55 protein-coding genes and 1 tRNA gene (1 of these 56 running past the window's edge) are annotated in these 57671 nt (G+C 45.8%); 6 read left to right on the top strand and 50 right to left on the bottom strand.

Annotation, left to right across the window (positions count from 1 at the left end; genetic code table 11):
* From ACJ28U_RS01960 to ACJ28U_RS01945, 4 genes are all read right to left on the bottom strand, one after another.
* Positions 1–153: the start of a zinc-binding alcohol dehydrogenase family protein gene (locus ACJ28U_RS01960; RefSeq protein WP_407618227.1), read on the bottom strand. The gene continues 753 nt to the left of window position 1, outside the view; the window shows 153 of its 906 coding nt (coding positions 1–153); the start codon lies at positions 151–153; the stop codon falls past the left edge of the window.
* Between the two features lie 70 nt (positions 154–223).
* Positions 224–1198, bottom strand: a complete 975-nt coding sequence (locus ACJ28U_RS01955) for an exopolyphosphatase (RefSeq protein ID WP_407618226.1) — start codon at positions 1196–1198, stop codon at positions 224–226.
* 18 nt (positions 1199–1216) lie between these two features.
* Positions 1217–3268, bottom strand: coding sequence for a polyphosphate kinase 1 (ppk1, locus tag ACJ28U_RS01950; protein WP_407618225.1), 2052 nt, complete (start codon positions 3266–3268; stop codon positions 1217–1219).
* A gap of 118 nt (positions 3269–3386) precedes the next feature.
* On the bottom strand, positions 3387–4781 hold the full coding sequence (locus ACJ28U_RS01945) for an FAD-binding oxidoreductase (RefSeq protein WP_085640025.1): 1395 nt from the start codon (positions 4779–4781) through the stop codon (positions 3387–3389).
* A gap of 160 nt (positions 4782–4941) precedes the next feature.
* Between ACJ28U_RS01945 and ACJ28U_RS01940 the strand changes: the two genes are divergently transcribed.
* A complete protein-coding gene (locus ACJ28U_RS01940; RefSeq protein ID WP_407618224.1) occupies positions 4942–6054 on the top strand; it encodes a hypothetical protein in 1113 nt (370 codons plus the stop codon).
* Positions 6055–6332: 278 nt separating this feature from the next.
* On the opposite strand, the gene ACJ28U_RS01935 is transcribed toward ACJ28U_RS01940, so the two are convergent.
* The 5 genes from ACJ28U_RS01935 to ACJ28U_RS01915 form a co-directional block, all read right to left on the bottom strand.
* Complete coding sequence (locus ACJ28U_RS01935) at positions 6333–7442, bottom strand: hypothetical protein (protein ID WP_407618223.1); 1110 nt, start codon at positions 7440–7442, stop codon at positions 6333–6335.
* A 198-nt stretch (positions 7443–7640) separates the two neighbouring features.
* Entirely contained in the window at positions 7641–8126 is a 486-nt protein-coding gene (locus ACJ28U_RS01930; RefSeq protein ID WP_407618222.1) for a hypothetical protein, read from the bottom strand.
* A 78-nt stretch (positions 8127–8204) separates the two neighbouring features.
* A complete protein-coding gene (locus tag ACJ28U_RS01925; RefSeq protein ID WP_407618221.1) occupies positions 8205–10070 on the bottom strand; it encodes a hypothetical protein in 1866 nt (621 codons plus the stop codon).
* 483 nt (positions 10071–10553) lie between these two features.
* The gene (locus ACJ28U_RS01920; RefSeq protein WP_010369648.1) at positions 10554–10799 is read right to left on the bottom strand and encodes a hypothetical protein; all 246 of its coding nucleotides are present in this window, start codon (positions 10797–10799) and stop codon (positions 10554–10556) included.
* A 62-nt stretch (positions 10800–10861) separates the two neighbouring features.
* Positions 10862–11092, bottom strand: a complete 231-nt coding sequence (locus tag ACJ28U_RS01915; protein WP_407618220.1) for a hypothetical protein — start codon at positions 11090–11092, stop codon at positions 10862–10864.
* A gap of 314 nt (positions 11093–11406) precedes the next feature.
* On the opposite strand from ACJ28U_RS01915, the gene ACJ28U_RS01910 reads away from it, so the two are divergent.
* Positions 11407–11772: a helix-turn-helix domain-containing protein gene (locus ACJ28U_RS01910; RefSeq protein ID WP_407618219.1), complete on the top strand. Its 366-nt coding sequence runs from the start codon at positions 11407–11409 to the stop codon at positions 11770–11772.
* Between the two features lie 41 nt (positions 11773–11813).
* On the opposite strand, the gene ACJ28U_RS01905 is transcribed toward ACJ28U_RS01910, so the two are convergent.
* Positions 11814–12146 (bottom strand): hypothetical protein, encoded by a 333-nt coding sequence (locus ACJ28U_RS01905; RefSeq protein ID WP_407618218.1) that lies wholly within the window; start codon positions 12144–12146, stop codon positions 11814–11816.
* 283 nt (positions 12147–12429) lie between these two features.
* Between ACJ28U_RS01905 and pnuC the strand changes: the two genes are divergently transcribed.
* Positions 12430–13209, top strand: coding sequence for a nicotinamide riboside transporter PnuC (pnuC, locus tag ACJ28U_RS01900; protein WP_407618217.1), 780 nt, complete (start codon positions 12430–12432; stop codon positions 13207–13209).
* 68 nt (positions 13210–13277) lie between these two features.
* On the opposite strand, the gene ACJ28U_RS01895 is transcribed toward pnuC, so the two are convergent.
* Positions 13278–13919, bottom strand: coding sequence for a YdcF family protein (locus ACJ28U_RS01895; protein WP_407618216.1), 642 nt, complete (start codon positions 13917–13919; stop codon positions 13278–13280).
* Positions 13920–13972: 53 nt separating this feature from the next.
* Positions 13973–14905 (bottom strand): ADP-ribosyltransferase, encoded by a 933-nt coding sequence (locus ACJ28U_RS01890; RefSeq protein WP_407618215.1) that lies wholly within the window; start codon positions 14903–14905, stop codon positions 13973–13975.
* A 140-nt stretch (positions 14906–15045) separates the two neighbouring features.
* Between ACJ28U_RS01890 and ACJ28U_RS01885 the strand changes: the two genes are divergently transcribed.
* Positions 15046–15432: a hypothetical protein gene (locus tag ACJ28U_RS01885; protein ID WP_407618214.1), complete on the top strand. Its 387-nt coding sequence runs from the start codon at positions 15046–15048 to the stop codon at positions 15430–15432.
* A gap of 47 nt (positions 15433–15479) precedes the next feature.
* Here ACJ28U_RS01885 and ACJ28U_RS01880 read toward each other — a convergent pair whose 3' ends face one another.
* The 3 genes from ACJ28U_RS01880 to ACJ28U_RS01870 form a co-directional block, all read right to left on the bottom strand.
* Entirely contained in the window at positions 15480–15704 is a 225-nt protein-coding gene (locus tag ACJ28U_RS01880; protein ID WP_407618213.1) for a hypothetical protein, read from the bottom strand.
* An 11-nt stretch (positions 15705–15715) separates the two neighbouring features.
* Positions 15716–17911, bottom strand: coding sequence for an AAA family ATPase (locus ACJ28U_RS01875; RefSeq protein WP_407618212.1), 2196 nt, complete (start codon positions 17909–17911; stop codon positions 15716–15718).
* Positions 17912–17999: 88 nt separating this feature from the next.
* Positions 18000–18425, bottom strand: coding sequence for a hypothetical protein (locus tag ACJ28U_RS01870; protein WP_043709460.1), 426 nt, complete (start codon positions 18423–18425; stop codon positions 18000–18002).
* Positions 18426–18654: 229 nt separating this feature from the next.
* On the opposite strand from ACJ28U_RS01870, the gene ACJ28U_RS01865 reads away from it, so the two are divergent.
* Both ACJ28U_RS01865 and ACJ28U_RS01860 read left to right on the top strand, forming a co-directional pair.
* Complete coding sequence (locus ACJ28U_RS01865; protein ID WP_407618211.1) at positions 18655–19947, top strand: MFS transporter; 1293 nt, start codon at positions 18655–18657, stop codon at positions 19945–19947.
* 1 nt (position 19948) lies between these two features.
* Positions 19949–21112 (top strand): M20 family metallopeptidase, encoded by a 1164-nt coding sequence (locus tag ACJ28U_RS01860; RefSeq protein WP_407618210.1) that lies wholly within the window; start codon positions 19949–19951, stop codon positions 21110–21112.
* Positions 21113–21517: 405 nt separating this feature from the next.
* Here the strand turns inward: ACJ28U_RS01860 and budA are convergent, their stop codons facing one another.
* The 35 genes from budA to ACJ28U_RS01685 form a co-directional block, all read right to left on the bottom strand.
* Positions 21518–22252 (bottom strand): acetolactate decarboxylase, encoded by a 735-nt coding sequence (budA, locus tag ACJ28U_RS01855; protein WP_407618209.1) that lies wholly within the window; start codon positions 22250–22252, stop codon positions 21518–21520.
* 118 nt (positions 22253–22370) lie between these two features.
* Entirely contained in the window at positions 22371–24647 is a 2277-nt protein-coding gene (locus ACJ28U_RS01850; protein ID WP_407618208.1) for a DNA gyrase subunit A, read from the bottom strand.
* A gap of 6 nt (positions 24648–24653) precedes the next feature.
* Positions 24654–26669 (bottom strand): toprim domain-containing protein, encoded by a 2016-nt coding sequence (locus tag ACJ28U_RS01845; RefSeq protein WP_010369696.1) that lies wholly within the window; start codon positions 26667–26669, stop codon positions 24654–24656.
* 340 nt (positions 26670–27009) lie between these two features.
* Positions 27010–27324, bottom strand: coding sequence for a thioredoxin (gene trxA / locus ACJ28U_RS01840; RefSeq protein WP_010369700.1), 315 nt, complete (start codon positions 27322–27324; stop codon positions 27010–27012).
* Positions 27325–27405: 81 nt separating this feature from the next.
* On the bottom strand, positions 27406–27807 hold the full coding sequence (locus ACJ28U_RS01835; protein ID WP_407618207.1) for a hypothetical protein: 402 nt from the start codon (positions 27805–27807) through the stop codon (positions 27406–27408).
* Between the two features lie 43 nt (positions 27808–27850).
* A complete protein-coding gene (locus ACJ28U_RS01830) occupies positions 27851–28558 on the bottom strand; it encodes a hypothetical protein (protein WP_407618206.1) in 708 nt (235 codons plus the stop codon).
* A 64-nt stretch (positions 28559–28622) separates the two neighbouring features.
* Entirely contained in the window at positions 28623–29090 is a 468-nt protein-coding gene (locus ACJ28U_RS01825) for a pyridoxamine 5'-phosphate oxidase family protein (RefSeq protein WP_407618205.1), read from the bottom strand.
* A gap of 143 nt (positions 29091–29233) precedes the next feature.
* Positions 29234–31612, bottom strand: coding sequence for an endonuclease MutS2 (locus ACJ28U_RS01820; protein ID WP_062359044.1), 2379 nt, complete (start codon positions 31610–31612; stop codon positions 29234–29236).
* Between the two features lie 32 nt (positions 31613–31644).
* A complete protein-coding gene (locus ACJ28U_RS01815) occupies positions 31645–32187 on the bottom strand; it encodes a CvpA family protein (RefSeq protein WP_063084022.1) in 543 nt (180 codons plus the stop codon).
* Entirely contained in the window at positions 32187–32417 is a 231-nt protein-coding gene (gene zapA / locus ACJ28U_RS01810) for a cell division protein ZapA (protein WP_043709103.1), read from the bottom strand. The genes ACJ28U_RS01815 and zapA overlap by 1 nt, the downstream gene beginning before the upstream one ends.
* Positions 32418–32513: 96 nt before the next feature.
* Positions 32514–32762: a hypothetical protein gene (locus ACJ28U_RS01805; protein WP_010369722.1), complete on the bottom strand. Its 249-nt coding sequence runs from the start codon at positions 32760–32762 to the stop codon at positions 32514–32516.
* A 208-nt stretch (positions 32763–32970) separates the two neighbouring features.
* A complete protein-coding gene (yihA, locus tag ACJ28U_RS01800; protein WP_043709109.1) occupies positions 32971–33600 on the bottom strand; it encodes a ribosome biogenesis GTP-binding protein YihA/YsxC in 630 nt (209 codons plus the stop codon).
* 13 nt (positions 33601–33613) lie between these two features.
* Entirely contained in the window at positions 33614–34867 is a 1254-nt protein-coding gene (clpX, locus tag ACJ28U_RS01795; protein WP_010369727.1) for an ATP-dependent Clp protease ATP-binding subunit ClpX, read from the bottom strand.
* 169 nt (positions 34868–35036) lie between these two features.
* Positions 35037–36326, bottom strand: coding sequence for a trigger factor (gene tig, locus ACJ28U_RS01790; protein WP_010369730.1), 1290 nt, complete (start codon positions 36324–36326; stop codon positions 35037–35039).
* Positions 36327–36458: 132 nt separating this feature from the next.
* Complete coding sequence (locus tag ACJ28U_RS01785) at positions 36459–36896, bottom strand: nucleoside 2-deoxyribosyltransferase (RefSeq protein WP_010369733.1); 438 nt, start codon at positions 36894–36896, stop codon at positions 36459–36461.
* 173 nt (positions 36897–37069) lie between these two features.
* Entirely contained in the window at positions 37070–38257 is a 1188-nt protein-coding gene (tuf, locus tag ACJ28U_RS01780; RefSeq protein ID WP_407618204.1) for an elongation factor Tu, read from the bottom strand.
* Between the two features lie 215 nt (positions 38258–38472).
* The gene (locus ACJ28U_RS01775; protein WP_407618203.1) at positions 38473–39390 is read right to left on the bottom strand and encodes a hypothetical protein; all 918 of its coding nucleotides are present in this window, start codon (positions 39388–39390) and stop codon (positions 38473–38475) included.
* Positions 39391–39447: 57 nt separating this feature from the next.
* The gene (locus ACJ28U_RS01770; RefSeq protein WP_407618202.1) at positions 39448–41412 is read right to left on the bottom strand and encodes a ribonuclease J; all 1965 of its coding nucleotides are present in this window, start codon (positions 41410–41412) and stop codon (positions 39448–39450) included.
* A 265-nt stretch (positions 41413–41677) separates the two neighbouring features.
* Positions 41678–41932, bottom strand: a complete 255-nt coding sequence (gene rpsT / locus ACJ28U_RS01765) for a 30S ribosomal protein S20 (RefSeq protein ID WP_043709126.1) — start codon at positions 41930–41932, stop codon at positions 41678–41680.
* 54 nt (positions 41933–41986) lie between these two features.
* Positions 41987–42256, bottom strand: a complete 270-nt coding sequence (gene rpsO, locus ACJ28U_RS01760) for a 30S ribosomal protein S15 (RefSeq protein WP_003609971.1) — start codon at positions 42254–42256, stop codon at positions 41987–41989.
* Positions 42257–42395: 139 nt separating this feature from the next.
* Entirely contained in the window at positions 42396–43418 is a 1023-nt protein-coding gene (gene holA / locus ACJ28U_RS01755; RefSeq protein WP_407618201.1) for a DNA polymerase III subunit delta, read from the bottom strand.
* A gap of 38 nt (positions 43419–43456) precedes the next feature.
* Positions 43457–45583 carry a ComEC/Rec2 family competence protein gene (locus ACJ28U_RS01750; protein ID WP_407618200.1) on the bottom strand — a complete coding sequence of 709 codons (2127 nt, stop codon included), beginning with the start codon at positions 45581–45583 and terminating at the stop codon, positions 43457–43459.
* 137 nt (positions 45584–45720) lie between these two features.
* Entirely contained in the window at positions 45721–46395 is a 675-nt protein-coding gene (locus tag ACJ28U_RS01745) for a helix-hairpin-helix domain-containing protein (RefSeq protein WP_407618199.1), read from the bottom strand.
* 92 nt (positions 46396–46487) lie between these two features.
* Entirely contained in the window at positions 46488–46772 is a 285-nt protein-coding gene (locus tag ACJ28U_RS01740; RefSeq protein ID WP_010369769.1) for a DUF1292 domain-containing protein, read from the bottom strand.
* 66 nt (positions 46773–46838) lie between these two features.
* The gene (locus tag ACJ28U_RS01735) at positions 46839–47123 is read right to left on the bottom strand and encodes a DUF1292 domain-containing protein (protein ID WP_010369772.1); all 285 of its coding nucleotides are present in this window, start codon (positions 47121–47123) and stop codon (positions 46839–46841) included.
* Positions 47124–47135: 12 nt separating this feature from the next.
* Positions 47136–47570, bottom strand: coding sequence for a Holliday junction resolvase RuvX (ruvX, locus tag ACJ28U_RS01730; RefSeq protein WP_099087677.1), 435 nt, complete (start codon positions 47568–47570; stop codon positions 47136–47138).
* A 64-nt stretch (positions 47571–47634) separates the two neighbouring features.
* Entirely contained in the window at positions 47635–47886 is a 252-nt protein-coding gene (locus tag ACJ28U_RS01725) for an IreB family regulatory phosphoprotein (protein WP_010369780.1), read from the bottom strand.
* 42 nt (positions 47887–47928) lie between these two features.
* Positions 47929–50577: an alanine--tRNA ligase gene (alaS, locus tag ACJ28U_RS01720; RefSeq protein WP_407618198.1), complete on the bottom strand. Its 2649-nt coding sequence runs from the start codon at positions 50575–50577 to the stop codon at positions 47929–47931.
* Positions 50578–50894: 317 nt separating this feature from the next.
* Positions 50895–52031 carry a glycerate kinase gene (locus ACJ28U_RS01715; protein ID WP_407618197.1) on the bottom strand — a complete coding sequence of 379 codons (1137 nt, stop codon included), beginning with the start codon at positions 52029–52031 and terminating at the stop codon, positions 50895–50897.
* 104 nt (positions 52032–52135) lie between these two features.
* On the bottom strand, positions 52136–53494 hold the full coding sequence (locus ACJ28U_RS01710) for a DEAD/DEAH box helicase (RefSeq protein WP_060654777.1): 1359 nt from the start codon (positions 53492–53494) through the stop codon (positions 52136–52138).
* Positions 53494–54444: a bifunctional oligoribonuclease/PAP phosphatase NrnA gene (locus ACJ28U_RS01705; RefSeq protein WP_010369793.1), complete on the bottom strand. Its 951-nt coding sequence runs from the start codon at positions 54442–54444 to the stop codon at positions 53494–53496. The genes ACJ28U_RS01710 and ACJ28U_RS01705 overlap by 1 nt, the downstream gene beginning before the upstream one ends.
* A 116-nt stretch (positions 54445–54560) precedes the next feature.
* Positions 54561–55679, bottom strand: a complete 1119-nt coding sequence (gene dinB, locus ACJ28U_RS01700; RefSeq protein WP_407618196.1) for a DNA polymerase IV — start codon at positions 55677–55679, stop codon at positions 54561–54563.
* 76 nt (positions 55680–55755) lie between these two features.
* A complete protein-coding gene (yajC, locus tag ACJ28U_RS01695) occupies positions 55756–56115 on the bottom strand; it encodes a preprotein translocase subunit YajC (protein ID WP_010369799.1) in 360 nt (119 codons plus the stop codon).
* Positions 56116–56150: 35 nt separating this feature from the next.
* Positions 56151–57296: a tRNA guanosine(34) transglycosylase Tgt gene (tgt, locus tag ACJ28U_RS01690; protein ID WP_010369801.1), complete on the bottom strand. Its 1146-nt coding sequence runs from the start codon at positions 57294–57296 to the stop codon at positions 56151–56153.
* A 235-nt stretch (positions 57297–57531) separates the two neighbouring features.
* Positions 57532–57604, bottom strand: a tRNA-Val gene (locus ACJ28U_RS01685).
* Positions 57605–57671 lie beyond the last annotated feature (67 nt).

The raw sequence follows: 57671 nt of genomic DNA, 5'->3' as shown, positions 1-57671 counted from the left end.
ACGGCTACCGTTCCCAATCTTAATATCAATTGGGTCCACTGCAACCGCGCGCGTCTTAACCAAAATTTCATCAGCTGACACCTTCAAATCATGGACCTCTGCATCAACTAATGAATCGAAATCACCTAACCGATTTAGTACAACTGCCTTCATGTTTCTTGCCTTCTTTTCTTATTTACGATTAGTGTACACCCGTCCAAAATAGGTGGCGTAAAACTGGCCCTTAATCGGCATCAATCGTTAACTGGCGCGCCTCAGGGTTCAAAACATGTTGATTAGTCAACTCTTCAATCGTCGCAAATAGCACGCCTTCACGAATACCTGACTGCGAGAAAATAACCTTATTACTATCGATAATCGTCAACAAAGTCACAATTGGCAAAACGCCCCCGATAATAATATCGCCCCGGGCTTTCGACAAACCACGAATTTCAATGCGTTCCGCCTTGTTATCACCCAACAACTCAGCAAAAATATCATCGACCTCGTCCTTGGTCATTTGATAACCGTGCACGGGTAAGTCCAACTGATTACGACGGTGACGCATAATCTTAGCCAACGTTCGATTAGACCCACCGATTGCAATGATCGGCAAGTTCACTGCATTTGCTAACCAAGCAATATCATGGAAGTACTTATTCGTAGCCGTCAACGCATTGAACAAACTCTTCGCACTAACCAAATCTTTCTCCAGATGGGCTTCCGTAATATTGACGGCCCCGATTGGCACGCTGATACGTTGCACCATCTTACCGGACTTCACCAAAATCATTTCAGTCGACGCCCCACCAGTATCCAAAATCAGCGCATCATTAACCGGTAGCGAATTCATAACGCCTTTGAAGTCATACACCGCCTCCTGATCGCCTGAAATAACGGTCAGGTCAAAGCCCATCGTTTCTTTAAAGCGAGCCAAAAATTCCGCTTGATTGGTGGCCTGACGTACAGCAGCCGTGGCAACAGCCCGCACGTGTACCTGTTCATCAAATGTCGTATAAATTTCTTTAAATTCAGCCAGCGCCACCATTGTCCGGTCAATTGCATCTGGTTGAATCACTTTCTCATCGCCCATCCCCGCTGACATTCGCACCATTTCTTGACGGCGGTCTAGTACTTCATATGACCCATCTGCATTAATGCGATTAACCATCATGCGAACCGAGTTTGAACCAAGATCCAAAATTGCTAATGTAGGCATAATCTCTCTCCTCCAGTTTTAGTCGTTTTCATTTTCAGCTGCAATTAGTAAGCGTTCTTGCACCGGTACCGGATCTGAATCTGCCTTTAACTTGCGGCGGACATACCGTCCATTGCGCGTTTTATTGAAGCTTTGCGCCCGGTCTGACCACATCTGACGGAAAATTTTACGAATACGGTGTTTCAACGCCACATCGTGAATTGGAAACAGCAATTCTACGCGCCGGTCAAAGTTACGTGGCATCGCATCCGCAGACGCCAGATACACCGTCACATCCTCTTTATCCCGTTTAAACAGATAAATCCGTGAGTGTTCGAGTAACCGCCCAACAATTGAGCGGATTTGGATATTCTCACTCACATTCGGCAGATTTGGCATCGCTGTTGCAATCCCCCGGACCAGCAAATGAATGTGCACCCCGGCTTGGCTCGCGCTGTACAACTTTTCAATTAACGCCTGGTCCGAAATAGAATTCACTTTGAACCAGATTTCGGGGTGTTTACCCGCATTGGCTGCGGCAATCATTTCATCAATCCGTTCGATTAAAGTCGCCCGCAACATATTTGGCGCAATTCGAATGTCAGCCAATGCTTGCGGTTGTGATGCTTGCCCCGTTACATAAGCGAACACGTGCCGGACATCAGCTGCCATGGGCTCATCGGCAGTAAATAAGCCAAAGTCCGTGTAAAAGTGGGCCGTTTTATCGTTGTAGTTACCCGTTCCCAAATGAACAATCGTGCGACCATCACGGACAACATAGGCCATCTTGGCATGAACTTTCATCGCTGGAAAACTTGTAAACACGGTCACACCAGCAGCTTGTAGTGTATCCACCAATTTCAAGTTGTTTGGTTCATCAAACCGGGCCTTAATCTCAACCAGTGCCACCACGTGTTTACCCGCCTGGGCTGCTTGTGTGAGCGCCGCCACAATTGGCGAATCATGCGACACCCGATAAATGGAAATGCCAATTTCTGACACCGAGTCATCATGCGCCGCCTGCTGGAAGAAATTTAACACCGCATCATAACTGTCATACGGATGATGCACAAGGTAATCCTGCGCCACAATGTTATCAAAAATATCAGTCCCTGCCAGCGCCTCTACCTGGTGCGGCTGATATGGGTGATAATGCAAGAAGGCAAACTCAGCAGCTTGGTCTTCCTGTTTCAATAAGTCATTTAATTCGGTCACAAAATCATACGCCAGCGGGCCCTTAACCTTAAAGACGTGAAGTCGGTCAACACCCAAAACCTGCTGCAAATGGCGTTTCAATTCGGCTGGCATTTGCGCCGAAACCGTTAAATTAATTGCTGGCGCCGTCGCCCGTTTATCAACCTCTGCTTGAATGGCATCCACCACATCAGTCGTTGACTTTGGCAAAATAGGCATGCTCATATCTTGCAAGATGCGGAATTGATAGACCTGCTTATCAGCCAAGTTTGTCGCTAAATCGGCCATGTACGTCGCGATGACATCGGTCGTCGTCACAAAACGGCTATTAGGCCCTGGCACGCGGATAAATCGTGGTGTCGTCGTTGGCAAGGCAAACGTCGTCCAATCAGCATCCCCCGTATGACCAACGACAAAGTTAATCGTCCCATTGGATACTTCCGATAAGCTGGTCGCGTCCATTGTCTTTAAGACCAATTGTGGCTGAATCGTCTGCTGGAAAATCCGGCGGACCGCTGCCCGGTCATGCGCCTTTAAATCCGCCACCGGTAAAATCGGTAAATGCACATTGCTCAAAGCAACTTTCAAAGCTTCATAGCTCTGGTATTGGTGCCGTAACTGCTTACGAATAGCATGGCGCACCGCATTCATTTGTTGTTGTGGCGTCATGCCCGCCGGATCCTTCTTATCATCCCCAGCTTGAATATCACGAATCAAATCCGCCATGCGGACCATGTACCATTCATCAAAATTGCTCTGCGTGATACTTAAAAAATTTGCTCTTTCCAAAAGTGGCTGGCCCGCATCTTGACTCAGCGCCAAAACACGTTCATTAAAGGCCATCCAACTTAACTCACGATTCATAAAATCGTGGTGTGTTAAAAAGTCTAATCTCATGAATAATCCCCTCCCCCGAGTGACCAAATTATACGCCTAATCGGTCCCAATTCTCCAGTGAAAATGAGAGAAAAATGACAAAGCGTGCAAGAATGTTACAACTTGCACGCTTTGATGATTAATTAATCTTTACTTGTGGGTTCAATAGGCCCATTGGATCCAATAAGGCTTTGATTTGGTGTTGCAAATAATCCGTCTCGCCGAGTTCATAATTGTTCCACTGATTCTTCTGCAAACCAACCGCGTGTTCACCTGAAATTGTCCCACCACGGCGAATCGTTTCCTTGAACATATCGCTAATTGCTTCCGCTGCACCAGCTGGTGGCTCAGTCACATTTTGGTCCCAAACAATTGACGGGTGGACGTTACCATCGCCAGCGTGACCAGCAACGTACAACTCAAGGCCGTACTTCTCGCCAAGCGACGTGATGTAATCCATCATGCCAGCCATTTGTGACAACGGCAAGGCCATATCTTCCATGACGTGGTTCTTATCCTTGAAAATAGCTGGCAACATATCCTGGCGCAACTTAAGCAACGCCGCTGCCTGCTCAGGATCATCCGTTACCTGAACGTCAAAAGCACCATTCGCCGTCAGCGTTTGCTCACTAATGTTAAGAATTTCAGGCGTTGAAAAATCTAACTTGAAAATCAGCATCGTCGCGTGTTTGTCAGCGTAGTGCGTGCCTTCAAAACGGTCCAAAGCAGCCACAGTTGCTGCGTCGAGCGCTTCCAGCATGGTTGGGTAGACACCTGACCGACGCAAGGCCCCGGTTCCCTTAGCTAAATCAGCCATATCCTTAAAGAACGCAATCCCAGTTAAGGGCGTCCCCACTGGAATTGGACTCAGCTTGACGGTGATTTCAACAATCACACCTAGCGTTCCTTCCGACCCAACAAACAATTGTGTCAAATCATACCCAAACGCCTGCTTCAGCGTACGACCACCTAACGTCACTAAACGACCATCCGCAAGGACGACCTTCACACCGAGAATATTATCCTTGGTGACGCCATAACGCACGGAACTCATACCACCAGCGTTTGTTGACACATTACCCCCAATACTACTGATGTTCTTTGAGCCTGGGTCAGGTGCGTAGAAGAAGCCAACTTCACGGGCAGCCTTATCCAAATCGTTGTTAATTACCCCTGGCTCAACAACTGCTACAGAGTCATCGGGATTCACTTCTAAAATGTGGTTCATGCGATCAAGTGACAAAATCACTGCACCTGAACGGCCTCGTGAGCCGGATACCACGCTGGTACCCGTTGCCTTGGTAATCACCGCCAAGTGATACTGACGGGCGACAGCCAACACCGCCTGCACATCTGCAATCGTGGCCGCTTCAATGACGGCGAGTGGTAGGATTACTTGGTCAACCACTGAATATTGATCATCACTATACTTATACAATGTGTCTTGATCAGTTAAGACATCACCAGTTGCGACCTGCGCTTGCAAAGCCGCAATAATATCCTGGTTCGAGAACGCTGCAAAATTAATCGACATCACTTCGACCTTCCGTTTCTCAGCTAGTGTGTTTGTTACGCTTACATCTTAACTCGCTTACTAAAAATAAACACGAAAGTCCGATTTTACGGCGATGAAAAAATAAACCTTCCCCGCTGTTGTGGAAAGCATATGATAGCTTTGGGAGGATATTAGGTTTATGAATATGATTAAGAAAATTTTAGTAACAAGTGCCGTCAGCCTGACGCTAGGTGCCACACAATTTGTGCACATGCAACCTGCGATGGCAGCTGAACAAACTGGATATATTAACCTGAAAAATGTTGGTTGGCGTTGGCTAGAAAACGGTCATACCTACACTGGCTTTCGGTATTACATGGGCACCTATTATTGGTTTACAAACGGTATTCGGCAAGACACAAGTTGGCATCATGCCTGGGGTTTAACTTACTATACCGATGCCGATGGACGCGCTATGCAAGGTAACCGTGTCATTAACGGTGTTGCCTATAATTTTGGTAACAATGGCACTTTCTTTTTGCGTAACAAAATAACTGGCTACGTCGATGCCGGCCAAGGTTGGCGCTGGTATGAAAGTGGGAAGCCATACACAGGCATTCGCAACTATATGGGCGCATATTACTACTTTGAAAATGGTATCCGACAACAAAATAAATTTGTTCAAGCATACGGCTTAGTTTATTATGTTGGATCAGACGGACGAACAATTCAAGGCAACCATTCGTTTGGTGGCGAGTATCTCAATTTTGGAAATGACGGTACGTACTATCTGCGGACAGATGCTCGTGTTCATCAACCAATTAGAAGCGTACCCCAATTAAATATTGGACACTTTCCCGCTGAACTTCAAGGTAATTGGTACGCTTATAACGACACGAATCACACTTACTCAGTTCTATCAATTTCGGCTCATGACGCTAACTCTTGGACCGAAGATAGCCAAGGTCGTCGTACGTCAACTAGTCGACTTGTGCAATCAACTGCTGCCAAGTATAAAGGGTTCTCCCAGCATGCCGTCATTTCGACTAACGGACAAAAATCGGCAACAGGTAACCAAATTTGGTCAATTGTTGACACTGCAGAACAGTTCCACGACTATAATGGACGAACAAATGCAGTCGGCGCTGTCGATGGTCGTGCATGGTGGTTATCGAACATCGACTCTGGTGGGCGCACAGTATTAAACTGGTACGAACGACAAGGATATGTCGAACGATACACACCAACTCGAACACCGATTAATTATTCAAGAAGCTACACCAGTTCAATCGTCCCTGACTTAGGCATATAAATCATTAGCAACTTCCCTAAGAATTATCACATCTTCTTGATACCCTATAGAAAACATTTGGAGGGCATCAGAATGGTAGTAACTTGCGAAAATTGCGGTAGTGAATTCAACACTAACGACTTGAACCTAGTTTTAGCCTGGGAAGACGATAACAATGAGTTCCCATACTGGACGTGTCCAGACTGTGAATACAACAATTTTGTTTACGATTTGGGTGATAATTAAAATGAGCGCACAACCTCAAAACTTAGGTTGTGCGCTCATTTTTGGTTATTCTATTATTGCACTGTTACATCATCTGATGACGCAACCATGGCTGGTACAGTATTGCTTCCGCCAATTTTCGTGTCGTATGAGTAACGATCAGTCAACTTGCCGTAAATCGATACCGTGCTATCCTCCACGGCATTTGTGGTCCCATTTACCATAACTTCAACCAAATCAGCATCACCGTCAATATCTACCAACAATGACTCAATGCCATCTTCTGAATCCGCTTGGAAAACAGTACCCGTCAAGTGGTATGGTTCACCAGAGTGATCATCTGACTTCATCAACATCGCGTATGAATAATTAGCCGCGTTATTATCTGCCTCTTGTTGCTTAGCAGCGACCGAACTAGCAGATGCTGCTGCAGCTTGTGATGAAGAGGCTGCTTCCGATGCCGCAATCGATGCCTTGCGGGCCTCAGACGACGCCTTACGAGCTGACTCACTCGCTGCTGATTCACTTGCTGCCTTACTTGCTGAAGCTGCTGCGGCTGCCTTGCGATCAGCAACAAACTTCTTGTGAGCATCCGATAGGTTTTCAACCGTAATCGTCTCTTTCTTCTCTTGCTTGCGCTCACCATCAAGGTATAGCGTGTAACTAACATCGTCTGACTTGGCAAACTTTGCAATATCACCTGTTAGTTCGTATGAATGGTGACCGACTTTCTTAACCGACGCATTCATTGCTTCAGTCTCAGCTTGTGTGAAGTCGACGTCAATTCGCTTAGCGTCAGCCGTAAACCGATAAGTAAACTTACCCTTTGCATCAGTCTTAGCAACCATATTCGTTGCTGAAAACTTGATTGCTTGCAACGCAGACTTATCTGCTGCTTGCTTCGCTTCACGCTTTTGTTCGACTGCGGCTTCGTGCGCTGCTACTGCGTGATTGTGAATACCACCAACGACAGCAATCATCAACAAAACCACTGGCACCGCAATCGCGGCATAACGAACGGGCTTTTTATCAATGTTAAATACTTTGGCGAACAACTCACGCTTGTCTCCAAAATATGCTAGCGCCGCAAACACAATAATCACGGCCAATAAAAGTCCGACCACCTTAAAATCTACTACCAACAAAACGAGCGTTAGTGCTACCAAACCTAACAATCTCTTCATAACTTATGAACCTCTCTCCAGAAAAAAATAACTTTTCCAGTTTACCAGGTTTTTCCGATATATTGCATTATTCCTAAATACAATATATTAGTAGTATGAATGTGTATTGTATTCCAGAATTATTCATCAAACAAAAAGCGTCCGAACACATTAACTGAACTCAGACGTCTTAGTAAAATATTTGTATACAACCCATTATCAGCAATCAACGGTCCAAGTTGTTTCATCAGGCGTCGACGCGTCATCCGTGCCATCTGAGACAAATTCGGCCCGAATATTTTTGGCCTCCCGAATAAGTTTAACGAGAAGTCCGCCAATTTTGATAAACAAGCGTAGCAACTTCACAACTTTTTCTAAAGCGGCCGTGTTCAAGGTCATCGCCGCCATCCCCAACTGGGCATTGTATGTCGTGGTCGCATTTTTCTGAACCCGTTCGTCATTGAAAAATGCCCACATGACATCGTTCGCTTCCCCACGCGTCACAAACTTGCCGAACTTGTGGTCCAAAGCAAATTCTAATTGGTCTTTCGTATGGATGACCGGGTTACCCGCGTCATTCAAAATAACGTCGTCAAGTAACGTCATATTTTTACCATGCGCAAATCCGATCCCTGAAACAGCCAGACCGCTTAAATCCGGCTGATGTTGCGCTTGCTTTAATTTTTCTAACTCAGTTGGTGTCATTAGACCGTCCTCCTCTAGTTTCACGGTTGTTTACCGTCATTATACCGAGAAACGGTCCAAAACCAGGCATCCAAACTTTTAGTCAGCTAAGTCTAAGGCCATGTTGAGCATCGTTGAGACACCTGGGTTGGCCTCCACCCGCACATTCAATTCGGGATCCTTGCGAATGACTTCGTAAGCTTCCCAGACCGTATGGTGATGCGAACCATTCATCACCACAATCTTCAAATCATACTTATCATTCCACAGCATGTCATTGACTTTGCCTTCACCAATCTTTGAGGTATCAATCCAGTCAACTGCCGCACCATATTCTTCGATACGGCGCTTAGCCATCCCGGCTGACTGACCAAACCAGGAAACAATCATCACCCGTTTACCAGCTAAGCGGTCATCAGTATCATGCGTCTCCGCTTCGGCCGGCTCATCTTTTACTTTGGTCGCTGATTCATCAATCGCCCGGAGACTCCTCAAGATGACAACCACATTTGTATCGGAACGCACCTTAGCTGAATAAATAACGTGCTCAGCAATTGCGGCCGTATCAATGCCATTATAGTCAATCTGGTCATCCAAACTGCTATACGTTACATCATTCAGGGTCACAAAATCCCAATAGCCGGCGTTTTTAACGAATTGCCCCTGTACCTGCTGCCAAAGTGATTTTTCATCATTAGTTAACGTGTTGTACTTATCAACCAAACGATCAAGCCGGACATAATCAGTAACCGTATCTGCTGACAAGTTTGCGATTAGTAAGTCCATCATCTCCCGGTTTGTCAACGTGGCTGGGGTAATAGCTGCCGGTACTGGTTCCGTTGACGTTGGTTCGCTTGCGACTTCAGCTGGTTCGGTTACCGGTGTCGCCGGCACACCTTGTTGCAGCGTCGCGATTTTCTCTGCCAAGACATTCATAATGGTCACCGCATTGGCATCATCGAACATCCCCGTAGCCGTCATCGTTGGTTGTGGTTGGGTAACAGCCGTCTGGGCTAATTCACCGTGTAACCGGTCGTTTTCCTGTTGTGCTTGCGCTAAATCAGCTTGCAACGCTTGTTGACTAGCTGCCAATTCACGCACTTGCTGACGGAGTTGTTCATTCTCGCGTCGGTTATTGTCTTGCTCACCATCCGCAATTTCAAATTCATCGAGTCGCTTTTTATAGGTCATCAACATGTTGTTGGCAGCGTCAAGCTCAGTCGCTTGCTGCTTAAGTTGCGCCTGTAACGCCGCTTGATCGTCGGTTGTTGCACTTACGGATGTCTCGACGTTGGCCAGGTTTTGGCGAAGATTATCCGCTTCGTTTTCAGCAGCGACAGCCCGGGCCATGTTGGCTTGCGCTTCCTTCTTTAAGGTCTTGTTGGCCTTGTTCAATCGGTTGATTTCGCTTTGCAAATCCGTCACTGTGGTATCCGGCTGGGTGTCCTGTGAAACCACCATGTCAGCCAGACGGCGCTTCAACGGTTTAGCCGGACGGCGCGCAGGTGTCACCTTATCATCTGGTCTAAGTTCGAAGTAATCTTCGAGTTGCATCGCGTCATCAATCTGTAGCAACGCCTGCAGATCAGCATACGAGCGCGTCCCTTTCACCATCATTGATACCGCGGTGGCGAAGTCTTCGTATGCCATCATGATATCGCCACGTTCAGCGTGTGTCAGCATGTAGTGGCCGAGATGTGGTTTCACTTCGTAATCAGTCAGTGTCAGTGGTTTCGCCTCATCCGAATAGGCATCCACGATGGTTTCTTGCAATTGTTGCAAGACAATCGCTGCTTTCGTATGGACCACACTTTTCTGAGCCACCGCTCGTCCCATTAGTTCCTGTAAATTTAATAACTTGTGTTGGATTGTTTGTGCAAGTGGCGTCGTCGTTTTGTTCGTACGGGGCACTTGTGTTTGTTGCTGTAATAAATGTTTCAGCTGTTTCTTATTAACCTTTGCCATCTCAATACCCTCAAATCTCATTATTCTCTTGCGGTGTTGCCAAACACCATGTGTGAAAATCACTATTTCTAGCATAGCACGCCACCCCAGTGTTTGGCAGAAGTTGCGTCTTTGGGCATATACCAAAAAGACCACATTACCGGCCTCGCTGTGCACGGTGATGTGGTCATCCCAAAATAACGGTTCAATATCATGCTGCTTGAGAAAAGTCAGTTGGCAAAGCGACACAATTTGACGGCATGTTTTGAACCCGCCATTAGTATAGTCCTTTCTATACTAGTTAACACAAATGTCTGGAATCCATTGTCGTTGCACTGACCAATACCTAAATTGCGGAACTTTGCCGTAACCGCATGGATTCGGCGTACACTTATTTAGTGGCTTCCGCATCGTGTCACACCTTCTATAATCTCAACAATCACAATATTCTTGATGCGAAAAAAACACCGGACCTACGCAACTGCGTGAGTCCGGTGCTTTTAGTTAATTATCTTGTGTCAATTGCGCAAGTTTCTTCTCAAGCGTTGTAACCAACGTCAACAGTTCAGCTTGTTGATTAAGTAGCAACGCATTTTGCGTCTCCAAGTAGTCAAAGCGCAATGCATCACGATGTTCCAACAGACGCCCCCGATTTGATTTCAAATCCAGTTCGGCCGCCATTTCATCGCGGTCTTTCTCTAAGTCAGCAAGTCGTTTTTCAAGATTTTTTCGATCGTTCTGTCTAGTCATGCCGATATCATCCCCTTCCAACGACAGCAACCCTTATTTAGCTGAGAGTCCTGTTTCACGCGCTAGTGGTGAATCGTCGTATCATCAACGTGCAATTGTTGCCGAATGGCCGCGTATGACACGTGGTCACGTTGCGTCAACAATTGGGTATACCGTTCAACTAATTGTGCATGGTACGCCCCCTTGTTCAACCCTTGGGTTTCGATGACGGGTGCCGTGTCAATCCCAGTTGACTTCGTAAACCCGTAGTGGATGTTACCAATTCCTGTGCTTGATGCATCAAAGTTTGCCATATTAAATCCCTCTTTGCACACGTCGAAACGTGTTGCTTAATACTTTCTGTCAACCAATATTTCAAAAACGAAAAGTCACGTTCCCAACCTACCACAGCTGGAGAGCATGACTTTATTGACTAACATTTTTAACCGGGTGATAACACTTTTAATCTCCCTCATATTATTTTAATACTTTTTGTAAGTAAAAGTGCAAAAGTCCGAAAAAATGGTGTTATTCGCTTAATCACTATATAATCATTTGACGGATCCACCGCTAATGGGGTTCAATAGAAGTATCACATAGTCGCATTCGGCTAGAAAGAAGCTTTCATATGGCAGCATTCACACCCATTACTTTTAATCGCATTAAAGAAATTGCAGATGAACAAGGCTATTCCCTTCGAACCATTAATAATGTGGCCGAATTAGGCACAAACACCATTTACGGTTGGAAGTTTAAAGAGCCGACCATCGCTCACGTTGAGGCCGTTGCGAACGTACTAGGCGTTTCAGTTAATTACTTGCTTGGCTACACCGACAGCCGTGATAACAGTGTCGAGACCTTACCCCTCGAATTTACTGAGATTGATACCTACATGGAAGAAATCGTTGCCTTGATCGAGTCGGCTGGTCTATCAAAGTTGCAACTGCAAACCTTGAAGCGGCTCATTCAAAAAGATTTAACACAATTTGACTAACAAAACCGCGTACTCATTTGGGTACGCGGTTTTCATTTTGCTTAGAATTGGGCGGCGGACCCGTAATCCGTTCGATAAGCACCGTTTACGCCAGCCAGTTTACCAATTTCACGTAATTGCGCCACATACGGTGCAGCGCCATCCGGTAAGGTAAAGGTGTGGTTGAAAACGCTAAAATCAATATAGGCCACTAAGCGATTCGCCCACCGTCGGGCATCCTCGCCGCGTTCCATACGGGTTGCCACGCGTTGGGCCACCAGCAAAAGTTCATTAATCACATCGGCTTCGTTCAATACCTGCTGCAGTCCCATCACTGCATCTAGAACTTGGGCCCGTTCAAGCCGATCAATACGGCGTTGCTTATTAAAAAACATCGTACTACCCCCTTACGGACAGTCTAGCACTTTTCCAGCTGTTGAAAAGCTGATATTTTGCTAATTAAATTCACGCTTGCTATTATGCCCCTTTGGCGTTAAAGTTATGCCACGTTGATAATTCAGCGCCGACTTGAGCTTGTCGTTAAACAGCTCAGAGGGTTTTACGGGATACAACCGCCTCTCAAAAAACAAACCGGCCGGTGTAATTTTTGCACCAGTCGCATGTCGCATGCGCCCACGTTACCGAATCGGTGGGTTTTCAACAATCGGAGGAACACCTATGTTCTCATATCACTCGCTCGCATCTGCCACAGTGGCAATGCGTCGCACTATCCCGGCACCTCACCAATTGTGGGATGCTATCAACCCGGTCACAATGGTCCGGGAACTTGTCACCTTAAATCGGCGGGAACACCTGTTACTTGGCAGTATGTTAACCGCCTCGGTGGTCGCCTTTGCCTTCCAGCACGATTACTCGACAATTGGGTGGATTGGCTTATTAACCTCGTTTGCCACAGCATTCAACTTAATTCTGGTTGATCGGGGTCGGTTAACGAATTACGGTTGGGGCTTAATCTCAACCAGTACTTGGCTGGTAATTGCCTTTCATAATCGGTTAATTGGCGACATATCATCACAACTGTTCTATTTTACCGCACAGTTCGTTGGTATTGCCGTTTGGCACCGGTCAATTGCCGCTTCGCAAAATGATGCTGTTGTACCAAGACGACTCACCAACACGATGGTCATTTGGGCTATTGGCTTTTCACTGCTATTATATGGTGCAAACGTCGCGCTATCCCATGCACTACACGGTAATCAAATCTATTTGGATGCCTCATTGCTGGTGCTGGGTGTGATTGGCCAGATTTTAATGACCTACGGGTACCGGTCACAGTGGGTTGCTTGGCTCATTCTGGACGTCATTAACGTCATCATTTGGGCTGTACAACTCCGTCATGGCGGCGCTGCGGCGCTATCGATGTTGGTGCTGCAAATTAGCGCTTTGCTTAATGGGCTCTATGGTGCTTACTTATGGTTCCGGCCACAAACTGCATAATCACTAAACCAAAGGGTGTAACCGTCGCTGGCAAGACGACTGGTTACACCCTTTTAAAATGATTAAATTCACTGTAAATAGGTCGTATAACCCTGCGCAATTAGGTATTCATACGCCCTTAGAACTTGATCTGGCAAAGTCACTGGAACCTGGAAACCCAGATCCGGGTACGTCAACAAACGTTGCGTATCGCCCACCATTAGCGCAATCATTCGTTCAAGCGGCACATCAGCGGTTGGATATTGTTCAAATGGCATGGCTGGTGAATCGATATACCAATCAACTTCAGGCCATTGTCGTTGCGCTGTCGCCATCGCCCGGCGACCGAGATATGTCTTACTGACAATCAAGCCGCTTTGGACGGTAATCTGCTTCGATGCCAACAAGCGCTTCGTGAATTGAAAGTTTTGACCAGAATTGGTCGACGCGTTTTCAATGAGAATTTTATCAGCAGGTACACCAGCTGTCTGCATGATCTCTGCATATTTTTCAGCTTCCGGAATTTGCCAAAGATCACGGGTGATTTTGCCAAAACCACCAGTTGCCACAATGAAGTCGGCTTTACCTTGCAGAAATAGCTCGGCTGCATGTTCAGCCGGACGTAGGTCGTGTGAGCCCATCGTCAGGATAAAATCTGCATGGTCGGTAGGTCGTTCTTGATGATGAAAGTCATATAACACTTTAGCAGCTGTTAATACTTTTTCGTTCATTGCACACCCTCCGTCCGTAGCTTTATAAAGTTTCTGTCTGTGCGTTCATTATACTACTTCACATACTTCAGACTAACTAACTTGTTATCCCCTAAATCAGCAATCCCAGTGACCTTAAACTGACTACCGTGCTTGATCAAATATTCTTTCTCAATCTTCCAATCTGACAAGTTACCGATATAGGCCCCTGTTGACTTGCCCTTTGGCAACGTGATTTCAAGGACGATGCCCGTACCGTACTTCTTTGCAATTTCTTGGTCAAACGTGGCACTCATATACCCTTTATCACGATAAGTTGCCCCAACCCCTAACTTGCCAGTCAACCCAGCCTTAAAACCATCCGTCGACAAGCCACGCCAAACCGTGGTTGCCTTGGGATTCTTAAATCGCTTGAACGCTGTATCAATTGACTTGATTTCAGCCTTAGTTGCTTTTGAGGCATGCTTATCCAGTCCGCGTAGCCAGTTATTCATATCACCATAGTTTTTGCTGTATTCGTTAATGGCAGCGACTTGCTTCTTCGACAAACGCTTGGCCCAGGTTTGGCTGTACTGACTAAACTTGGGTTCGTCCTTCGACATTTTGGTTGCTGGATCCTGATGATTCAATGTCAGCCCATCTTGTGACAACCCCTCATCATTCAACACGTAGACATACTTATCTGTATCAATCTTAGGCAAGTCAGTCGACGTCACCGTGTAGCCACCCAAATCGGTATAAGGGCCCGACAGCTTCAGTGTTTCACCAGCCTTCATGTAGTAAATCTTAACTAAGGTGGTGCCGTCAGTCATAGTTTTACCCAACCGCAACTTTTGGACTGCAATGGCATCCCCCGCCAACGTATAGTTAATGTTCGACTGTACCGTTGCGGTTGTTGCTGATTGACTACTTTGCACGCCGTCCGCATGTACAGCCACTGGCGCAGTCGTTCCAATCAAGCCAGCAGCCCCAACCATCACCAATAAACTTGTTTGCCACATCTTCATAGCATTCATCCCCAATTTCCACTTTTATTATGTCAACATTATGACACGTTGTAACATTTCTGACAAATTGAAAGTTAAAATACGTCGCTAAACTAAATTTACGATATACTAAAACTAACTATAAGAAAGGGTTCGTCCATATGATGCCACTTAGTCTATTTATTTTGGCCGCCATCGTCGCGGTAATCGGCATGATTTTTTATAACACAAAATCTGACGCAAAATCTCGCTTCCCTGTTTTGATTGGTGTCATTGCAATTGTTGCCGGCCTGTTCTTTGTGCCTAAGCAACAGCTTGAAGCTGGCACAACACCAATTGTTAAAACCATTTTTGGTGCGCGTGCTGCCGCAAATTGGCAAGCCAACTGGTCAACCAGTGAACAACAGTCCGGCTGGTTAAAGGTGCAAGTATTAGATAAGCATAACAAGGTTGTCAAAACCATCAAACAGACGAATACCAACGTCATTAATGTCGCCGATATTCCAGACGGTGGCATGGTCAAGGTCAGCGAGACCAACGAAAAATAAGTTTACCGAAAAAAGTCCGAAACAAAATGCTGTTTCGGACTTTTTATTTACCGCCACCCAGCCATGACGACAAGTTCAACAAAAATAATGGCCACACCCAATAATGCAGATAATGTAAACGCTACTTGCTTGGTCTCACGCCACTTCAACACACCCCACAGCACGTAACTCAGCCCCATGACGATATTCAATGCTTCCATATGATACATATAACCAATCAAAAAGGCTAAGGTACCGATAAACGGTATGTAATCCACAAATTTTTTCATCATGCTGTCCTGTATTAACGATACAAATTAATTTTCTTTGGTGACGGGGTCGCTAACGCTTGAATCAACATTTCGCGATCATAGTCGACAAAGACAAGTTCTTCTTTCGCACGTGAGACCGCCGTATATGCCAAGCCATAGTCGGCTGCTTCCATCACGTAAACCTTACGAGCACCACTACCCTGCGATTTGTGAATCGTAATAGCATAGGCCAGCAATAAATCTTGGCGTGCCTGCCAGATTGGCAACTTATACACTTTGCCGGTCGCTGGAATGGTCACTTCAACTTCACCATAGTCACCGGCCATATTATTCTGGCGCAGATTGGTCACCTCGCCATATTCACTCGTCGTGTACCCGAATTGATGTGATTGATCATTGTTATAAAACATAACCTTCGCGCCAATGAAAAAGCCACCACGACCATACTTACCGCGCTTCGTAAATGGGATGATGTCGTCCATACCAGCTGATAGGTGGTTGAAGAAGTACTCATTTATCTGGGCAACGCGCTGATTTGTATACGCGAGAATCATCGTGTCATCCAACTCGAGATGCTGCATTTTGTCTTGTAGCATATTCCGGTACGTTTCAGTCTGGTACAGCGGTGTTTGTCGCAAGTAATTTGCATCCCCTGCTCGGACATGGGCGATAAATTCACGCAATTGCGCATTCCGCGCACGATGGTTATTTTGGAAAATAAAGCCAGTGCCAAAGGTCCGGAGCATGCCAATCAAATCGCCCGTCACAGATAAGGCATCTTCATCTAAACTCACTGGTGGTAACTGCGCGTCATCACCAATCAGGATAAAACGAGTATCCGAACTGAAAAAGGCCAACAATTGTGCCATCATCTCCATGGTCATCATGGATACCTCATCAACGATAACCGTTTTAAATGACTTAAAGGCCTGGGCGGTATCCGTATCAGCGACGACTGATTGCACCGTACCAACCGTCTGGAACCCATTATCAACCAGATTCAACTTGGCTTTGTGGGTTGGTGCCAAGGCCACCACTTGATCCGTCTGGAGAATATTTCCCAAAACAAACGTCTTACCACTACCACCAACGCCTAATAAGGCCACTACCCGGCGTGGCTCACGGCGCAACCATTGGATAAAGTCCGCCTGTTCACCAAGTGGCTTAAAGTCTCCCACCTGTTCGCGGAACGGTAGCACGCGATCCGTCGTCGCGGCAATCGCCTTCCGGACTGTCCGTTCAGCTGCTAGCTTCTGTTTCAGATATAAATATCCAGATGATTCATCGTCATTGATAAAGCCGAACTCTGATGATTGCATCAACGGCAAAGACCGGAAACGTTGGCGTTCTTGCACTGGCAATACTTCACCAGCTTGTTTAAGCATTACTAAATCATCGACCGCGGCTAAGTGCTTCAAAACTTGACCATCCGTTTGACGACTCTCATCCAAGAGTTGTTCAACGATTGCCTTATTAAACTCCGGTACCTGTAGTAACGCAAAGACCTTGGACAATTCCCATTTCTGTTGGAAATACGCATTTTCCTCCAAGTAATCATTAAAGGCCGACATATAACGAATGTCCGGCATCAGTGGCAGATACTTATCATAGTAAGTCCGTGATTCCAGCACAGACGCACTCATATAACCTGGGATATTCGTCCAACGAGGCGTGGTCAGACGTAATTCATGCCATTCACGGTCGCCTAACATAGTAATCTGCTGATAACTCAGCCCATCCACGAAAATATAGGCTGATTGGTATTCTTTTTCGGTCGTCATCACAATCGGATTACCGTTCGAGGCCAATCGATCTAAGCGTACCTGCATACGCGAGTTCAAAACCGGTTTGTCCTCAGTCTGTGTTGCCGCAACTTGCCAAATTTGTTGCTGAATCTTTTCTAAACGCTCATTCTTTAATCCACGTGCAGCTGCCCGCTTAATAAATTTTTGGGCCGTGTCAGCGTCTTCATCACGCAACGCTAACTTGGCCAAATAAAAATAAGTATTCGCTATATTCGACTTTGGCGTTGGCCGTTGCCGTACGTACCCGGCTAATACCTCGGCTGAATGGTCATTCTTTTTCAAGGAAAACAACACCCGGCCGTAATAATACGCCACCGCACGATACTGCGGGTCCTGGGCATACAACTTAGCCAACAGGTGTTCTGCTTGCGCATAGTCTTTTGCTTTCACTAGGCTACGGGCTTGTTCATACATCTCTTGCATCTCGTAACCTCATCTCTTTTTTACTCAGAAATCTATTTTACCACAGCAAAACGGGCGCCCATCTGATTCGATGAACGCCCGTTTTAGATTACTTATCAGAAATTTTTGATTCCATTGGATTTTGCAGGACATACCCCTCAGGTCGGGCTAACTTAATGCTGTACCCCTTTTCCTTAAACATCTCGGCCACATCACCAATTAATTTGTTGCGCATGTATTCATCACGGTCCAACAAGTCTAAGCCGGCTGCTAAATCTTGGTCATTATCAACAGTCACATCGACTTCAGCCAGTGCTTGCTTGACGCGCTGTTGGACCATTTCAGCGTCATTACGATAGTTTGCCATCAGCCGCCACAAAATTTCACCTAGGATCACATCACCATTCTGGGTATGCAACGCACTTGTTGCTTCCTTAGCCATGTATTGTTGCAAGCCATCCCCATAAACACGCAAGGCACGAACACCCTGTAATGTTTCATCATCCATTTGGTGCTTAAAAATATCAACTGCCATCAAAATACTCCTCCAAACATCATTTTTTACCATGATGCCGGATAAACGTGAAAATGCAGTAGGCGAAACCTGAAACAGTCTGACCAGATTGTGAAAAATCCGTTGCGTTTCTAATTGGTCTAGACAAAGCCAGATATCTATCGGTTGATTTTCACAATTTACACAAAGTCAGCATGTAAATTGAAAGCAATACAATACTATTCAGCCATGCAAAGGAGTAGACAATATTATGGATGATGAAAGAGTTCTTCCTAAAGCCGTCGAAAAGCCGGCTGCCAAAGCGAAATCAAAGGTTTCGGCCCGTACTATCACGCTTGTTGCAGCCCTCTTCTTAGGCTTTATCATGATTTACTTTGATAAAAATGCGATTGGAATCATTCTGGTCAGCATGCAGCAGGACTTCGGGTTCAGTAACGTACAAAAAGGGATGGTGATGTCTGCCTTCTTCATTGGATACGCTGCCATGCAAGTTCCGGCCGGAATTTTAAATACAAAGCTTGGGTCAAAGCCAATTTTGACATTCGCAATGGCCGCCATCGCCGTGTTTGCGACACTAGCTGGTTTTGCCAAGGCCGTCATGTTTATCATCGTGATTCGTTTCTTAGCCGGTGCGATTGCCCATTCTGGTTATGCGCCAAGTGCTGCTAAAGAGGTCGCCACTAAGTTACCGCTTGATCAACGCACCTTAGCGCAAGGTATTCTAATTTCAGCTTCTGGCATTTCCGGGATTATCGTGCCTTTGGTCGTGTCTCCCGTCCTAGCCGATTATGGTTGGCAACGTGCCTTCTGGATGATTGCTGGTGCTTCAGTTATCGTCGGAATTATCCTACGCTTTGTCCTACCTAGCGACAAGCAAGCTAAAAACCTCACTACTGACAGCACAGAGGAGACGCCTGTTGCTGAAGACGTCCCGGCTGCGAAGCTTCGAGAAGTTATCAGCGAACCCTTTGTTTGGTTGCTCGGTATCTTAAATTTCACGATTAACGCGATGATGTACGGCATGATTAATTGGATGCCTTCTTACCTGATTCAATCAGTCGGTCTAAGTACGATTGTTCAAGGACACATCACAGCCGTTGGTGGTGCGGCCTTCTTGGTGGGTGCAATCGGCGGTTCATATATCGTTGGTAAGTTCTTCTTCGGAAAGGAAAAAACGGTGATTGGTATCGCGGGTATGCTTGGTGCGCTGAGTTTATTTGCCGCCTCGATGTCAACCAATACTGGGGTGATTACCGTTGCCCTTTCGCTTGGCGAGTTCTTCTCAGCAACTACATTTGTGACATTGATGTCATTGCCAGTTAAGCGTTTTGCGGCTCACAAGTTTGGTCCCTCATACGCCATTGTTGCAACTGGCGGTATCTTGGGCGGTATCATCTCACCAACATTGATTGGTTTACTGGTTGATATGGCCAGTGGCGCCTACTTCATGGTCTTTATCTACTTTGTCATTTTGGGTGCGTTGCTATTTGTTTTGTCACGTTTCATTCCCAAGCACAAGCCAGTCGAAAACGAGGTGAATTAATATGGAAACAGTCCTAACACGTATTCCAGTTGCTGAACAACTTAAATGGCGCCGTTGGATGCACCAACACGCTGAAGTCTCATTTGAAGAATTTGAAACCACAGCCTACATTGAGAACTTGCTTCGTGATGTACCTGGTTTAACCATCGACAAGCCTTCACCAACTGGCTTAGTCGCAACGTTGCACGGTGGTCACCCTGGCAAGACCCTTGCCTTGCGTGCCGATATCGATGCCCTGCCGATGGACGAGTTAGCGGATGTTGACTTCAAGTCACTGAACCCAGGTGTGATGCACTCTTGTGGTCACGATGTCCACGCTGCCATTCTCCTTGGATCGCTCTTCGCACTGGTGGAAACACGTGACGCCTTGCACGGTGACGTAAAGTTCATCTTTCAAGCAGCCGAAGAAGTCCCACCTGGTGGTGCAATTGCCCTCGTTGAAGCTGGCGTGCTCGACGACGTTGATGAAGTATTTGGACTCCACGTCTTTCCAGACACTGCAACCGGTTCAGTCGGCTTTGCATACGGTCCTGTAACAGCCTCATCTGACCTCTTCAACTTGACGATTAAGGGACGTGGCGCCCACGCGATGGCACCAGAACAATCAATCGATCCAATTACAATTGGTACGGAGATTATTCAATCAATCAACAACATGATTGCCCGCCGTGTCGCACCAGATGAGCCAGCATTGGTTTCTTGGGGACAGTTCACGGCTGGTTCCGTCAACAATGTTATTCCGCATACCGCACACATTAAATCATCTGTCCGCTCACGCAACCCACAGGTCCGCGCTGACATGGAACGCATGATTCGCGACATTATCAAGCATGTGTGTGCGATGTACGGGGCTGAGTATGACCTAGACTTCCAAAAGGGTTACGGTTCCGTCATCAACAGCAAGGAACAAACGGATCAAGTGATTGATGCGGCGCGCGAAGTGGTTGGTGAAGAACGGATGTATCCAATGCCACCATTGATGGCTGGTGAGGATTTCTCAGCCTACACGGATGTTCGTCCAGGTACATTCTTTGGCTTGGGTGCTGGATTAGCAGCAGATGGTTATGAGTTTATTAATCACCACCCGAAGTTTATTGTTGATGAGGCTTGCATGCCTGTTGGTTCGGCCATGTTTGTTAAATTAGTTGAAAACAGTTTAAAGTAAGCGATAAAGCATACCGGATGTTCGGTATGCTTTTTTCTGTCGTTTTGCCGTGGTCGTGCTACCGCACGAGCAAGGTGGGTGGGACGTCTCCTCCGGCAAAGCTCAAAACTTGGCAACCGAATGGCGCGGACGCCATCCGGCCGGGCAAATAATTCCCCGTAAGCCTTCCAGGTCGGTATGGGTTTATCCGGATAGCGCCGGCCATGCGGCATGTTGCCAAGGTTTTGAGCGCTCCGGAAACATCCCACCCACCTTGCGGCAGCTTAACAGTTCTAGTCAGCTTAATACATCGTGAATCCGTGAGATGTGCATTTTCACCATTAATCTTTCTTATATAACCGACAAACAAAAAACGACGACCGAATAGCTATCAGCAATTCGTCGTCGTTTGTTTTATTCATATGTTTACTTGTTCAATACCGGTTCCGGTTGCTCGTCTTCGGCAGCGTGAATGTCGGCATCCAGCTCTGCCATATTGACTGCTTCATGCGCTCGGAATGAGGCGTCATTAATTGGCAAGTGCAACTGGAAGTCATCGAACACCGTTAATTCGCCGGTTAATTCTGCAGCGGTAAACTCCAAGACGTGGCCCGCAAATTGGCGATCATCGCTAATAAAGTGCACGTGCCAGCCGGCTGACGTGGCGCCTTGATACAATTCTGGAGAATAGTAGCCGACTAACGTTCCTGCGACCTGTTCTCGTTCAAATGTTGGTTGATTCTTAGTTAATTCGAGCAATGATGGGAATGGCTCATTCGCCTTTGGTGCGACGCGAACTAAGACTTGATCCATCACACCATGTAAGACAATCGCTGAGAAGTTATTCGCCAAATGACGCTTCTCGATTAAATCAATATTTGCCATCGTCACATCAGATAGCGTGATTCGATCTGTCACATCACGACCATCATGTACCGTTGAAAATGGCGTGGTTGCTGTCAAATCAGTAATGTGATTTACAGTCCCGGTTGCGTCAGCTTGATAAACCTCACCATCCAAGATTACCACTTCACCATCGACGCCATGTAAGGTACCTATTCCCGTATCACCGTGCTTTAGTAACTCGCTAAGTGGCAGTGTACCGCCTAGTTGACCAGCTATTAATGCTTCTAATGTGCCATGTTGATAAACAGTTGCCATTTCTACAACCCCCTCATCTTTATCTTCGATGATTATTATAATCCTGAAACCTGAACATAACTGAAGATTAGTCTTTACAAAAAAACGGGGCCAATCAATTGATTAGCCTCCGTTATGATTATTGAATCTTTTTGAACGTTTGTGATTCACGTAGAACTGGTAGCTGACGCAATTGTACGCCAGCAACCTTCAACAAATCTGTTTCAGGACCGTTGAGAATGTAAACGGCATCCAAATCGGCTGAGTTCTTCTTATCCACAAATGTCTGTGTACCAGCACCGGCCGCTGAAGCTTGTAGCTTAACGGCTGATAGCTTAATACGCTTATATTCTTCACCACGAATGGCGATAATATCAAAGCTCTTAATTTCAGTTTGGCTGACCAGTTGTACGAATAGCAATTCATCACTGCCATCCTTCACCGGATAAGCTTCCACCGTCTTACGCAATGTCTTGGTTGTTAGCTTAGATTCAGCCGTTGCAAAGCGCTTCGCCAAACCACGCTTAGAAACCATAACAATTTCCGTACCAGCTTCATCAAGGTGCTTACGCGTCGTCCAAAGAACCACACGGTCATCACCAGTGTAACCGTTATCGGCGAACACAGCCATCGCTGCATCTCCGCGATTATTATCGCGCGCCTTGTACTTCTTCAAGCTAGATAGCCCAACTTGCAACATGCGTCCATCAGCTGTAAACATTTCCAACCAATCATCGTCCGTTGTTTGCAGTACAAATTGGATTTCATCGTCCGTTTCAACTTCGCGCTTATCGGTCATCTTGATGTAACCGTAACGATCAATCGTAATCGTCACAGGGTTAATAATGACTGTCTTCGCTACCTTAGCCTTCAACTCAGATTCATCACCCAACGTGGTACGTCGTGACCCAAAGCCGTCCTTCCTCAAGGCCTTGATTTGTTCATCCAAACGTTCAGACAACAATTGCACACGCAAATCTGGTTCCTCGATATAACGCTTTGCCATCGCAATACGTTCTTCCAGGTCAGCCTTCTCAGCAACCAACGCTTGCGCATCCACACGGTTCAATTGGTAGACACGCATTGACGCAATCGCATCAGCTTGACGTTCCGTGAAGCTGAATGATGCCATTTGTGCCGGAATTGTCTTTAAGCCTTGCAAGACTTGCATCAAGTCCGCCTTGCCATCCGTATTCTGGGCAGCATGCACAATCGCTTGAATCAAGTCAGGAACTTGGATCAGACCGTCGACAATTTCAAGGCGTGCAGACGCCTTTTCCAAATCTGCCTTGTACTCACGCACGACCAACGTGTGTTGGAAGTTTGCCACTGTCTGCAAGTATTGCATCAGTGTGTAGCGCTTGGGTGTCAAACCATCCAAGGCCATCCATTCAAGTGAGTACGTTTGACGCAAATCCGTCTTTTGGAACAGCAACGTCTTGGCTTGTTCGTGGTCATAGTTGTTCTGCAACGTGACTTCGATTCGGACCTTGTTGTTAGCAATATCCTCATCCGTCGTGAAGTCATCAATTGACCGAATTGGCTTCAACTTACCATCGGCAATCAAATCCTTCACCTTATCGAGGTAAGAATTAATTGATCCACCCATACGGTATGGTACTTCGGTGATAATCAATGTGTTCTTATCTTCGTCAGAATCAATAATTGTCCCGGCATTTTGGAACTTCCCCACACCAGTCTTGTAGTATGCACGAACATCGCCGTACAAGGTTCCACCCGTTGGCAAATCAGGACCTTGCAGAATGCTAATCGCCTTATCAAGCGTCATCTTTGGCGTCTTGATGTATTGCTTCAACAAACGTGTCGCATCAACTGGGTTGTGCGGTGCAATCGAACTCGTAAAACCGACCGCGATACCTGTCTTAACCCCGTTAATCAACAAATATGGCAACTTAGCCGGAAATACCCGTGGCATCCGCTTTGTATTGTCATAATTATCTTCGTATGGGACCAACTTTTCAGATAGGTCATTCACCATCAACTGACCGAAACGTGACAATCGTACCTCTGTGTAACGGGCCGCAGCGGCTGGGTTACCAGAAATGTCGGTAAATGAACCGTGTCCTTCGATTGGTGCTAATGGGAAGACGAAATTTTGCGTCAAGTAATCAACTGACCCGTAATTATCACCATGGGGGTGCCAGTTTCCCATCACATCCCCAACCACCGTCTGTGACTTCTTAAACTTTGCGGTTGGAGACAACTTTGCCATTGTCATGGCGTACAAAATACGACGTTGCACCGGCTTCAAACCATCCAGCACATTTGGCACTGAACGATCAGAAGCAACGGCAATCCCGTAATTTGTAAATGCTTGCTTCATTGATTGATCGAGGTCTTCAACAACTGGCTTGTCGTGCTTCAAATCAATCTTGATTTTATTTTTTGTCGCCATTATTTCTTATTCCTCAATATGTGCAAATTCAGCGTTTTCCATTAGGAACGCACGACGTGGTGCCACTTCCTTACCCATCAACAAATCAACTAGTTCCGTTGAGGCTTCAATATCATTTGTCGTGTATTGCGTTAAATGACGAGTTCCTGGTGTAATCAAGGTTTCACGCGTCATTGGGTCACCAACTTCACCAAGTCCCTTGGCACGTTCAACCAACTTAGGGTCGTGCGTTTCCAAGTAAACCTGTTGATCACGTTCCGTGTAGATGTAATCTGTGTTGCCCTTTTCATCGTAATTAATAAACAATGGGGCTTGGGCACGATAGACGTGTCCATTTTCCAATAATTGCGGCGTGTACTTTGAGAAAAGCGTAATCAACAACGCAAAAATATTGTCACCATCGGAGTCAGAGTCGGATGCGATGATGATCTTGTCGTAGTTCAACTTTGATTCGTCATACTTATCACCGATTCCCGCGCCAATCGCACTGAAAATCGTTGAGACTTCAGTATTCGCAAAAACCTTATCTGATGTTGACGTCAACGCGTTAATAATCTTTCCACGAATTGGGAAAATGGCTTGATACATACCACCTTCACCGTTAATTCGGGTACGCGTCAAAGAACCAGAGGCTGAGTCACCCTCGGTAATGAACAATTCAGCTTGTTCAACACCGCGAGCACCACGCAACTTCTTGGCTGGCTTCAACTTCTTTGAGACCTTGGCCTTCATGTCCTTTGAATCTAACTTAATTTTTGACAAGTCATCAATCTTGCGACGCAAAGCAGCCCGCTCTAACGCTTGCTTAATAACTGCTTCAACATCAGTGATGTACTTATCCCACTCAAATTGACCTTGCTCGTAGGTAATCTTATCAATTGCCGTCTTAGCGTCAACGTTTGAGAGCTTATCCTTGGTTTGTCCGGTATATTGTGGCTTCGTGTGGTTCGCTGAAATAATCGCCACCAAACCAGGTTGCAAATCACGGGAATCAATCGAGTCCTTCGTCAAGCCAAGTTTGTCAGCATAATTGTTCATCATGCGGCGCACACCAGCATTGAAACCAGAAACGTGGGTACCACCATCAGGCGTAGCCACTGAGTTAACGAATGACCGTTGGCGTGGTGTTGCCCCGTCTGTCCAAGCAAACGCAACGTCCGCACCAATCCACTCACCCTCGTTTGTCTCAATCCGACCAGAGAAACCATGAATGCCTGTAATTAGCTTTTCATTGTCTTCCTTCGATGATTCAAAGACATACTCGACATACGCCTTCAATCCTTCTGGTTCATGATATGACACTTCTTCGCCAGTAGCTTCATTAATCAATGTAAATGATGCTTCAGGGTTTAAGAAGGCTTGTTGGTGCAAGCGGTCCTTAAAGGCCGTCCAATCGATGGCCACTGAATCATAGATATCTGGGTCTGGCCAGAAACGTAATTCCGTGCCATGACTTTGACCATGAATGTATAACTTTTGCGTCAACGTCTTGCTTGGCAATTGGTGATTACGATTCAACTTAGTCTCGTAGATCAATGGTGATCGGCTCAACAACTTAGCGGCTTTATCACTCTTATCTTTAAATGCCGGCGCCACTTCTGGATCCAACGTGTAGATATCTTGATACCACTTACCGTCTTTCAAAATCGTACCGACCGTCTTCGTTGACGTCGCCGTCACAAACTTGGTTCCGATACCGTTTTTTCCGATTGAGGTCGTGGCTTGTTGTGTATAGTGCCCTGATGTATTTGGCACCGTCCATGCCATACGGTTGGTTGGCATTTTATCGCCATTTGCCGTCTCAGCAACTTCAACAGGCATTCCTTCACCGTTATCAAAAACGGAATATGAACCATCCTCGTGAAAAGTAATCCACAAGTGGTCCGCTTTTTTAATTAAAATTTGATCGATTCCGTTATCAACGGCTTCCTGCAAGGCATGGGTTGGTGTACTCTTTGAACCACCATACATATCAGGGTTGATACGAATTTGATTCAATTGATTGGCATTAATGATTGCCATTAGTTCTACCTCCATTTATATGTATCGCGTGTTAAGACACACGTCTATTGGCGCAACATCAGCGCCCTATTTACGACAGTTTGCATGTGCAAAACTGTGCATTCAAGTCTCAGCCTGTACTATAATACCAGTCTTATCGGGTTTTGATAATACAGTTTGAACAATATTTAGCGATTTGTAAAGGTATTCAGTGTTTCTGGACTGGGACTTTTACATCGACGGACAAGCTAAAAAGCCCTCTACATCAGCAGAAAGCTTTTTTTAGTGTTTAAGTATAACCTAATAACCATAACACAGAATGAAAAAAGAACCAGCATTAATTTGCTGGTTCTTAGTCAAGTTAGGCTGTGTACTTAGCCAAAATAGCTTCTAGTTGGTGTGCTGGTGTGAAACCAGTCAAACGTTCAACCACTTCGCCATCTTTCTTAACAAGCAACGTTGGAATTGCCATGATACCGAACTCTTGTGCGGTTGCTGGGTTTTGATCCACGTCCATCTTGTTGAATGTTACTTCAGGCATTGTTTCGGCCACCGTCTCAACGACTGGCGACTGCATACGACATGGGCCACACCAAGTTGCCCAGAAATCGGTCAATGTTACACCGGTATCGGTTGCATCTGCAAAGTTTGCGTCTGTAATATCTTGTACTGCCATATTAACAGCCTCCTCATTATTTTCTAATTTAAAGTTAGTATAACGCTAAAATCCGAAATTGTCGACAGTCGACTCATGACATTAATCATAATCGCCCACGTTACCTTCGTCATCGCCAGCCATAATTTCTGCCGCAATTAGCGGTTCAATGTCATCTAACAGTGCCTGATTGTCATCATCATTCTCATGTGCAATAATCTCGCCACCAATAATTGGCAACAAGTCATCCGTGCCACCATTACGGGTTGGCCCACCCTCGACTGTCGCGTGAACCGGTGTCTCCTGTGGTACTGCCTCACCAGTGGGCCGGCCAGCCCACCAAACTGACCCACCGAGCATCAGAATACCGACCCCAATCGATTTCAAAGCAAAGCCCATTATGGCGCCATCCCCCATCAACAAACCAAGTACCAAACTAATCAGCCCAACTGCCAAGATGAGCACACCCAAAACCATGCCAGCCAACATCAACAAATATCCCATGACCAACCACCTCCAGTTGTCTCCATCTTAGCACACATCCCCATTACCGCTCACGCCAGCACGCGTACGCATGGATAACATGATGATTTGGACAGTGTCGCGCCACTAAATGTTGGACCTTCTGCCAATGGTGACCAATATGCAAGCGCCAGCCATCAAACCGATAGCCCGGCCGATGAGGTTGTTCAAACGTGGCCTCAGGCACTTGCTCGCCTGGTAACGCCGTAACTTGCACGCGTGGATTACTAGTTGTAAATTTGCCTAACCCGGCATCTAACTGAAAGACTGCGAGTTTTTGACGTGGCATAAATAACTTAATTTTCGTTGTTCCACGTAGCTTCACGTCATGATAAATGACATTCTTAATGGTCAATTCACCTGCATAACCAACCTGATTCCGCCCATCGACCTGTTTCGTCGTTTGGTGCGCTTGTTTCAAAGTTGCATGCGTTTGATGCACTGTGAGCAACTGTGGTTTCCCTAACCCGGTAATTTGATACCCCACACTCCCTGTTAAGCCATATGCTGCTAATAACGCATTGAGTTCTTGATAACTCACCCGGTAACTGGGTAGCATCAAGGTCGTCGGCAAATTGATAGTCGTTGCCCGGCCAGCCAATGTATAGGCCGTAATCGGCTCCGTTTGCCGTAAAATTTCAGTGTTCGACATGACCGTCACGGCCTGGACATCATCACCGACTAAAAACGCCAAGCAAACGGTCAAAAACAATAACATATACGCGCGTATCATCGTCATCGCCCCCTTCAGATGATACAAAAAAGGCCGCAATCGTCACCGACTACCGCCTTATCTCTTAAATTTCCTCCGTAACCACACCTTGATCATCAATCAAGACAGAGTTGATACCTTGGTTACCAAAGAACTTTACTGATTCAAATTCTAACTTCAAAACAACAAAGGTTTCCTTTGCGCCACCAACGACTTCGGTCCATTCTGGAATTTGATTATCCAACAATGGTAAAACATCATCAATGGCCTTGTCCGTTAAATGAATTTGCGCCTTATTTGACGTCACGACTCCGTTATCATCATCGGTTGGCACCGTCGTGAATGATACGTGCGGGTTCGCTTCAATTTCAGCCATTTTGTTTGAATTACGTGGCGTTGTGATATAGATATAGTTTGTAAATTCATCTGGCATCAGATAAAAGACATCACGGTTAGATGGGCGATTATTCACACAAGTTGCCAAATTCAAGACGTGTGAATCACGCAAGTATTTTTCCAATAGTTCAGATTGTGTCGCAGTTGCTGTTGTCATGTTCATTTCTTCCTTTCATATTCCCTGTTTACCGTTTATTATACTGATTCAGCCATATAAATGCCGGTACCAAGCTTGGAAGAGTTTGTGAAGAATAGAAAAAGACTGATTCTTGACACAGAATCAGTCTTTCTTCATTTTGATTAACCTAGTTCGGCGTACGTTGCCCCTTGGTCCGGACCAGTAAAGCTAAAGTCCTTAACCGCACGGTGTGAACGCAAGTATTCTTGCACACCTTGGCGAATAGCGCCTGTTCCCTTACCGTGGATAATTTCAACAGAAGGTAAGTTATTCAGCAAGGCACGATCGATGAACTGATCAAGCTCACCCATGGCTGCTTCATAACGTTGGCCACGCAAATCAAGCGTTGCTGATGCGTTTGCGCGGTTAACCGCCTTATTCGTGCTAACGCGTGGCTTAGCGGCAGCCTTTTGCTCCGACTTCGCCGTTTGTGCAGCTGCTTGCTTCTCAATTTCATCTTCAGCCAGCACCATCTTCAAAATACCCATTTGGACTTCGAACTTACCGTCCTTTAGCTTACGCTTAACAGTACCTTGTTGACCGTACTCACGAACCAAGACAGTGTCGCCAGCGGCAATATCTTGACTCTTAGCTTGCTTAGCCTTCCGCAAAACGCGGTTGTTTTCCGCAGATGGTTCTTGACGCATCGCATTCAAGGCACCCTTAGCATCCATCAACTTGTTTTCCTTAACGGCCACCCCATCTAACTGCATCTTACGCAAATCAGCGATAATCTTATCTGCCTTCTTACGTGAATCTGCCACGATGTGGTTGGCTTCCTTCTTGGCTTCCTCCAGTGTACGGGCCTTCTCAGTTTCCATCTTTTCAAGCTTTTGCTCGTAATCGTTCTTCATTTGACGATTTTCGATAACTTGTTGGGCCAACTGAACTTGTTGCGCCAAAACGGCATTACGACGTTCAACCAAATCAGCAATCATGTCATTCAACTCTTGCGAATCTTCTGACGTCAATGAAGCCGCAGCATCAATAATCGATTGATCCAAGCCCAAACGCTTTGAGATTTCCAACGCGTTTGAACGGCCTGGAATGCCAAGCAAGAACTTGTACGTTGGACGCAAAGTGTCAACGTCAAACTCCATCGATGCATTGATTGTGTCAACACGGTTGTACCCGTAGACCTTTAGCTCTGGGTAGTGCGTCGTTGCCACAGTGTATGAACCCTTGGCACCAACCGCATCCAGAATAGACATCGCCAAAGCGGCCCCTTCTTGAGGGTCTGTTCCAGCACCCAATTCGTCAAATAGCACCAAAGAATCCGCGTCAATTTGCTTCAAAATATCAACAATATTGACCATGTGTGATGAGAATGTTGACAATGATTGTTCAATTGACTGCTCATCACCAATATCCGCAAAGACTTCCTTAAACAAGCCAACCGTTGAATACTCAGCTGTTGGGATAAACAAACCTGATTGGGCCATTAATTGCAACAAACCAAGCGTCTTCAAGGTAATCGTCTTACCACCGGTGTTTGGTCCAGTGACAATAATTGCCTTGTAGTCTTCACCAATAATAATATCGTTGGCAACTGCCTTTTGTGGGTCCAACAATGGGTGACGCGCTTGGAGCAAACGCACGTGATTTTCTGGACTGTACTCTGGCTCCTGGGCCTTAGTTGCCGCAGCATAACGTGCCTTCGCGTTCACAAAATCCAAGTGGCCCAACACTTCTGCATTCTTTTGAATGTTTTCTGCTTCTGGACGCAACATATCTGACAATTCTGCCAAAACGCGTTCTTCTTCGTGACGCTCCTTGATATAGTGCTCACGCAAACGGTTGTTCATATCAACCACGTCGGCTGGTTCGATATATAACGTCTGACCAGTTTGCGATTGATCGTGCACAACACCACCAAAACGACTACGGTATTCCGCCTTAACTGGAATAACATAGCGATCACTGCGAATCGTCACAATTGGATCCGACAGATACTGCGCCGACTTACCACGCGTGTAATCTTGCATTTTCTGACGAATTGCATTTTCAGTCGAGGTGATTGCTTGGCGAACTCGGTGAAGTTCAGGTGACGCCTCATCAGTGACACGACCATCACCATCAATTGCCGTATTCACACGACGCGTCAAATCCTGCATCACAACCAAACGTGAGTAGTATGGTCGCAATGCAGCCAATGGCTCACCACGGTCTTCGATTAAGTTTTCAAAGAACATACGCATTTGACCGGTTGTAAATAGCACCCGACCAACCTGGGCCAATTCTGTACCACTTAGCGCTGCATCGATACGTAAACGTTGCATGTGTGGCTTAACATCAGCCAACTTAGGAATATTAATCCCCCCTTGCCAACGTAATACCTTAGCTGCGTCAGACGTTTCCGCCAACCAAGCTTGCATTTCATTGGCATCAGCAGTTGGCAACAAGTTGCGCAACTCGTTTTCACCGGCAGCCGTTGAGAGGTATGGCCGCAATTGGGCCTTTACCGCATCATACTCAAGGGTTGCCAAGACTTTCTTATTCATCTGTCTGAACCTCTAATATCTCTATTTCTGCCCTACTGGAGAATCCACCATTGATAGATGGCGTCTGAGAAGTAAGGTGTTTGATTTAACATCCACTGGGCGACGGGTGACTGAATCATCGCGTCGTGATACCAAGGGATTTCTAATGTCTGTGTTAATTGTAAAACAAAGAAGATTTCAATGTAGACTAAAAGGCCGTATACAAGCAGGCCAGCCAAGCGATTTAGTTTACCTAAAACAGGAACCTTATTAATAAAACGCAGACTGCGTTCAATCGACCGCAGGACCAGCGACCCGCCAAACATCAAGATTCCAAACGCTAATCCTGATGCCAGAAATTCATTTGCTTTATCAGCTAGCACAGTTGGGACACCGTTTGCGGCCCATCGTGCTTGGATTGTTGTCAAAAACGTCGCATGAATCCATGCACCGAAGCGATGCGACAAAAGAATGGCAACTGCGTAGACGATAAACCGACCCCCAAGCGAGACTAAACTACGTGTAAACCCGAGCGTATAACCTCGCGTCATCGCAGCAACTAGTAACACCAGAATGATAACTGATAGCAAATTCATTACTTATTAGCGTCCTTCTCAGCCTGCATCTTCAATTGATCTGATAGTGCATTAATGGCCAACAACGTTAGTAATTGATCGTCAGTTAAGCGTGGGGCTAGCTCGCGCATTTCGTTCAATTGTTGATTTGCCAAGTCGAACACAGCCTTCATGTGGGCTTGGGTCTCATTTGACGTAATGGTAATTGGCTTACCAAGGATTTCGCCTTTAAAGCGCATCTTTTCTGCCATGGTTTTGCCTTCCTTTCACGGATGTCGTTCTTATTTCATAATTTCCAGTATAGCAAAAAAACGCTGATGTTTCAGCGTTTTTCATTGACTTGCTAATTATCCTAGTGTTTGGTAATCCGAAGTAAATTCAGGTGCCTTCACAATTTTGAATGCTGGGCCGTTTTTGATTAGGTAATCACCACAATTACCAATACTATCAGGCTCATGCAATCGCAACTGGTTATCTGCCTTTGATTGCCAAGTCACAATACCCTTTTGCAATGCGTCCTGCACCCAAACAGCAGGTGCCGTATCGTCTGAGATTTGCCATGCCTCGACAATCATATCATTGTGTTTCACTTGCATATCGAGTCGCCTACTTTCTTTCTGCTTAGCGATTCTCTTCTCCCTAAATATAATTTTACACCATGTCGGCACAAATTTACTGTTTGAACATTAGGTGAAACGGTTAACTTTTAGATAGTTGAGCGGTCGTCGCGTTGCGACGAGCATGGATATACACGATTGTTCACCCGCACGAAAAAAGCACGCAATTTGCATGCGTGCTTGATTTTTAATCTTCAAATTCTTCTGGATCAAAATCCGTACCATCAAGCATACGAGCTTCTAGCCAGTCCCAGACGTTATCCTTACCGTACTTGGTTTCTGATGAGAAAATCTCAAAGTCAGAAACGTCAGGGTTAAATTGCAAGCCACGCTTGATATCTGCCTCAGCCTTATTCCACTTACCACGTGAAATCTTGTCAGCCTTTGTGGCAACAACCAAAACTGGTAGGCCGATGTCATCAGACGTCAACCAGTTGTACATCTCGATGTCTTCCTTAGAAGGCATGTGACGTGCATCTACTAGTTGTACGATACCCTTCAATGGCTCGCGGGTACGCAAGTATTCACCAATCATGACCGCAAACTCTTCACGGGCCTTCTTAGAAACCTTAGCATACCCGTACCCAGGCACGTCGACGAAAAAGATTTGATCTTCCACCTTGTAGAAGTTCAATGTTTGCGTCTTACCGGGTTGTGATGAGGTGCGGGCAAATGACTTGCGGTTAATCAAAACGTTTGTCAACGATGACTTACCAACGTTTGAACGACCCACGAATGCTACCTCAGGTAAACCATCAGTTGGGTATTGGCTGGCACGTACAGCGGACATTACCATTTCGACATTGTGTACTTCCATGATAAATCCTCCGTTAGTTTTGTTCTGTAACCATCTCTGGTTGCTCGTTACGTAATACAGCACCTTCAGTAATAATAACGCCGTTAACGTCATCACGTGATGGTACATCGAACATTACGTCGCGCATCGTCTCCTCAATAATTGAACGCAAACCACGGGCACCCGTCTCACGCTCAATCGCCAAGTGTGCCATGGCCTTCAAGGCTTCAGGAGTAAACGTCAACGCAACTCCTTCAAGTGCCAACAAAGCCTGGTATTGCTTAACCAAAGCGTTCTTAGGTTCCGTCAAAATACGAACCAAATCATCTTCTGTCAATTCTTCCAAAGCAGTCAAAATTGGCAAACGACCAATGAATTCTGGAATCAATCCAAAGCTCATCAAATCTTCAGGTACAACCTGTTGCATGATTGACTTGTCAGTATTCTTAAATTGTACTGTCTTAGAGTCCGTACCGAAACCAATTACCTTAGCGCCGACACGTTCCTTAACCATTTGCTCGATACCCGCGAAGGCACCACCAACGATGAACAAAATGTTCGTTGTGTCGATTTGAATGAACTCTTGGTTAGGGTGCTTACGACCGCCTTGAGGTGGAACGTTAGCAATGGTACCCTCTAACATCTTCAAAAGTGCTTGTTGCACACCTTCACCAGAAACGTCACGTGTAATCGAAACGTTTTCGGCCTTCTTGGCAATCTTGTCAATTTCGTCGATGTAAATAATACCAGTTTCCGCGCGCTCGACATCATAGTCAGCGGCTTGGATCAACTTCAACAGAATGTTTTCAACGTCTTCACCAACGTATCCAGCTTCTGTCAAAGTCGTTGCATCCGCAATTGCGAATGGCACGTTCAAAAGCTTAGCCATTGATTGTGCAATATACGTCTTACCTGACCCAGTAGGTCCGATCATGGCGATGTTAGACTTTTGCAGCTCAACACCTTCAGCCCCAGTATCACCCGTCAACATAGCGTTAACGCGCTTGTAGTGGTTGTAGACGGCAACTGCAAGAGTACGCTTAGCTTCGTCTTGTCCGATAACATATGAATTCAAGTTATCGACAATCTCTTGTGGTGTTTTCAAAGTCAATGTGCGCTCCAATGCATCTTGTTGCAAATCTTCATTAATAATATCTTGTGCCAAAGCCACACATTCATTACAAATGTATACGCCAGGCCCTGCGATAAGCTTCTTCACTTCTGTTGAAGCCTTACCACAGAATGAACAGTAGGCAATGCCGTTTGAATTATCGGTTGTATTAAACACTGTTCAACCTCCTGTAAGTTTTTAACGTTAGTCGAAACGTAAGTTACCTACTATTGTACCAGAGATTTTGTGTTTTTTTATACGATATTCTTAGGACTTATATAGTGTAACACTGCAAAAAGAGGTTAGACTCGAAAAAGTCTAACCTCTTAATTAACGTTGTTTAGAATTAAGCTTCAACAGCGTTTTCAACGATCATGTCAACAACTTGCTTGATAGCAATGTCGTGTGACAACATGTCGTCTGACAAAGCACCGCGAACAGCAGCTTCGTCCATACCGTATTGGTCGGCCAATGACTTTACTTCAGCAGCAACGTCTTCGTCCGTAGGCTTGATGTTTTCTGCCTTAACAATAGCTTCCAATACCAAGTTCGTCTTTACGCGACGCTCAGCACCTTCTTCGTATTGCTTGTGCAAATCATCTTCTGATGAACCAGTGATTTGGTAGTACAACTCTGGTGAGATACCTTGTTGTTGCATTGAAGCAAAGAATTGGTTCATTTGACGGTGAACGTCTTCGTGAATCATTGAATCAGGAATTTCTCCACCAGCAACTGATGCGTTGTCAACAACGGCTGAGATAGCAGCGTCTTCCTTGGCATCCTTAGCAGCGTCTTCCTTTTCAGTCGTCAAACGTGCCTTAACCTTGTCCTTCAATTCTGCCAAAGTATCAACTTCTTCGTCGATGTCCTTTGCAAATTCGTCGTCCAATGCAGGAACTTCCTTAGCCTTAACTTCGTGCACAGTAACAACGAACAAAGCGTCCTTACCGGCCAAGTCAGCAGCTTGGTATTCTTCTGGGAACGTTACATTTACGTTAACAACGTCATCGGCCTTGGCACCAACCAATTGGTCTTCGAAGCCAGGGATGAATGAGTTTGAACCCAATTCAAGTGAGTAGTTGTCACCCTTACCACCGTCGAACTCAACACCGTCAACTGAACCAACGAAGTCGATAACAACCGTGTCACCGTTCTTTGCAGGAGCGTCAACCAAAACCAATTCTGCTTGACCTTCTTGCAAACGAGCGATTTCGGCATCCAATTCTTCATCAGAAACAGTAACGTCTGATGCAGGAACCTTAACACCCTTGTAGTCGCCCAATTCAATTTCTGGAGCCAATTCAACTTCAGCAGTCAAAACCCAAGCTTCATCCTTGTTCATTGACTCTGCGTCGATCTTTGGTTGACCAACAGTCGTAACACCTGCTTCTGCAACTGCATCAGCGTAAACATCTGGCAAAACGATGTTCAAAGCGTCTTGGTACAATGACTCTTCACCGTACATTTGAATAAAGACTTGCTTAGGCATCTTACCCTTACGGAAACCAGGAACCGTAATTTGCTTCTTAACGTCGTTAAATGCGGCGTCGATACCCTTTTCGTATACGTCAACAGGAACTTCGAACTTGATCGTTCCCTTGTTGCCTTCACCCTTAGTGAAAACTGCGTTAGCCATGTTTATTCCTCCACTAGTAACCAACTAATAGTCAGTTACATATATTATCTTTACATACTTTATAAGTTTACCGGAAAGTGCCTATTTTGGCAATAATTCTAGGCCGAAAATCGACTGAAAACCAGTAATTTACTAGAACAATTGTCCTTCAAACTTTGATTCAGGATAGTTCTTGAAATCATACGTTGCCAAATCTTCTGCCTTGTTCACAAAGGCTGTCAAAGATTCCGTTAACATCAAGTTTGTCTTGTAATCAGTCTCTTCAACCATAATGATTGGCTTCTTTAAGGCCCAGGCCATACCAGCTTCAAAAGCAGTCCCTGAGTCAGCATCATCATCACGGAAATCAGCGACAACCACCAAGGCGTCTGCATCAAGCACTTGTGTCACATCACGACGGAACACTTCAGCCGCCCAGGCTGGCGTGTATTCAGGGTTATCCGTCTTTTGGTGGTGACGTGGTGAGTAGAAGTCAGTAACCGTTGGGTTCGCTTCTAATGCTGCCTCAATACGTGCAACACGATCAACTTGTTCGTCACTAAAGAATGGTGCGGCCAAATAAATTTGCATGATGTAAATTCCCTCTATTTGTAAAATTTGTATAGTTCACTTTACCACATCTCGTGACATTTGCTAACCGGAGAAATAAGAAAAAAAGAGAGTTATTACACCATAAGATGTAATAACTCTCTTTTAAAAGCGCAGCCTAAGCTACATTGGAAAATTCTACGTTAAACGTAAAATTAGTCCTTGATTTCTGAAACAGTTCCGGCACCGACAGTACGTCCACCTTCACGAACCGTAAACTTCAATCCCTTTTCGATGGCAACTGGTGCGATCAATTCGATATCGAATGTTACGTTATCACCAGGCATAACCATTTCTACGCCTTCTGGCAATTCAACAACACCAGTAACGTCAGTCGTGTGGAAGTAGAATTGTGGACGGTAGTTAGTGAAGAATGGCGTGTGACGGCCTCCTTCTTCCTTAGTCAAAACATAAACTTCGGCCAAGAACTTAGTGTGCGTTTGGATTGAACCAGGCTTAGCCAAAACTTGACCACGCTCGATTTCCTTACGATCAACACCACGCAACAATGCACCGATGTTATCACCAGCTTGACCTTGTTGCATTGACTTACGGAACATTTCGATTCCAGTAACAACAGTCTTGCGAACTTCTTCCTTCAAACCAACGATTTCAACTTCGTCGTTCAAGTTAACAGTTCCACGGTCGATACGACCTGAAGCAACAGTACCACGACCAGTGATCGTAAATACGTCTTCGACTGGCATCAAGAATGGCTTGTCAGTGTCACGCTCTGGAGTAGGAATGTATGAGTCAACAGTGTCCATCAACTCTTCGATAACCTTAACTTGTTCTGCGTCACCTTCCAAAGCCTTCAAGGCTGAACCGCGGATAACTGGAATGTCATCCCCAGGGAAATCGTATTCTGACAACAATTCACGAACTTCCATTTCAACCAAGTCGATCAACTCTTCGTCGTCAACCAAGTCAACCTTGTTCAAGAATACAACCAAGTAGTCAACACCAACTTGGCGAGCCAACAAGATGTGCTCACGAGTTTGTGGCATAGGACCGTCAGTTGAAGCAACAACCAAGATAGCACCGTCCATTTGGGCAGCACCAGTGATCATGTTCTTAACGTAGTCCGCGTGACCAGGGGCGTCGATGTGGGCGTAGTGACGAGCTTCCGTCTCGTACTCGATGTGAGCAGTGTTGATCGTGATACCACGCTCACGCTCTTCAGGAGCAGCGTCGATAGCAGCAAAGTCTTGTAGCTCAGCCAGACCCTTATCAGCCAATACCTTTGAGATAGCGGCAGTCAAAGTAGTCTTACCGTGGTCGACGTGACCGATAGTTCCAATGTTAACGTGAGGCTTAGTGCGCTCGAAATTTTCCTTAGCCAAAAGCTTGTCCTCCTAATATTCGCATGTTAGTCCTTTATTGGGCTAACCCTTATTGCTTACGTATTATTATACTACATTCTTAAAAGAACTAAAACAACTTGGTGCGAAAATCTTTAGTAATTTCTCTTTATGAGACTGGAATTATTATATATAACTTCGTGTTAATTGTAAATAATTTTTATCTTTTTTTGCAAACTGATTTTAAAAAGCCGATTTTACGCCATTAAAGCTAACATTTCAGCCTGTAGTTTTGCGCGCCATTCGCGCTGTTCCACTGCTTCTTGCGGCATCGTGTTACCCAGCGACTCAGCGATTAAGCCGGCAACCCAACTTTTAGGTTCAATTGCAACCTTTTCCAATACTGGGTAAGCAATCATCAGCATTAATCGAACTTGTTCTACCAAGCCGTGAACCATGGCAGGTCCAACCGTTTGTTCATATGATTGTAATTCAGTCACTATATCTTGATACCGAACCATATTTTCAATGGATTCTAGTTGGGCTGGTACAACCGTCAGTGTGTCTCCGTCAAGCCACACCATATCAACTGATTGTGTCACTCGTAACCGACGTAACCGGTCCAAGACTGACACACGTGAAATTGCCGTTAAGAATGGGTCCAGTAAGACGAAACGTGCACCAACTAGATATTCATCGAGCGGTAACTTGTCGGCCGCGATCAACCGTTCCCGTTGACTGATTGCATCTCCGTCGCTCAAATGATAAAAATGGCGCGCAATTGTTGTGATCGTTGCCTGTTGCGTTTGACGCGTTGTCATTTCTGCCGTCACAACTTGGGCCATCAAGTCGGCGCGTTGGGTCTCCGGTAACCACATAATAAATTCACGGGCCGTCAAAAATTGTTGATTATGCAAGGCAACCGTCACGTATAATTGCGCTGTTTCGGCAGTCGCTAGGTAACTGTCAATAAATTCGTCAGCAAACAACTGTGCAGTTTTATATTGACCATCTGCCAATAGTACGCGCGTCAGCAACTGGTTGATTGCTGGTGTTTGTTTGAGATCGTAAGCTTCATCCAAGGCATCTAAAGCTGGGCCGTATGAATGCTCGTCAAAAGACGCTTGCCCTTTTGCCACTAAGCTAGCAAATCGTTCTTCTTCCTCTGGTGTCATGCCCTCACCTTTCTAGATTGAAGAAGCGCCGATTCCTAAGAACCGACGCTTCTTTTTTTATTCAGCACTTGCTGGTTGTTCACCTTGCGTTGCCTTTGGCTTACGACGACGTGGCCGACGCTTCTTTTTCTTAGCGCCTTCCTCTGTAGCCCCCGCTGGCTTCACTTGTTGATTATTAGCCGGTGCTTGTTGTTTCTTTTGTTGTGCGCCATTGCCTTGTCCTTGTGCACCAGGAACTTTCTTCTTAGGCTTTGGCTTGCGGGCAGCTTGCTTTTGTGCTGCTACCGGCTTGTCCGTCGACTTGTTGTTCGTCTTGCTTGCAGAGCGCTTACGTCGACGACCGTTTTGGTTCGCTTCCATGATAACCGGTAAAATCACTGGCTTGCGACGAGTTTGTTCAAACAGGAACTTACCCAAGGCATCACGTACTGAATTCTTCAGGTTACCCCAATCGAATTCCTTCGTGTTCTTAATGCCTTCAGCGACTGTCTTTTCAACCAATTCCCCGGCTTCGCGAATTAGATCGCGTGACGTTTTCACATAGACGAAACCACGTGAGTCAATCTTAGGGGTTGCGACAATCTTTTTCTTCTTACGGTCAATTGTCACAACAGCGATAAAGACCCCATCTTCTGACAAGATGCGACGATCGTTTAGCACGATTGAGCCAATATCACCAACACCGGATCCATCAATCATGGTTGAGCCGACCTGGATTGAGCCACCCAAGAACATTTGCTCACCATCCCAACGGAGGTTGTCACCCTTCGCCAACAGCCAGACGTGATCATCATCGTAACCAACTTGTTCAGCTGCATGGTAAGCCGCATTCAAGACACGGTATTCACCTTGGATAGGAATCACATGTTGTGGCTTCAACAAGTTGAGCAACAGTTGGAAATCTTCCTTTGAGGCGTGACCTGAAGACTTCTTATCCGTTGAAATTTGCTTAACTGAAGCACCGGCACGGAACAACATATCACGCGTACGCGCCACGTAACCTTCCATAGCCGTAGATGGTGTTGTTGTAATAAAGACTAGGTCACCCTCTTGAATTTGGATGTTACGGTCATCGCCTTGCGCCATACGTTGCAAGTGACGAATTGGCTCACCCATCTTACCAGTTTCCAAAATAACCGTCTCTTCAGGTGCTAACTTACTCAAATTCTTCAAAGAAACGAATAATTCGTTCTCAGGCATTGGCAAGTGCAACTTCTTCAAACGAAGCGCCGTGCGGACCACCTTTTCCAAATCATTACCTGAGATAACAATTTTACGGCCAACTTTGTAAGCAGCATCAATAACTTGCTGGATACGTTGAATGTTTGAGGCCACTGCGGCGACGATAATACGGCCGTCCTTGTGTGCGCGGAATGAGTCCAAAACGTACTCTGCAAGTTCTGATTCGTGTGCTGACAAACCATAGCTTGCTGTACCGGCAGCATCTGCCAAGACGGCAATCACACCCTTGGCACCAATTTGTGCGAGACGCGCTAAATCAGTTCGGTAGTATGGCAATGCCGTCGTATCAATTTTAAAGTCACCAGTGTAAACAATTTGCCCCTCTGGTGTTTCGATAACGATACCCAATGATTCTGGAATCGTGTGTGTGGTCTCAAAAAATGAAACCGTTACATCCCCAAAGCTAACTTCTGAATTACCACGAACAACGTGATAATCATCAAACCCCTTTGCTTCTGGCTCAGCTTCAACAGCAAGCTTAGCCAATTCAATCGTTAATTCTGACCCAAAAACTGGCACCTTTACTTCATTTAACAAGTAAGGCAATGCACCAATTGCATCTGCGTGACCGTGTGTCAAAAAGACACCGGCGATCTTATCAGCGTTTTCTACCAAGTAGGCAAAATCTGGAATAACCACATCCACGCCAAGCAAATCGCTTTCTGGGTACTTCAACCCTGCATCCAAAATAAAAATGTCTTCACCGACGGTAACTGCATACATGTTCTTTCCGTTTTCACGTACGCCACCGAACGGCATAATACTTAATGTCGTTGTCATAATGTTCCTATTCTCGTTGTCTTTCACGGGTCAGCACAACCCAAACGTTTGTATGATTTATTCCAGTTTACCACAGTTTGAAGGCGGTACCAACAACAAGAAAAATAAAAATGGCGAACACCTGATCGATAACAGCCATTAAGCCGTCGGTTAGTTATATAACAAAAAAGAGCAAGTCCATAATAGACTTGCTCTTTTTATCAAACATTAGTTGCGAACAAATAACATTTGATGTGGGATATAATCCCTATTTAGCTAACGTTGATTACTTGTTCAACAAAGCTGCCAAACGTGACTTGTCACGTGAAGCCTTGTTCTTAGCAATCAAGCCCTTTGAAGCGGCACGGTCGATAGCTGATGAAGCGTTAACAAACAACTCTTGCAAGTTGTCTGCACCAGCTTCAGCGGCCTTACGGAACTTCTTCACTTCAGTACGGTATGCACTCAATTGTGAGATGTTACGCTCGCGTTGCACCTTGTTCAAGCGGGCACGTTGGATTGATGACTCAATAATTGGCATCGCTTTTCCCTCCGATGATAAATGTCAAAATAACGTACGTTGTTAATGTAAAAATTAACGACGCAATCCAAGCTTTTGGATCAACTCACGGTAACGTTGAACGTCGTTGTCACGCAAGTAACGCAACAAGTTACGACGGTGACCGATCTTCTTCATCAACCCACGTTGTGAGTGGAAGTCGTGCTTGTGCTCTGACATGTGTGCGTTCAATTCGTTGATGTCAGCAGTCAAAACTGCAACTTGAACTTCAACTGAACCAGTATCACCTTCGTGACGTGCGAATTCCTTGATGATTTCATTCTTGCGTTGTGCAGAAATAGCCATGTTGGATATCCACCTTTCTTTTGTATAGTCGCCTTAGACAACGTAGGACGACGGTGAACCGTCAAACATCGTAAAAGGTCGTGTGCTTTTGCACTTCAAATATAATACTAAACTTTCTAACGCAATGCAAGTAAAATCCCTAAGCAATATCTGCTTGATAGCGCAAGACAAATAATTCGAACAACAGTTCTGGTTCACGGGCTGTCGACTTCAGTTGTTCTTCCATACCGACTAAACCTAAATACGCTTTTGCTAAGGCAGGGTAACTAAACCGGCGAACAGTTTGGCGAGCCAACTTAACGCGATATGGGTTAACTTTTAGCATTTTTGCAGTACCCGCTTCACTTTGTGTCGCTGATTTCACTTGCAATAGCAACCGGAACTGGCCGAGAATAGCCGCGTGCAACCGAAGCGGTGCTTCCCCACCCTCGATTAACTCGTGATACAGTTCGACCGCGCGTGTTAATTTACGATTCAACAATGCATTGATCAAGTCGAAAATATTTTCGCTCAAGGTACGCGTGACTAAAGCATCCACTGCTTGCTCATCAATTTGCTTCGTATCATAGGCATACAGCATTAATTTATCTAGTTCAGACATGATTTGGGTCAATGACATATTCGTGAGCCGAACAAGTAGTTGGATGGCTGGCCCAGACATTTCAAAGCCATTTTGCCGCAGTTTATCTGTAATCATGCTGCGAACATCTTTTTCGGTTAAATCACCAAAAGCTAAATAAGCTGCTTGCTCTTTCAATAATTTGACAACCTTCTTCCGGCTATCGAGTTTTTCATAAGGTGCAAAAATAACCAAAACTGTTTGGGGCTCTGGATGTTCTGCGTATGCAATCAAATCTTCAACGTGATGCTCTACCTTTGTCCGGGGATTTTCACCGGTCAAGAAGTACGCGTCGTCAATCATAACAACCCGTCGATCACCAAAAAATGGGACCGATCGTGCATCATCTACAGCCACACCGAGTGGCGTTTCGCGCATATCAAATTGGGCCAAATTCAACGTGCAATCTTCATCTGGAATCAAGCTAACGAACGCTGATCGAACTTGATCAAGTAGATACTGGTCTGTTCCTTGAATCAGATAGATTGGCTTTAACGTTTGCTTGGCAACATCCTGTTGCACATCTCTTAGCGTAAGCGCCATGGTGCCTGCCTCCTCGTTTTTCTCATGTTTCTACTGTATCATGGTCGCCCCGGAAGTTGAATAGGTGATGTGATTTCTGCCTGCCACTGGTCATGCTTACCTGACCAGCAATACTGCACCATACCACTTTCAGCAGTACTGAACACTTGCATGTTATTTTGGTGAGCCGTAACCAGCGTTTCTTGATTAGGATGACCAAATCGATTTTTCACCCCCGCTGAGACAATGCCAACACTCGGTTGCAACCGCTGTACAAATTCGGAGGCCGTACTCGTTTTTGATCCGTGATGACCAAACTTTAGTATTGGCACCCAACCAAGCATCGGGTCATCCAGCAGTTTTCGCTCGCCTGCCTGATCCAAATCACCAGTCAACATCAATCGTTTCGGTCCCGTATCAACCAACAGTGCCACAGAATCTTCGTTTTCGCCGGTACCGGATTCAAGCGGGTGTTTGACTAACGTCCAGCGATTCAAACGCATCCCAGCCTGCACTTCATGCACCGAGGCGCCCTTGCAATATGGTGCGACCAATTTCTGATAGGCCTTAGTTTGCATCATACCTAGTGGCACATAGATTTTATCAACAGGTATTTGCTCTAAGAAATACGGCAAATTGCCAATATGATCAATGTCTTTATGCGTTAGGACTAACTGCTGCACCCGCGTGACACCCTTTCCTCGCAAAAACTGCACAAATTGTCGTGCCTGAAAATCATGCTTCTGTGAGACAGCCCACGGTGGTTTTGGTAAATTCATTTTGCCACCAACGTCCACCAGCATGACTTGCCGAGATGCGAGCCGCACAATCGTTGCATCCCCTTGGCCAACATCAGCGAACGCCACAAATCCACCCGTTGCTACTCGTGGTAGCAAAAACATCACGCCGTACATGGCTAACAACACCCAACAAATGAGCTGGCGCCTTTGTCCCAATAGCCAACCAACCGTTCCAACCAAGACAACACCACTTAGCAATATCGGCGGCTGCCCAAACACTAATTCACCTGGTACATCGTTCATTTGCGCGATGACAAACTGAATACCGTTAATTAGTGCATTACAACACGACGTGACAGAAATCAAACCACACCAATCTGCACCAATGCCAACCAACAACACCGGAATAACTAACCAAGTAAATATAGGCATTGCAATCAAATTCGCCAGAATTCTAATTGGATGCCAAGCATACGTATGCCATAAAAGTACCGGTAAAATTAATAACGATAAAAAGATGCACTGCCACCAGCCTGGTTTGCCTGTTATCCATAAGAGGCCAAAAGTCAGCAAGTATGATAATTGGCCACCTAAATTATGTAACACTCCTGGCTCAAGCAATAAGCCGCCTAATAACGCAATGCCCCAAGCATCAACCGCCGACAAACGGAGCCAGCCCAATTCTCGCCAAGCTTGTGTTAACGCCAATAATACAGCCCGCACCAATGATTGGACACCGCCAGCAAATAGTAGCAACACAAATAACAGCACTTGGACAATTAACAACGACCGTTCACGGGTGATGCCAATCCACCGACCAAACTTACGCCACAATACATAGACGCCCGCGACTTGGAAGCCTGAAATGCTAAACAAATGAACCAACCCCATCTTCTGAATACCGACGTTATCGTCATAGAAATCACGACGCGTATAACCTAAAAATAGTGTTTCACCATAGTCACGCAGCCCCGGTGGCAACGTTTCAAACCAGGCAACTAATCGACTGTGGCCCGTCCTAATCCGGCTATTAATGAATGGCCACGCCCCTGTTGGCGTATCAACTCGTTTGATGGTCGCTTGCTTCACGACAAACTGATGAACAATCCCCCGACTCCGCCAATAACTAATCGGATCAAAATTATACGCATTCCGGCGCGGCTGTATCCCTTCGTAATCGCCGACCCCAGTCACAACATAGCCCACATGAGTTGTCTGTAGCTGGCGAAACGTAGCTTCCTCGCGGCAAAACCAAGTTAACCGCACCCGTTCACGATTTGGCATCACCGCAAAGCCGGTAATTGTTGTACCACTAAACTGCAGTTCATCAGCGTGGATACGAAACGTACTCTCAACTTTACCAGTAGGACGTTGCGCTAATTCAGTTAACTTGAAATCTTGTGCAATAAAAAAACTGACATAGCCAATCGTGATGAGGATCGTCATCACAACGCGACACCGAAAACGGATCACGAGTAAGCCGCTTAACCATAGTAGCAGCGGTATTGACCACCAAAATTGATAACGGATTAACGTGTTTAACCCGCCAATATACAATGACAAAACTAACCAATAACCAGGCATTACACCGTAACCAAGGGTGCTAAACGAGCATATGTCTTCTCCCCAATCCCAGCGACTTCTTGCAAGTCATCGACCGTTTTAAACCCACCCATCGTTTCACGCTGGGTCACGATATCCTGAGCTCGTTTTTCACCCACGCCTGGCAAGGTTTGCAATTCAACGACCGTCGCCGTGTTCAAATTTATAAGTGATGTTTCAGTGGCGGCTGTCGCTGTTGTTGTCGACGGCGCGGTGGCGCTTGGTTGTCCCGGCAACGGATAGGCTGGCACTATTTCAGAACCATTCGGTATATACAGCACCTGACCATTCGTCAAGGAAGCTGCTAGATTCAAGCGTGTTCGGTCAACTGTCGCTAATGTCCCACCCGCTTTTTCAATGGCATCCGCCATAATGGGTGGCATAGTAAATTTATAAACACCTGGTCGGTGCACCGCACCCTTCACATCAACCACGACATTTTCTGGTTGGACTGTTGGCTGCACGGCCCGTGTGACTGAAACCGCTTTTTGGGTTGATTGGTCAGCCGCCACACTTGGCGAAATATCTCGTGGTAGCACTGGTGCGGTTTGTGAACACTGCCACCAAACCACTAGCCCAATACCAATACCGATTAGGCCAGTTGCAAACCAAATCAGATGCTGAAATCGATAATAATGCGCTTTTAGATTTGCCATGTTTTTTCCTCCAGTAATAGAGACACACAACCAATCAAAAAGTCCAAAAAAGACTGGCCCCAATTTTTCATCGGGACCAGTCTTAATCATGATTATTGTAGGTTCGGATCGTTGAAGATCGTATTCATTACTTCTTCAACCATATCAAATTCTGCGTCAGTTTCGATTGGTTGCAACATACCTTCTTCATCATCCTTATTATAGATGAATGGCATAATACCAACTTCTTCTTCGTCATCCCCATCCATCGCTGCATCCGCAGGGCCAAGGATGATGTATGACTTACCAAAATCTTCTGAGTCGAAAGAGAACAACTCAATAAATTCGTGTTCGTTGCCGTCCTCGTCAGTTAAGACGAACAATTCTGCGTCATTCATTTTTACGTCCTTTCCAGTTAACAAAAAATGACCGATGAGTCACCGGTCATTAATTGTACTAAAACATTAGTCTTCTTGCTCATCCAAGAATTGGTTCAAACGCTCTTCAACCATTGACCACTCTGCGTCGTCTTCGATTGGCGTCAAACCACCTTCAGTAGACGCAGCCGTCTCTTCAGGGTCGAAAATGTATGCTAACATTTCAACTTCTTCATCTTCGCCTGCCCCTGCTGGGTACAAGACGATGTATGACTTACCAAAATCTTCTGACTTAAACGTAAATAGCACTTCGAAAAGTTGCTCATCGCCGTTGTCGTCAACCAATGTGATAATGTCTTGCTCTTCGTCCATTATGTTTACCTCTTACTTTACAAGTGGTCCTTTGCGATCCAAATAATTTTGGAGAATCAAAGCCGCCGCTAACTTATCAATAACCTGCTTACGCTTCTTACGAGACGCATCAGCTTCTTCAACAAGCATACGTTCTGCTTCAACCGTCGTCAAGCGCTCGTCCTGGAAATCAATTGGCAGGCCAAATGTTTCCGTCAACAAGTCACCGTATGCACGTGCGGCATCGACACGCGGACCGGATGTGTTATTCATGTTCTTTGGCAACCCAAGAACGAACCCCGTTGGTTGGAATTGTGCCACCAATTCCTTCATACGCTCAATGCCAAACTCTTCCTCATCTTCATTAATGCGGATGATTTCAACACCTTGTGCTGTCCAACCGAGCAAGTCAGATACTGCCACACCAACTGTGCGTGATCCGACATCTAGACCCATTACGCGTCCCATCTTATCTGACCTCTTCTTTCTGGACCAAAATTTCTCTTAAATCTCTCGGAACTTCTCAACCAAATTACTTAGACAAGTAATCCTTAACCAACGCTTCAATGATTTCATCACGTTCAAACTTGCGAATCAAATTACGCGCATCGTTTACACGTGGAATATATGCTGGATCGTTTGAAATCAAGTAACCAACAATTTGGTTGATTGGGTTGTAACCCTTTTCTTCCAACGCTGCGTACACAATCTCAAGCGTCTTACGTACGTCGTGCTCTTGGTTATTACCAAAATCAAAGACAGCTGTATTATCTAATGAAGTCATTTTCAGCCTCCTTCCGAGGTTCCCCTCAATAAAAATGCGAGTTTACTTTGCAGACAACCAATCTGCTGCTTGCGTAAACGCATCTGCAATACCCGCTGGGTTCTTACCACCCGCTTGGGCCATGTCTGGGCGACCACCACCGCCACCGCCGATAGCTGGTGCAATGGCCTTGATCAAATCACCGGCCTTAACACCCTTAGCAATCGCGTCTGGTGAAGCAGCAACCAACAAGTTAACCTTTTCACCCAAGTTAGCAGCCAAGACCAACACATCAGATGGTGTTGCTTGCTTCCAGTTATCGGCTGTTGCACGCAACGCATCCATTGATTCAACGGCCATTTCAGTCGCGATAAACGTAAAGTTGCCAGCCGTTTGTACATCATTGAACGCAGCATTGGCAGCTTGATTAGCCAACTTTTGCTCCAATGAAGCCGCTTGACGCTCGGCATCCTTCAATTGCGCCTGCAAAGCAGCAATCTTATCGTTAACTTCTGACAATTGTGGTGCCTTAACTTGGGCCATTGCTTCGTTCAACCAAGCATCGTGTTGCTTGAACAAGTCCATTGCGCCCTGACCAGTCACCGCTTCGATACGACGTACACCGGCACCCGTACCTTGTTCGCTGACAATCTTGAACATCCCCAACTCAGCCGTTGAATTAGCGTGTGTGCCACCGTCAAACTCAACATTGAAGTCACCGATTGAGACAACACGGACCTTCTCACCATACTTTTCAGTAAAGACTGCGACAGCCCCCAACTTCTTAGCTGATTCGATATCCGTTTCAACCCATGAAATTGGCAAGTTTTCAATAATCTTAGCGTTGATCAAATCTTCAATTTCTTGCAACTTCTCTGCCGAAACAGCACCGTTGTAAGTAAAATCATAACGCAAACCATCTTCAGTGACCAATGAACCGGCTTGGGTTGTGTGTTCACCTAAAATGTTACGCAAAGCTTGGTCAAGCATGTGAGTCGCCGTGTGATTCTTAGAAACCGCTGCGTGGTACGCACGGTTAACATCAAGCTTGTACGTCTCACCGGCCTTGATTTCTGCATTAACTTGCAATGTGTGCAAGTGTTGGCCATTAGGTGCATTTTGTACATCAACAACTTCGGCGACTACTTCGCCAGCTGCATTAATGACAACACCGTGGTCAGCCACTTGACCACCCATTTCAGCGTAGAATGGCGTCACGTCAAAGATAACTTCGGCTTGACCATCCTTAGCAGACTCAACCAATTCATTATCAACAATCAGGTCCGTCAACTTAGCAGCATCAACTGTTAATTCTGACCAACCAACGTAGGTTGATTCTGTCTTCAAGTCCGTCAACAAGGCATTTTGAACACCCATTGAAGCTGTGTTACCACGAGCAGCACGGGCGCGTTCTTGTTGCGCCTTCATCTCGGCATCAAAGCCAGCTCGGTCAACTGTCAAACCAGCATCAGCGGCTGATTCCTCAGTCAACTCGTATGGGAAGCCGTACGTGTCATACATCTTAAAGGCAACCGCACCGTCGATAACACCGCCGTTAGCCTTTGCTTCATCAATAACACCGTCCAACAATGACAAACCGTCAGCCAGTGTCTTGTTAAAGCGAACTTCTTCAGCTTCAACCACTGATGCGATGTAGTCCGCATTGGCCAAAACTTCAGGGTAGTAAGACTTCATAATCTCACCAACCACTGGGACCAAGTCCTTCAAGAAGACCTTATCAATTCCCAACTTGCGACCGTGCAAAACCGCACGACGAAGCAAACGACGAATGATGTAACCGCGACCTTCGTTTGATGGCAAAGCCCCATCACCGATGGCAAATGTTACGGCACGGGCGTGGTCAGCAATCACCTTGAATGAGATGTCCTTTTCAGGATCATCACCGTACTTGTATTGACCTGACATCTCTTCCGTCTTACGGATGATTGGCAAGAACAAGTCCGTCTCAAAGTTGGTCTTGGCATTTTGGAACACAGAGACAACACGTTCGAGCCCCATACCCGTATCAATGTTCTTGTGTGGCAACTCAGGGTAATCCTTGTTGTCAGTCAAACCAGGCAAGTGGTTGTATTGTGAGAACACGATGTTCCAAATTTCCAAGTAACGTTCGTTTTCACCACCAGGGTAGTTTCCCTTGGCATCGTCGGCGTTGAATTCTTCACCACGATCATAGAAAATTTCCGTATCTGGTCCTGAAGGTCCCTCACCGATATCCCAGAAGTTATCTGGCTCTTCGTACAAGTGGTCCTTAGGCAACCCCACAACGTTCAACCAAATTTCCTTGGCCTCAGTGTCATTTGGGTAAACCGTCACGTACAACTTTTCAGGGTCCATACCGTACCATTCTGGACTCGTCAACAATTCCCAAGCCCAAGGAATAACTTCAGGCTTAAAGTAGTCGCCAATTGAGAAGTTTCCCATCATTTCAAACAACGTGTGGTGACGGGCCGTGTGACCAACGTTCTCAATATCATTCGTACGAATTGACTTTTGGGCGTTCGTAATACGGTGGTTTTCAGGTACAACTGAACCGTCGAAGTACTTCTTCAACGTTGCGACACCAGAGTTAATCCACAACAATGTTGGATCATCCTTTGGAATCAATGATTGAGATGGCTCAATGCTGTGTCCCTTGCTTTCGAAGAAACGCAAAAACATATCACGGATCTCAGCTGATGATAATGGCTTCATCTTCCAATCCTCGCTTAAATAAATATCTAAATAAAAACAGACCCCCATTGCAAAAACAGAGACGCCTACACGCGGTACCACTCTGCTTGCAATGATAGTCTGCATCATTACCTCTTTGAATGCCGTTAACGCTGGCGCACGGTTTGTTTTCACAAACAGCTGTGAAGGTAGCATCAGAAATGGTTGAGCGTTGTTTACATCATCCACAACGTTTCTATTGGCTCTCAAACCATAAATGATATGTCCTTGTTCATTATTGTAACATATTAAGAACTTCTAATAACCGTTTTTGTTTGCTTGAAATGTTTTTGTAAAAGTTATTTGGTATTTAGCAATCGCGCGATGTTTTCAGCCGTTCGTGTGAGATTTGCCTCACCAGTCTTCATTGCAGTCGACAAATCAACTGCACCCGGCACAATGCTGAACACCGCATCAATCCCCAAATCATACAACGTCTCAATGTCATCCCCAACGTATCCGGCCAATCCAATGACCTTCGCATCTGGTGAGACTTGCTTAATCGCTTGAGCTGCACCCATTGGCGTCTTACCGTACTGCGTTTGAAAATCAATCGCACCTTCGCCGACGAATGCGACATCCGCATTGGCGGCTTTGACACCTAACGCAGTCGCCGCAACAACCAAACTAATGCCTGATTGCATCGTAGCCTGTGTGAACGCCAACATACCAGCTCCGAGTCCACCAGCAGCGCCCGCCCCCGGTGTATTAGCCAAGTCGATACCCAGTTGTGTCTTAATCACCTTGGCATAATTTGTCAACGCCGCATCGAGCTCAACCACCATCGCTGGTGTTGCACCCTTTTGTGGTCCAAAGACAGCCGACGCACCAGTTTCACCAACCAGTGGATTCGTGACATCTGAAGCCAATAAGAATTCAGACTCGGCCACGCGCGGATCAATATGACTCATATCAAGCTTGGATAGCTGTGCTAACGGCGCGCCACCACGGGCGATTTGCTGCCCATTTTCATCAAGGAACCGGACACCCAACGCTTCAGCCATGCCGGCCCCGCCATCGTTTGTGGCAGAACCGCCAAGTCCGATGATGAAGCGACGCAACCCGCGATTCAACGCATCTTTGATCAATTGGCCCGTGCCAAACGTCGTCGTCATCAGAGGATTTTTCGTTTCTTCTGTCACGAATTGAATACCTGAAGCGGCTGACATTTCGATCACAGCCGTTTGACCATCACCTAGAACACCATAAAAGGCTGTCACCGTTTCGCCCAACGGATTTTGTACATCAACAGCGATGATGTCACCGTCCGTTGCATCAACTAATGACTGCACAGTGCCTTCACCACCATCGGCCATCGGGACCAATTCATAGTCCGCATCTGGATAAATTTTTTGCAAGCCAACTTGGATGGCCACAGCCGCCTCTTTAGCTGTCATACTACCTTTAAATGAATCTGGGGCAATTACAAATTTCATATCAATTCCTCGCTCCTTTAATCGTAGCCTGAAAATCAACCGAAATCAATCCAGCCAGCACAAAAAACAGGCCCACACTGCCAATTGCATGCGAGCCTGTTTCTTTACTTATCGTTAGCCTTTTTCTTAGCCTTACGCGCGGCACGAAGTGATTGACGTTCCTCAACACGCTTCTTGTACTTTGCATCACGGGCAATCGCAGACTTAATCTGACGCTTGTAACCAGGCTTAACGTTCTTCTTCTTCTTTTTAACCAAACCAATCATCGTTGGGTCTAGCTTAACAGTTGACTTCGAACGTTGCTTACGACGGCGACGATCATAACCAGGCTTAAGCTCTCCATGTGAGTAAGTCATTGGTTCAAACGTCACACCCATGTTTTCGACCGCTTGCACGCGTTCTTCTTCATCTGGGTTGTAAATCGTAATAGCCGTTCCTTCCATACCATTTCGACCAGTACGGCCAACACGGTGCACGAAGAATTCAAGTTCCGTTGGAATACCATCATTAATAATCAACGATACACCAGGGATATCAATACCACGCGCAGCCAAGTCAGTGGCCACAACGTATTGATAGTCCAGGTGTTGGATTTGTTGCATGGTACGCTTACGTTCACGTGGTTGGATACCACCGTGGATTTCAGCAACCTTCAAACCACGGTTACGTAATGACTTGGTTAACTCACGCGCACGTTCCTTCGTGTTAGTGAAAACCAAAGCCATGTATGGGTTTCCCATTGTCAATAACTCGTAAACCAAGTCATCCTTCTTCATGCCCTTCGTACCAACTAACAAGTTAGTAATCGTTGGGGCGATAACGGTTTCTGTTGGAATTTCTTCCACAACAGGGTTCGTTAGGTACTTCTTCAAGAATGGTTGCAACTTTTGTGGAATCGTAGCTGAGAAGACCAACATTTGCAAATCTTCAGGCATCGCACCCGCGATTGCATCAACTTCTGGTAGGAAGCCCAAATCCATGGTCATATCCGCTTCATCGACAACCAAAGCTGATGCTGTGTGGATATCCAACCCACCAGCCGTATACAAGTCCTTGATACGACCTGGTGTTCCAATAACAATTTGTGGTTGTGTACTTTCCAATTGGTGCATTTGGCGAACCTTATCAGTCCCACCAACATACAAGCCAATGCGTGGCTGTTGGTCAGCCGGGAAGCCTGTACCCAATTGCTTGGCTGCCGCATAGATTTGTTGCGCCAACTCACGAGAAGGCGTGGTAATCACGGCTTGCACCTTTTGAGCAGTTGGGTCAAACTTTTGGAAAATTGGAATCAAAAATGTGTGTGTCTTACCTGATCCAGTTTGTGATTGTCCCACAACGGAACGTCCTTGCATCACAACGGGAATCAAGCGTTCTTGCACCTTCGTTGGTGTGGTGAAACGAATTTCATCCAACGCCGTATAAATTTCTGGGCGCAAGTTGTAGTCAGTAAACTTAGCCATTATGCTTCTGTTTGCTCCTTCAATGTTTCATCGGCTTCACGAATAATTTCATGGACTTCATCAATATCCTTGGCAAAAGCACCCGAGGCAAACTTGTGTCCGCCGCCACCGTGGCGCTTTGCAATTTCGTTAATCACCGTGTTACGTGAACGTAGTCGGACACGGAAAAAGCCATCATCTTGCTGTTCAAAAACAGCCCAGGCCTTAACTGTGTTAATCTTTCCAAGTAATGGGACAATAAAGGCCGTCCCAAAATCACCAAGATTGAAGTTTTCAACAACTTCGTTCGTCAAAATAATGTAATTAAAGCCGTTATCGGTTGTGACCATGTTGTTATAGACATAGCCAGAAGCCCGGGCAGCTTCAACTGAGATGGTATCCATTTGTTGATTAATCTTAAACCAATCAAAATCAAACTTCATCAAATCAGCAACAACTTGCATCGTTTCAGACTTAGTCGCGTATAAGAAGCGCCCCGTATCTCCAACGATACCAGCATACAAATATGAGGCACCTGCATCTGACAAAGTCAATTCGTCTTCAAATTCCTTATAGAAGGCAAAAATCATCGCCGACGTAGAAGAAGCACCTTCAATCACCCACGTATAGTCGCCATATGGCTCGTCATTTGGATGGTGGTCAATCTTAACCAACACCTTACCGTAGTCGAAACGACGGTCATCGACACGTGGTGAATTTGCTGTGTCAGTCACAATTACCAATGCATCATCATAAAGTGAGTCAGGAATTTGCTCCATCTCACCCATCCAAGTCATGCTAGGCACTTGCTTGCCTACAACGTGAACCTGCTTCTCAGGGAACGACGTTTTAATTAACTCCGCCAAGCCAAATTGTGACCCAAAGGCATCTGGATCAGGGCGTTGGTGACGGTGAATAATAATCGTGTCCGCTGCCTTAATTTGCGCTAGAATTGCTGTTTGCGCTGTCATGATTCAATCTCAATTCTATCTAGTTTACAAACGTTGCTCGCAACGTTAACAGTTTGGGGCTACCACCCGCTACTTTAATAAGTATAGCAGAAAACCGCGGTAATTACGCGATTAGATTAGTTATCATACAGATTCAAGGGGATATTTTCAAAGGTAAGCGGTGCCAAATTCGTCATGGTTAGCCCTAAGAGGCGAATCGGCTTTTGATATCCTCCTAATTCTTCCCAAATGTCCGCAGCTAATCGTTCAAACTCGGTCGCATCATTTGGTAAATAATCTGGTTGGGTTGTCCGTCGTGTTTCCGTATTAAAATCTTCGTCACGTACCTTTAATACCAAAGTTTTACCGTGTAACGACCTTTTCTGCAGCGAGTTTTCTAAAAGTACGGCCAGCCGCTTTAGTTCGGCCATGATTTTCTCTTCGTTATCCAAAAACGGGCCATACGTTCGTTCTTTGCCAACTGATTTCCGCTCACGTTGCCACTCGACTGGTCGGTCATCAACACCCCGGATTCGTCGGTAAAAGTCATACCCCATCCGTCCAAAATGTTGGGTCAATGTCGTTTGGTCCATTGCATATAGCGCAGCGCCAGTTGTGACACCCAGTTCACGCATCCGTTCAGCCGTCTTTTGACCAACCCCACGGACCTCCTCAATTGGCAATGCATCTAAGAAAGGCCGAACATCTGCCTCCCGAACAACAGTCAGCCCGGCTGGTTTATTATGTTCAGATGATAGTTTTGCCAAGAACTTATTAAACGATACCCCGACCGAACTGGTTAATTGCAGTTCTTCATAGATAGTTTGTTGTAGGGTATGGGCTAAGGCAACCGGATTATCAATGCCAACTTTATTTTCTGTTACATCTAAATAAGCTTCATCAAATGCAATCGGTTCCACTTTGTCGGTATAACGATGAAAAATTTCATGTACCTGATTTGATACGGTCCGATATTTTTCAAAATTTGGCGTCAAGAAAATTGCCTCTGGCGCTAATCGAAGTGCTTCGGCGGCACTCATTGCAGAATGGACACCAAGTTGTCGTGCTTTATAGTTAGCTGTAGCAACCACACCACGGCCACTATGTTGTCGCGGGTCACGTGCCAAAATTAAAGCCACGTCGGCAAGCGCAGGATTATCTCGCGTTTCGACTTGCGCATAAAAGGCATCCATATCAACATGTAAAATTTGCCGGTCAGTATGTAATTGCACCGGAATTTCTAGTAAATCAGCCATCTCCCCCGCGCTCCTTTCGTTTAAAATCCATAATAAAAAAGAACCTGAGAAATATTTACTCAGGCTCTTTCATCTATTACTTAGCGTCGTCTGACTTTTCGTCTGCCACAACATCAGCTGTCGTGTCGACGATTTCATCAGTTGCCGTCTCTGCCTTGGGTGCTTCAGCCACAGCTGGAGCTGCCTTAACAACTTGGCGGATTGCTGACAATTCAAATACCAAAATAACACCTTCAGCATCCAAATCAAACGTCTTTGCTTCATTATCAACGGCAGCAATCTTACCGTGCAAACCACCGATAGTCACAACCTCGGCACCTGGTTGAACCGTGTTGATCATCTCTTGACGCTTCTTTTGCGCCTTTTGTTGTGGGCGAATCATAATAAAGTACATTGCCGCCACGAAGACGACCAAAATCAAAATATTAGCACTCATAGTAGTACACTCCTCTAGGATTTATTTAGCAATAGTTAGAACAAGCGCGCATTCGGATTCTTGTAACCGTAGTTTTCCATGACTTCTTCACGGAACTCAAGTAAGCGATCCTCAGCAATTGCTTGACGCATATCTTCCATCAACTTCAATAGGTAACGCAAATTGTGAACAGACGCAATGTTTTGCGCATACAATTCGTCGGCCTTAAACAAGTGGTGTAAGTATGCCTTGGTAAAGTTTTGTGAACCGTAGTCTTCCGTCTCGGGGTCAATTAGTGAAAAGTCATTCTTATACTTAGAATTCGTAATCACGATACGGCCCTTCGACGTCATCAAGGTTCCCTTGCGTGCGATACGTGTTGGTAGCACAGAATCGAACATATCAATACCGCGGATAGCACCATCAATCAAAGAATCGGGTGCTGCGACCCCCATCAAATAACGTGGCTTGTTTTCGGGTAGGAATGGTACCGTGAAGTCAAGCACACGGTTCATCTCTTCTTTAGTTTCACCGACAGACAGACCACCAACGGCGTATCCAGGCAAATCAAGCGAAACAAGATCTGAAGCAGACTGCTTACGAAGCTCACGGAAACCGGCACCTTGCACAATACCAAATAGCGCTTGATCTTCCGGACGACGATGGGCAGCTAAAGCACGTTCAGCCCATCGTGATGTTCGTTCAACTGAATTCTTCACGTAATCATACGTTTCAAAGTATGGAATTGCTTCATCCAATTGCATCATGACATCAGAGCCCAAATTATTTTGAATGCGCATCGCAACTTCAGGTGATAGGAACATTTCTTCCCCATTCACGTGATTACGGAAGGTCACACCTTCTTCTTTAATGTTGTTGCGTTCTGACAATGACCACACTTGGAAGCCACCTGAATCAGTTAGAATTGGGCCATCCCAATTCATAAACTTGTGCAAACCACCGGCTTCGGCAATCAACTCGTCACCCGGGCGAACCCATAGGTGGTACGTGTTTGACAAAATAAACTGTGACTTGATTTCTTTTAGTTCACGAGGTGACACGTTCTTAACCGTGGCTTGTGTACCGACCGGCATAAACATTGGTGTCATAACTTCACCGTGGGGGGTTGTAATTTTACCCAAACGTGCACCAGTGTGCTTTTCCACGTGGAGTAGCTCGTACTTCACAGCATAATCAGACATGATGTGACTTCCTTTCTCTCTACCAAACCTCGGTAGCAATTGTTTCTATCTTGATGTTCTTTTCGACCGCTCGAAAAAACTAGCCAAATACAATTATATCAGAAAGAATGCCTAGACTACGCACAAATTCAATATTAATTGTGAGATGCGGTGTTTTTGTGTCAGTTTTATCACTAATATATGTTAATTACCGTTTCTGATACAAAAAAACCACCAACAAGTGGTGGTTTAAGGATGGACGTTACAGGGATCGAACCTGTGACCCCCTGCTTGTAAGGCAGGTGCTCTCCCAGCTGAGCTAAACGTCCATGTGCATCGCGACGTCCTATCCTCGCAGGAAGCGATCCTCCAACTACTTTCGGCGCTATTGAGCTT

This window comes from Weissella sp. MSCH1 (genome assembly GCF_045799135.1).
Lineage (GTDB): Bacteria > Bacillota > Bacilli > Lactobacillales > Lactobacillaceae > Weissella.
Note: the sequence above shows the minus strand (reverse complement) of the source record. Positions and strands in the feature narration are given on the sequence as shown.

Excerpts from the sequence above, each read along its gene's own strand:
- ACJ28U_RS01820 (WP_062359044.1), bottom strand. The coding sequence starts at position 31,612 with ATGAATAAGAAAGTCTTGGCAACCCTTGAGTATGATGCGGTAAAGGCC.
- ACJ28U_RS01885 (WP_407618214.1), top strand. The coding sequence starts at position 15,046 with ATGATGCCACTTAGTCTATTTATTTTGGCCGCCATCGTCGCGGTAATC.
- holA (WP_407618201.1), bottom strand. The coding sequence starts at position 43,418 with ATGGCGCTTACGCTAAGAGATGTGCAACAGGATGTTGCCAAGCAAACG.
- ACJ28U_RS01805 (WP_010369722.1), bottom strand. The coding sequence starts at position 32,762 with ATGCAAGTGAAACACAATGATATGATTGTCGAGGCATGGCAAATCTCA.
- ACJ28U_RS01830 (WP_407618206.1), bottom strand. The coding sequence starts at position 28,558 with ATGATACGCGCGTATATGTTATTGTTTTTGACCGTTTGCTTGGCGTTT.
- ACJ28U_RS01725 (WP_010369780.1), bottom strand. The coding sequence starts at position 47,886 with ATGACTTCATTAGATAATACAGCTGTCTTTGATTTTGGTAATAACCAA.
- ACJ28U_RS01915 (WP_407618220.1), bottom strand. The coding sequence starts at position 11,092 with ATGGCAAACTTTGATGCATCAAGCACAGGAATTGGTAACATCCACTAC.
- ACJ28U_RS01750 (WP_407618200.1), bottom strand. The coding sequence starts at position 45,583 with ATGACGATCCTCATCACGATTGGCTATGTCAGTTTTTTTATTGCACAA.
- ACJ28U_RS01875 (WP_407618212.1), bottom strand. The coding sequence starts at position 17,911 with ATGCAAGAGATGTATGAACAAGCCCGTAGCCTAGTGAAAGCAAAAGAC.
- ACJ28U_RS01850 (WP_407618208.1), bottom strand. The coding sequence starts at position 24,647 with ATGGCGACAAAAAATAAAATCAAGATTGATTTGAAGCACGACAAGCCA.
- ACJ28U_RS01910 (WP_407618219.1), top strand. The coding sequence starts at position 11,407 with ATGGCAGCATTCACACCCATTACTTTTAATCGCATTAAAGAAATTGCA.
- ACJ28U_RS01715 (WP_407618197.1), bottom strand. The coding sequence starts at position 52,031 with ATGAAATTTGTAATTGCCCCAGATTCATTTAAAGGTAGTATGACAGCT.
- ACJ28U_RS01920 (WP_010369648.1), bottom strand. The coding sequence starts at position 10,799 with ATGACTAGACAGAACGATCGAAAAAATCTTGAAAAACGACTTGCTGAC.
- ACJ28U_RS01735 (WP_010369772.1), bottom strand. The coding sequence starts at position 47,123 with ATGGACGAAGAGCAAGACATTATCACATTGGTTGACGACAACGGCGAT.
- trxA (WP_010369700.1), bottom strand. The coding sequence starts at position 27,324 with ATGGCAGTACAAGATATTACAGACGCAAACTTTGCAGATGCAACCGAT.
- ppk1 (WP_407618225.1), bottom strand. The coding sequence starts at position 3,268 with ATGAGATTAGACTTTTTAACACACCACGATTTTATGAATCGTGAGTTA.
- ACJ28U_RS01740 (WP_010369769.1), bottom strand. The coding sequence starts at position 46,772 with ATGAATGACGCAGAATTGTTCGTCTTAACTGACGAGGACGGCAACGAA.
- ACJ28U_RS01770 (WP_407618202.1), bottom strand. The coding sequence starts at position 41,412 with ATGACAACGACATTAAGTATTATGCCGTTCGGTGGCGTACGTGAAAAC.
- ACJ28U_RS01870 (WP_043709460.1), bottom strand. The coding sequence starts at position 18,425 with ATGGCAGTTGATATTTTTAAGCACCAAATGGATGATGAAACATTACAG.
- alaS (WP_407618198.1), bottom strand. The coding sequence starts at position 50,577 with ATGAAGCCATTATCATCAGCTGAGATCCGTGATATGTTTTTGCGTTTC.
- ACJ28U_RS01895 (WP_407618216.1), bottom strand. The coding sequence starts at position 13,919 with ATGAACGAAAAAGTATTAACAGCTGCTAAAGTGTTATATGACTTTCAT.
- ACJ28U_RS01785 (WP_010369733.1), bottom strand. The coding sequence starts at position 36,896 with ATGCAAATTTATTTGGCCGCACCATTCTTTAGTGACGAACAAGTTGAT.
- ACJ28U_RS01890 (WP_407618215.1), bottom strand. The coding sequence starts at position 14,905 with ATGAAGATGTGGCAAACAAGTTTATTGGTGATGGTTGGGGCTGCTGGC.
- rpsO (WP_003609971.1), bottom strand. The coding sequence starts at position 42,256 with ATGGCTATTTCTGCACAACGCAAGAATGAAATCATCAAGGAATTCGCA.
- yajC (WP_010369799.1), bottom strand. The coding sequence starts at position 56,115 with ATGAGTGCTAATATTTTGATTTTGGTCGTCTTCGTGGCGGCAATGTAC.
- ACJ28U_RS01835 (WP_407618207.1), bottom strand. The coding sequence starts at position 27,807 with ATGGGATATTTGTTGATGTTGGCTGGCATGGTTTTGGGTGTGCTCATC.
- ACJ28U_RS01925 (WP_407618221.1), bottom strand. The coding sequence starts at position 10,070 with ATGGCAAAGGTTAATAAGAAACAGCTGAAACATTTATTACAGCAACAA.
- ACJ28U_RS01825 (WP_407618205.1), bottom strand. The coding sequence starts at position 29,090 with ATGACAACAGCAACTGCGACACAATCTGAACTATTGGAAAAATACTTG.
- yihA (WP_043709109.1), bottom strand. The coding sequence starts at position 33,600 with ATGGAAGTACACAATGTCGAAATGGTAATGTCCGCTGTACGTGCCAGC.
- ACJ28U_RS01880 (WP_407618213.1), bottom strand. The coding sequence starts at position 15,704 with ATGATGAAAAAATTTGTGGATTACATACCGTTTATCGGTACCTTAGCC.
- ACJ28U_RS01935 (WP_407618223.1), bottom strand. The coding sequence starts at position 7,442 with ATGAAGAGATTGTTAGGTTTGGTAGCACTAACGCTCGTTTTGTTGGTA.
- ACJ28U_RS01865 (WP_407618211.1), top strand. The coding sequence starts at position 18,655 with ATGGATGATGAAAGAGTTCTTCCTAAAGCCGTCGAAAAGCCGGCTGCC.
- pnuC (WP_407618217.1), top strand. The coding sequence starts at position 12,430 with ATGTTCTCATATCACTCGCTCGCATCTGCCACAGTGGCAATGCGTCGC.
- ACJ28U_RS01815 (WP_063084022.1), bottom strand. The coding sequence starts at position 32,187 with ATGAATTTGCTATCAGTTATCATTCTGGTGTTACTAGTTGCTGCGATG.
- ACJ28U_RS01775 (WP_407618203.1), bottom strand. The coding sequence starts at position 39,390 with ATGACACCAGAGGAAGAAGAACGATTTGCTAGCTTAGTGGCAAAAGGG.
- ruvX (WP_099087677.1), bottom strand. The coding sequence starts at position 47,570 with ATGGGACGCGTAATGGGTCTAGATGTCGGATCACGCACAGTTGGTGTG.
- tig (WP_010369730.1), bottom strand. The coding sequence starts at position 36,326 with ATGGCTAACGCAGTTTTCACTAAGGGTGAAGGCAACAAGGGAACGATC.
- ACJ28U_RS01705 (WP_010369793.1), bottom strand. The coding sequence starts at position 54,444 with ATGACAGCGCAAACAGCAATTCTAGCGCAAATTAAGGCAGCGGACACG.
- rpsT (WP_043709126.1), bottom strand. The coding sequence starts at position 41,932 with ATGCCAATTATTGAGTCATCAATCCAACGTGCCCGCTTGAACAAGGTG.
- ACJ28U_RS01930 (WP_407618222.1), bottom strand. The coding sequence starts at position 8,126 with ATGACACCAACTGAGTTAGAAAAATTAAAGCAAGCGCAACATCAGCCG.
- ACJ28U_RS01955 (WP_407618226.1), bottom strand. The coding sequence starts at position 1,198 with ATGCCTACATTAGCAATTTTGGATCTTGGTTCAAACTCGGTTCGCATG.
- tgt (WP_010369801.1), bottom strand. The coding sequence starts at position 57,296 with ATGTCTGATTATGCTGTGAAGTACGAGCTACTCCACGTGGAAAAGCAC.
- zapA (WP_043709103.1), bottom strand. The coding sequence starts at position 32,417 with ATGGCAGAAAAGATGCGCTTTAAAGGCGAAATCCTTGGTAAGCCAATT.
- ACJ28U_RS01940 (WP_407618224.1), top strand. The coding sequence starts at position 4,942 with ATGAATATGATTAAGAAAATTTTAGTAACAAGTGCCGTCAGCCTGACG.
- ACJ28U_RS01945 (WP_085640025.1), bottom strand. The coding sequence starts at position 4,781 with ATGTCGATTAATTTTGCAGCGTTCTCGAACCAGGATATTATTGCGGCT.
- budA (WP_407618209.1), bottom strand. The coding sequence starts at position 22,252 with ATGGCAACTGTTTATCAACATGGCACATTAGAAGCATTAATAGCTGGT.
- ACJ28U_RS01860 (WP_407618210.1), top strand. The coding sequence starts at position 19,949 with ATGGAAACAGTCCTAACACGTATTCCAGTTGCTGAACAACTTAAATGG.
- ACJ28U_RS01710 (WP_060654777.1), bottom strand. The coding sequence starts at position 53,494 with ATGGCTAAGTTTACTGACTACAACTTGCGCCCAGAAATTTATACGGCG.
- ACJ28U_RS01905 (WP_407618218.1), bottom strand. The coding sequence starts at position 12,146 with ATGTTTTTTAATAAGCAACGCCGTATTGATCGGCTTGAACGGGCCCAA.
- ACJ28U_RS01745 (WP_407618199.1), bottom strand. The coding sequence starts at position 46,395 with ATGGCAAATCTAAAAGCGCATTATTATCGATTTCAGCATCTGATTTGG.
- ACJ28U_RS01845 (WP_010369696.1), bottom strand. The coding sequence starts at position 26,669 with ATGGCAATCATTAATGCCAATCAATTGAATCAAATTCGTATCAACCCT.
- dinB (WP_407618196.1), bottom strand. The coding sequence starts at position 55,679 with ATGGCTGATTTACTAGAAATTCCGGTGCAATTACATACTGACCGGCAA.